This is a genomic window from Solimonas soli DSM 21787 (genome assembly GCF_000474945.1).
Classification (GTDB): domain Bacteria; phylum Pseudomonadota; class Gammaproteobacteria; order Nevskiales; family Nevskiaceae; genus Solimonas; species Solimonas soli.
In genome coordinates this window covers 1-55618 of sequence record NZ_AXDW01000019.1, presented here as the reverse complement: position 1 = coordinate 55618, position 55618 = coordinate 1, and the positions used below count along the sequence as shown (strand labels likewise).

The following is a 55618-nucleotide window of genomic DNA, read 5'->3' as shown; positions in this document are numbered from 1 at the left end:
ACGTAGCCGACCGCGCGCGCGGCCTCGCAGGCGGCGCGGCCCATCTCGGCGCGGCGCTCTGCCGTCATACCCGGCGCCGGCGCTTCCTCGACGACCTTCTGGTGGCGGCGCTGCGCCGAACAGTCGCGCTCGTACAGGCTGACGATGTTGCCGTGCGTGTCGCCGAATACCTGGATCTCGATGTGGCGCGGGCGCACGAGATACTTTTCGATCAGCACGCGCGCATCGCCGAACGAGGCGCTCGCCTCGCGCTGGCAGGAAGCCAGGCTGGCGGCGAAGTCCTCCGGCTTCTCGACGATGCGCATGCCCTTGCCGCCGCCGCCGGCGCTGGCCTTGATCAGCACCGGATAGCCGATCGCATCGGCCTGCTGCTGCAGGAAGGCCGCATCCTGGTTGTCGCCGTGATAGCCCGGCACCAGCGGCACCTTCGCCGTCTGCATCAGGGCCTTGGCGGCGGACTTGGAGCCCATCGCGCGGATCGCGCCGACCGGCGGCCCGATGAAGGCGATGCCGTTCTCGGCGCAGGCCTGCGCGAAGGCCTCGTTCTCGGACAGAAAGCCGTAGCCGGGATGCACGGCCTGCGCCCCCGACTGCTTGCAGGCTTCGATGATGCGATCGATGCGCAGATAGCTGTCGCGCGAGGCGGCCGGGCCGACGCAGTAGGCCGCGTCGGCGAGGCGCACGTGGCGCGCGTTCGCGTCGGCCTCCGAGTAGATCGCGACGGTGGCGATACCGAGCCGGCGGCAGGTACGCATGATGCGGCAGGCGATCTCGCCGCGGTTGGCAATCAGGATTTTGTTGAACATGGCCCGGGGTCCGTCGACGACTACATGCGAAACACGCCGAAGCGCGTCTGGGCGATCGGCGCGTTCAGCGCCGCGGAAATACCGAGGCCGAGCGTGCGGCGGGTCTGCGCCGGATCGACGATGCCGTCGTCCCACAGGCGCGCCGTCGCGTAGTACGGATGGCTCTGCAGCTCGAACTGCCGGCGCGTCGGCGCCTTGAACCTCTCCTCGTCCTCGGCGCTCCAGGTCTTGCCCTGCAGTTCCAGGCCGTCGCGGCGCACGGTGGCGAGCACGCTCGCCGCCTGCTCGCCGCCCATCACCGAGATGCGCGAGTTCGGCCAGCTCCACAGGAAGCGCGGCGAATAGGCGCGGCCGCACATGCCGTAGTTGCCGGCGCCGAACGAGCCGCCGATCAGCACCGTGAACTTCGGCACCTGCGCGGTGGCGACGGCGGTGACCATCTTGGCGCCGTCCTTGGCGATGCCGGCGTTCTCGTACTTGCGGCCGACCATGAAGCCCGAGATGTTCTGCAGGAACAGCAGCGGAATGCCGCGCTGCGCGCACAGCTCGATGAAGTGCGCGCCCTTCTGCGCCGACTCCGAGAACAGGATGCCGTTGTTGGCGACGATGCCGACCGGGTAGCCGTGGATGTGCGCGAAGCCGGTGACCAGGGTGGCGCCGTAGCGCGACTTGAACTCGTCGAGGCGCGAGCCGTCGACGATGCGCGCGATGATCTCGCGCACGTCGTAGGGCTTGCGCGTGTCGGCCGGCACCACGCCGTAGATCTCGCGCGGATCGTAGAGCGGCGCTTCCGGCGTCTGGACGTCGACGCTCGCCGGCTTGCGGATGTTCAGGTGCGAGACGATGTTGCGCACGGTGGCGAGCGCATGGTGATCGTTCTCGGCGAAATGGTCGGCGACGCCGGAGATGCGCGTATGCACGTCGGCGCCGCCGAGGTCCTCGGCGCTGACGACTTCGCCGGTCGCCGCCTTCACCAGCGGCGGGCCGCCGAGGAAGATCGTGCCCTGGTTCTTGACGATGACGGTCTCATCGCTCATCGCCGGCACGTAGGCGCCGCCGGCCGTGCACGAGCCCATCACGCAGGCGATCTGCGGAATGCCCAGCGCCGACAGATTGGCCTGGTTGTAGAAGATGCGGCCGAAGTGTTCCTTGTCCGGAAACACCTCGTCCTGCATCGGCAGGAAGGCGCCGCCGGAGTCGACCAGATAGACGCAGGGCAGGCGGTTTTCCCTGGCGATCTCCTGCGCGCGCAGATGCTTCTTGACCGTCATCGGGTAATAGGTGCCGCCCTTGACGGTGGCGTCGTTGGCGACGATCACGCATTCGCGGCCGCTGACGCGGCCGATGCCGGCGACCACGCCGGCGCTCGGCACCTCGTCGCCGTACATGCCGTGCGCGGCGAGCGGCGACAGTTCGAGAAAGGGCGTGCCCGGGTCGAGCAGGGTCTCGATGCGTTCACGCGGCAGCAGCTTGCCGCGCGCCGTGTGCCTGGCGCGCGCCGCCTCGCTGCCGCCGAGCGCGGCCCTGGCGGTGACGGCGCGCAGATCGTCGACCTGCTTCTGCAGCGCCGCGGCATTGGTCTTGAACTCGTCGGAGCCGGTGCGCAGTTTGGATTGAATGACGGGCATTCCGGTCGTCTCTCACTTCGTTTCGTTGAACAGCTCGCGGCCGATCAGCATGCGGCGGATTTCCGAGGTGCCCGCGCCGATCTCGTAGAGCTTGGCGTCGCGCCACAGGCGGCCGGTCGGGTACTCGTTGATGTAGCCGTTGCCGCCGAGCGTCTGGATCGCCTGGCCGGCCATCCACGTCGCCTTCTCGGCGGAGTAGAGGATCGCGCCGGCGGCGTCCTTGCGCGTGGTCTCGCCGCGGTCGCAGGCCTTGGCGACGGCGTAGACGTAGGCGCGGCAGGCGTTGAAGCCGACGTACATGTCGGCGAGCTTGCCCTGCATCAGCTGGAACTCGCCGATGCTCTGGCCGAACTGCTTGCGCTCGTGGATGTACGGCACGACCACGTCGAGGCAGGCGGCCATGATGCCGAGCGGGCCGCCGGACAGCACCACGCGCTCGAAGTCGAGACCCGACATCAGCACCTGCACGCCGCGGCCGAGCGCGCCGAGCACGTTCTCTTCCGGCACTTCGCAGTCCTGGAACACCAGCTCGCAGGTGTTGCTGCCACGCATGCCGAGCTTGTCGAGCTTCTGCGCCGTCGAGAAGCCCTTGAAGCCCTTCTCGATGATGAAGGCGGTGATGCCGCGCGGGCCGGCGCCGACGTCGGTCTTGGCGTAGACGATCAGCGTGTCGGCGTCGGGGCCGTTGGTGATCCACATCTTGTTGCCGTTGAGCACATAGCGATCGCCTTTCTTGTCGGCGCGCAGCTTCATGCCGACGACGTCGGAGCCGGCGCCGGGCTCGCTCATCGCCAGCGCGCCGATGTGCTCGCCGCTGACCAGCTTCGGCAGGTATTTCTGCTTCTGCGCGGCGTTGCCGTTCTTGCGCAGCTGGTTGACACAGAGATTCGAGTGCGCGCCGTAGGACAGGCCGATCGCCGCGCAGGCGCGCGAGATTTCTTCCATCGCCACCACGTGCGCGAGATAGCCGAGATCGGTGCCGCCGTATTCTTCCTCGACGGTCAGGCCGAGCAGGCCCAGTTCGCCGAACTTCCGCCAGAGCCGGTTGGGGAAGGCGTTGTCGATATCGGCCTGCGCCGCCAGCGGTGCAATTTCCCTGGCGGCGAACTGCCAGCTCAGCTCGCGCAGCTGGTCGACCTCCGCGCCGAGATCGAAATTGAGGGATGTCATGCTCATCGACAGGCTCCTCCGCCTTGGGGTATGGAGCGCTGCACGGCCTGCGGCCCGCGCGCAAAGTGCGGCGACTATACGGCGCTTCCTTGAAGAAGTGAAGTATGATTCACAAATATACGGGAGATTCATTTTTTTATGGCGTACCGACGTTCCCCGCTGATGCAGGAGCGGCTGGCCGACAACCGCGAGCGCATCGTGTTGGCGACCCGCAAGCTGATCGCGCGCGGCGGCTTCCGCGAGGCATCGATCGCCGCGGTGGCGCAGCTGGTCGGTCTGTCGACCGGCGCGATCTATCGGTACTTTCCGTCCAAGGCGGAACTGTTCGTCGAGGTGCTGACCAATGCCGTGTCGCACGAATGCGGCATCCTCAACGACATCATCGCCGGCGATGCGACGGCCACCGAGCGGCTGCGCGCCGCGGTCGAATCGTTCGCGTCGCGCGCGCTCGAAGGGCCGCACCTGGCCTACGCCTTCATCGCCGAGCCGATCGATCCCGAGGTCGACGCCGCGCGCATCGTCTGCCGCCGCCAGTTCGGCGCCGTGTTCGAGAAGGTGCTGCGTGCCGGCATCAAGTCGGGCGAGTTCGCGCCGCAGGCGGCGGACGTCACCGCGGCCTGCATCGTCGGCGCATTCACCGAGGCGCTGATCCGGCCCGTGACTTCGACGTCGACGCCGGCCGAGGCGCGCAAACTGGTTCGCGCGATCGCCGAGTTCTGCGTGCGCGCCGCGGTCGGTGGCGGCGCCCCGGCAGCGACGGGCGCTGCGCGATCGCCGCGCAAGAAGGCCTGAGCGAGCGGTGCGGCTGTGGCCGCGCCATGCAAACCAGTTACCATCGGTGCGCTATCGACACCGAATGCGCCGCGCTCGCGTGGCGCTGGACGAGGGAACGCAGATGAGGCGGATATTGGTGGGGACGCTCGCGGGCGTCGCGGCACTCGCGCTGGGCGGCTGCAGCGCGCTCGGCACGTTGTTCGGACCCGACGCGGTCGTCAAGGTCGCCGAAGTGGCCAATACCGGTCAGTGCGGCGCCGCCAGCGGCGACACGACCGTGCAGATGTTCGCGAACGCCGACGCGGTGCTGGCCTGGCAGGCGACGAGCGGTGTCACGCTGCTCGGCGAGCAGTCGATGCTGCCCGGCGGCTATGCGCTGGTGCAGATGGGCCAGCGCGGCACCGGCGGCTACGGTGTCGTCGTTGCGCCGGAAGCCGAAGTCGACGACGGCGTGCTGCGCCTGCACGCGACCTTCCTGGATCCGCCGCGGGACGCCGTGCTGTCGCAGGCGCTCAGCTCGCCGTGCGCGCTCGTGCGCCTGCCGGTCGGCGACTGGCGCGGCGTCGAGGTGTACGGCCAGAACGGCAGACGGCTCGCCCGCGCCACGCCGCGCTGAGCGCGTCGATACGCGCGAGCCTGGTGCTGTTCGCGGCGCTGCTCGGCCTCGGCAGCGCCGCGCTGCATGCGCCGGGGAGCGGCGCCGAACCCTCTCCGGACGCCATCCCGGGCGACGCGCTTGCGCCGGCGATGGCAGCGGCTAAGCTGTGCGGACAACGACGAAAACATTGAACCGCCATGTTCCAATGGTTGCCGGGGCCGCTGCTGGGCGTGCTCGCATCGCTGCTGCTGGTGCTGAATACCGCGCTGTGGATCGGGCCGGTGTACGCGCTGATCCTCATCAAGCTGCTGACGCCGAAGGGCAGCCGCGCCCGCGACTTCGTCTCGCGCGGCATCGCCTGGTCGGCGCAGCACTGGGCGCTGTTCAACGTCTGGATGACCGACGCGATCATGCGCATCCGCTGGGATATCCGCATGCACACCGTGATCGATCCGCGCGGCCAGTACCTGGTCTGCGCCAATCACCAGACCTGGAACGACATCCTCGTGCTGATCAAGGCCTTCGGCCGGCGCGCGCCATTCTTCAAGTTCTTCCTCAAGCATGAGCTGATCTGGGTGCCGGTGCTCGGGCTCGCGTGGTGGGGGCTCGACTATCCGTTCATGAAACGGCACACCAAGGAACAGATCGCCCGCAATCCGGCGCTGAAGGGGCAGGACATCGAGACCACGCGCCGCGCCTGCGAGGCCTTCCGCCATCAGCCGGCGCTGATCCTCAACTTCCTCGAAGGCACGCGATTCACGCCGGCCAAGCACCAGCGCCAGCAGTCGCCCTACCGGCACTTGCTCAAGCCGAAATCCGGCGGCTTCGCGTTCACGCTTTCGGCGCTCGGCGAGCAGCTGCACTCGCTGCTCGACGTCACCATCGTCTATCCCGACGGCGCCCGCGGCTTCTGGGATTTTCTCTGCGGGCGCACCGGCCGCGTCATCGTCGACGTGCGCCAGCTCGAGGTTCCGCACGAGTTGTTCGAAGGCAGCTACGAGAGCGACGCGGAATTCCGCGCGCGCTTCCACACCTGGATCGCGTCGCTGTGGAGCGCCAAGGATGCGCGCATCGCAGAACTGCTCGCGGAGACGCGCGCCGCGACCTGAATCGCCTCAGGTCGCGAAGCCTTTGATCCTCGGCGCTTCGAGCAGGTACATCGCGACCTCGGTGAAGAGGTTCGGCGCCAGGCGGTGCCCGAGCCCTTCACGGTGCGACTGGTCGAGCAGGCGGCGGTCGATGATCTTCCAGCCGCGCAAGGCGCATAGCGCCTCGAAGTCGTCGACCGTGCACAAGTGGATGTTCGGCGTGTCGTACCAGCGCGCCGGCAGCGCCGGCGTCATCGGCATGCGGCCGCGCGCCAGCGCCAGGCGCACGCGCCAGTGGCCGAAGTTCGGAAAGGTGACGATGCCGTAGCGGCCGACACGCAGGATCTCGGACAGCGCCTCGTCGGGCCGCTGCAGCGCCTGCAGCGCCTGCGTCATCACCACGTAGTCGAAGGAGGCGCTGCCGAAGTCGCGCAGGCCTTCGTCGAGGTCGGCCTGGATGACATTGACGCCGGCTTCGATGCAGCGCGTGACGTTCAGCGGATCGATTTCCAGGCCGTAGCCGCGCACGCCGCGCGTGCCGGCCAGATGCTTGAGCAGCTGGCCATCGCCGCAGCCGAGATCGAGGATGCGCGCGCCGGGCCGGATCCACTCGACGATCGGTTCGAGATCGCGGCGCAGGCTCACGGCCTTGCCTCCAGCTCGTCGGCGGCACGCGACAGATAGCCGCGCAGCACGTCGTGATACTGCGGGATCGGCATCAGGAAGTCGTCGTGGCCGAGCTGCGAGTCGATCAGCGCATATGACACGTCGCGCCCGGCATCGACCAGCGCCTTGACGATCTCGCGCGAGCGCGCCGGCGAGAAGCGCCAGTCGCTCGAGAAGGCGATGACCAGGAAGCGCGCCTGCGCGCGACGGAAGGCCGCGTCGAGGCGGTCGCCGTAGTCGCGGGCCGGGTCGAAGTAGTCCAGCGCCTTAGTCATCAACAGATAGGTGTTGGCGTCGAAGCGATCGACGAAGGCCTGGCCCTGGTGGCGCAGGTAGCTCTCGACCTCGAACTCGACGTCGAAGTTGAAGCTGGGCGTCGGCGCGCGCAGGTCGTTGCCGAACTTGGCGCGCATCGCCGCGTCGGACAGATAGGTGATGTGGCCGATCATGCGCGCCAGCATCAGGCCGCGCGAGGGCAGCACGCCGCGATCGTAGAAGCGGCCGCCGTGGAAATCCGGATCGGAGAGAATTGCCTGGCGGGCGATCTCGTTGAAGGCGATGTTCTGCGCCGACAGCTGCGGCGCCGAGGCGATGACGATGGCGTTGGCGACGCGCTCGGGCAGGTCGATCGCCCATTGCATGACCTGCATGCCGCCGAGCGAGCCGCCGACGATCGCCGCCCAGCGCGCGATGCCGAGGTGGTCGGCGAGCAGGGCCTGCGAACGTACCCAGTCGCGCACGGTGAGCAGCGGGAAGTCCGGGCCGTAGGGCGAGCCGGTTTCCGGATCGACGGTGTTCGGGCCGGTCGAGCCCTTGCAGCCGCCGAGGTTGTTGAGGGCGACGACGTAGAAGCGCTCGGTGTCGATCGGCTTGCCGGGGCCGATGCAGTTGTCCCACCAGCCCGGCTTGCGGTCGTCCGCGGCGTGCAGGCCGGCGGCGTGGTGATCGCCGGACAGCGCGTGGCAGATCAGCACGGCGTTGCTGCGCGCGGTGTTGAGCGTGCCGTAGGTTTCGACCATCAGCTCGTGACGCGGCAGGGTGCGGCCGCAATCGAGCGCCAGCGGCGCATCGATGGCGATGCGCCGGGGCGTGACGATGCCGACCGAACCGGGCGTCAGGCGGGCCGCCGAGGCTGCATTCATCGCGCGCGCGGTTTCAGCGGAAGGCGCCGGGCAGCGGCAGCAGGCGGTTGAGCACCTGCAGGATGAGGATGACGACCAGCGGCGACAGGTCGAGATTCGATACCGGCGGGATGATGCGGCGCATCGGCCGCAGCAGCGGCTCGTTGAGGCTCCACAGGATGTTGCTCGCCGGATTGTTCACGCCGGGTCCGAGCCAGGACATGATGGCGTGGATGAAGATCGTGAAGGTGTAGAGATTCACCGTCACCGCGACCAGCTTGAGCGCCGCGTACCACGTCACCGACAGCGGGTTCAGCGAGAAGCCGAGGATGCCGATGACGACATAGATGTAGAGCACCGCGATCACGCCCAGCATCAGCACGGCCGCGATGTTGATGTTGCGCACGTTCGGCAGATACGGGCGCAGCCAGTCGCTGGGGAAGCGCGTGGCCTTCCAGATCGCCTGCGAGATCGGGTTGTAGAAATCGGCGCGCGACCACTGCAGCAGCACGCGCAGCAGGTAGACCCACATCGCGATGTCGAACAGCGTCGTGACGAGGAACAGCAAGGCGTTGGCGGCATTGGCGCCCATCAGGAAGCATCCTTGGCAAGCAGTTCACCGAGTTCGCGGCCGCGCTCGGCAGCGGCCTGCAGCGCTTCGGCAAGAATGGCACGCAGGCCGGCGTTTTCAAGATGGCGGACGGCCGCCTCGGTGGTGCCGCCCTTCGAGGTGACGTTGGCGCGCAGCTGCACGACGTCGGTGCCGTGCGCGGCGCCGTCCTCGGCCATCTTCGCCGCACCGACGAAGGTCTGCAGCGCCAGCCGTGCGGCGATCTCCGGGGCGAGGCCGAGCTTGACGCCGGCCTCGCGCATCGCCTCGGTGAGCAGGAAGAAATACGCGGGGCCGGAGCCGGACACGGCGGTGACCGCGTCGATCTGAGCCTCGCTGTCGATCCACACGCAGCTGCCGGCGGCACCGAGCACGTATTCGGCGAGGCGGCGCGCGGCCTCGGGCACGGACGGCGCAGCGTAGAGGCCCGAAATGCCGGCGCCGAGCAGGGCCGGGGTGTTCGGCATGGTGCGCACCAGGTGCACGCCGTCGCCGAGCCAGCGCGCGAGCGAGGCGAGCCGGATGCCGGCGGCGATCGACACCACCGTGCAGCCGCGGCGCAAGCCGAGACCCGCGAGGGCCTCGCGCATCTGCTGCGGCTTGACGGCGAGCAGCAGCACGTCGGCGTCGCTGGCCAGGGTCGCCGCCGCGGCGGCGGTGCGCACGCCGAAGGTCCGGTGCAGCCAGTCGGCGCGCTCCGCCAGTGGCTCGGCGACGGCGAGGCGCGCGGCCGGATGGCCGGCCTTGAGCAGGCCGCCGATGAGACTGGCGGCCATGTTGCCGCCGCCGATGAAGACGATGTGCGCTGACATTGGATGCGGGATGGATCGGTGCGGATGCGGGCCGCTGCGCGGCTCGAGGCGAAGTGCGCGGTATCATAGGCGATACCCCGCATCGACACGAAGCCGACGTGAGCACCCGAACCCAAGCCTCCGGCAGCGCGGAAACCCGCAGGCTGCTGGAGCACTATCGCGCCCGCATCGAGAACGCGCGCGTCTACGACGTCGCCGCGGTATCGGCGCTCGAGGACGCGCCCAAGCTCTCGCAGCGCACCGGCAACCGCGTGCTGCTCAAGCGCGAGGACCAGCAGTCGGTCTACTCGTTCAAGCTGCGCGGGGCCTACAACAAGATCGTCAAGCTGTCGGCGGACCAGCGCGCGCGTGGCGTGGTCACCGCCTCGGCCGGCAATCATGCGCAGGGAGTGGCGCTGGCCGCGCGCCAGCTGGGCATCGCCGCGCACATCGTCATGCCACGCACGACGCCGGCGCTGAAAGTCGAGACGGTGCGTGCGCTGGGCGGCAAGGCCATCCTGCATGGCGATGCCTACGACGACGCGCGCGAGCACGCGGAACAGCTGGTGCGTGAGAAGGGCTGGACCATGGTCCATCCCTACGACGATCCCGAGGTGATCGCCGGCCAGGGGACGATCGGCCGCGAGCTCCTGCAGCAGTGCGGCAGCCTCGATGCGACCCTCCATGCCGTGTTCGTGCCGGTCGGTGGTGGCGGCCTGCTGGCCGGCGTCGCGGCGGCGATCAAGGCGGTGAATCCGAAGATCAAGGTCATCGCCGTCGAACCCGACGACTCGAACTGCTTCGCCGCCGCGCTCGCCGCCGGGCGCCGCGTCGTGCTGCCGCAGGTCGGCCTGTTCGCCGATGGCGTCGCCGTGCGCCAGATCGGCGAGGAAACCTTTCGCGTCGCCCGGCATCTGGTCGACGGCACCGTGCTGGTCAGCGTCGACGAGATCTGCGCGGCGACGCGCGACGTTTTCTACGACCGGCGCGCGCTGCCGGAGCCGGCCGGCGCGCTGGCCGTCGCCGGCCTGAAGCGCTGGGTGCACGAACATGGCGTGGCCGGCAAGACGCTGGCCGCGATCATTTCCGGGGCCAACGTCAATTTCGATCGCCTGCGCCACATCGCCGAACGCGCCGAGCTGGGCGACGACGCCGAGGCGCTGCTGGCGGTGACGCTGCCGGAGAAGCCGGGCGCCTATCGCGCCTTCGTGCGCCATCTCGGCCGCCGCCCCGTCACCGAGTTCAACTACCGCTATGCCGCGGGCGGCAAGGCGCACGTCTTCGTCGGCCTCAGGCTCGCCGGCGGTCATGAGGAATCCGGAGCGCTGATCGCCAATCTGCGCGAGCATGGCTACGCGGTGCTCGACATGCGCGGCGACGAGATGGCCAAGGACCACGTGCGCTTCATGGTCGGCGGACGCGCGCCGGGGCTGGCCAACGAGCGCCTGTTCCGCTTCGAATTCCCCGAGCGGCCGGGCGCGCTCGCCGATTTCCTGCAGGCGATCGGCGGACGCTGGAACATCTCGCTGTTCCACTACCGCAATCACGGCGCCGCCAACGGCCGCGTCCTGTGCGGCCTGCAGATTCCGAAGCGGGAATGGGTCGAGGCGCGACGCGCCTTCGATGAACTCGGCTACGAATACGCGGAAGAGACCGACAACCCGGCCTACCAGCTGTTCCTCGGCACCGCCGACGCCTGAAGCGCGCGCTTAGGTTGCTTCGAGCTTGAGGATGGCGTTCCAGTGCGCCGGCTTGACCGGCGTCACCGACAGTCGCGTGCCGCGCTGCAGGATGATCAGGCCATCGAGCTGCTTCTCGTGCTCGCGCAGCATCGTCAGGGTGATCGGTTTCTTGAGCTTGCGCTCGAACTTCACGTCGACCAGCAGCCAGCGCGGGTCCTCGCGCGTCGACTTGGGATCGTAGTAGTCCGATTTCGGATCGAACTGGGTCGGATCGGGATACGCCGCGCTGACGACCTTCATCAGGCCGTAGATGCCGGGCAGCTCGCAGCTCGAGTGATAGAAGAAGGCCTCGTCGCCGGGTTTGAACTGGTCGCGGAACATGTTGCGCACCTGGTAGTTGCGCACGCCGTTCCAGGGTTCGGTCTGCTTCGGACGCGCCGCGAGATCGTCGATCGAGAAGGCATCGGGCTCGGACTTCATCAACCAGTAGGCCATAGGGTCCCTTTTTCGGTGATGACCGCATCGAGCTTCACGTCCCAGGGCTCGCGCGGAATCTGTTCGACTTGCTGGATCGCGTAAGCGTAGCCGAGATAACGCGGACGCGGCGTGCTGCGCGGCCGCGCCAGCCAGCGATCGTAGTAGCCGCCGCCGGTGCCGAGCCGGTTGCCATGCATGTCGAAGCCGAGCAGGGGCAGCACGATGGCATCGAACTCCCGGCGCCAGGCCCGCGCGCCGCGCCGCGCCGGTTCGGCGATGCCGTAGCGGTTGCGGCGCAGCGGCGTGCCGGCGCGCAGCCATTCGAAGTGCATGGCGCCGGGGCCGGTGATGCGCGGCACCGCGACACGCAGCGCATGCGCCTGCAGGAGAGCGAGCAGCGCTCGCGTCGGCAGTTCGCTGCCGTACTCGAGATAGACGGCGACGCGGCGCGCGCGCAGCGCGAGCAGCAGGCGCAGGGCCTGCTGTGCCGCCTGTGCCGATGCGCGCGCCTTGCGGGCACCGGAAACGCACAGGCGCCGCGCGCGAAGTTCGCGGCGCAGCGCCTGCTTGAGGAAATAGGTGTCTCCCGCCTGTGCCGTCATCGGTCATCGACCTTGAGACGTAGTCTCAAGTGGGCACCTCGCCATGCCTTCGGGCTTCCCACTGCGTGGTGGGCCTGCACGCCCGGCGTGGTTACGGCTCCCGGGGTTTTGCAAATAGGCTCAAGGGTACCAAACCGATTCGCGAACACTGCAGGAGACACGGCCACAGAATATCACGCGAAGCGCATGCGCTCGTACCGCTCGTCACTCCAGAGACATCGTCGAGTCGATGTCGAGCGCGAGCTGACGCAGGCGCTGCACCGTCGCCGGGTCCGGCTGCGCGACGCCTTCGACGCCCTTGAGTTCGAGCAACTCGCGCGCGATGTTGAGCGCCGCCATCACGGCGATGCGCTCGGCGCCGAGCGCCTTGCCGCGCTTGCGGATGCTGGTCATGCGCTCGTTGAGATAATCGGCCGACTTGATCAGCGCCTCGTGCTCGTCGGGCGGGCAGGCGACCGCATACTCCTTGCCCATGATGCGCACGGTGATGCTGAGCGGTTCGCTCGCGTCCTTGTTGGCGGTCATGATTCCTGCTCCGATTCGAGCGAGCGCACACGCTCGACGATGCCTTCGATGCGCCGGCGCAGCTCGGCGTTCAGCGCCAGGGCGCGATCGCGTTCCTGGATGGCTCGCTTCTGTTCGAGGCGCGCCTGCCGATAGGCCGCCATGAGGCGTTGCACGCGGTCCTCGAGCTGTTGCAGTTCGGCTTCGATCATTGCTTCGGAAAAACAAAGGGCGGCAGCCTCAGTATAAGGCCGCCGCCCGTCCGGCGTGGCGCTGCCGGCGTCTGTCGCGCTATGCGCCGCTTACTGCAGGAGCAGGAACAAGGCGCCCGGTCCGCGACGCAGCTGCAGCAGCAGCTGGCCCTTGCCGGAAATCAGCTTGTTGAAGTCCTCCATGGTCGTCACCGGCTGGCGGTTGACGGCAATGATGACGTCGTTCGGACGCAGGCCCGCCTTGGCGGCCGCCGAGTTCGGCTGCACGGACTTCACGACGATGCCGCTGTCGATGTCGTCGTCGCGCATGCTGTCGTCGACCGGGGCGAAGGTGGCGCCGGCGAGGCGCGGCGAGACGTCCTTGGTGACCGTCATCGCCTGCTGCGTATCCTTGCCGACCGTCACCGTGACGTTCTTCAGCTTGCCGTCGCGATAGAGCTTGAAATCGACCTTCTCGCCGACGCGCATCAGGCCGACGATGCTGCGCAGCTGCGCGAAGTCGGTGATGTCCTTGCCGTTGGCGGCGACCACGAGGTCGCCGGCCTTGAGGCCCGCCTTTTCGGCCGGCGAGCCCGGCACCACGCGACCGATCAGCGCGCCGCGGCTGCTCGGCAGATTGAGCGCCTTGGCGAGCTCCGGCGTCACTTCCTGGCCGCCGACGACGCCGATGCGGCCGCGCTCGACCGAGCCATGGTCGATCAGCTGCGCCATGATCGTCTTGACCAGGTTGACGGGAATGGCGAAGCCGATGCCGACGTTGCCGCCGGACTGCGAGAAGATCATCGACGGCACGCCGACCAGTTCACCCTTGAGGTTGACGAGCGCGCCGCCAGAGTTGCCGGGGTTGATCGAGGCGTCGGTCTGGATGAAATCGCCGTAGCCGTCGCTGATGCCGGTGCGGCCGAGCGCCGAAACGATGCCGCTGGTGACGGTCTGCCGCAGGTTGTAAGGCGAGCCGACGGCGACCACGAAATCGCCGACCTGCAGCGCATCGGAATTGCCGAGCGGCAGGGCGGTCAGCTTGTCGGCCTTGATCTGCAGCACGGCGATGTCGGTGCCGTCGTCGCGGCCGATCAGCTTGGCCTCGAACTCGCGATCGTCATTGAGGCGGACCTTGATCTCCTTGGCGTCCTTGACGACGTGATTGTTGGTGATCACGTAGCCCTTGCCGGCGTCGATGATCACGCCCGAGCCGACCGACTGGAACTCGCGCTCCTGCGGCTGGTCGGGCACGTCGAAGAAACGGCGGAAGAACGGGTCTTCCATCAGCGGATTGCGGACTTCGACCTCGCCGGTCACCGAGATATTGACCACGGCCGGCAGCACTGGCTTGATCATCGGCGCCAGCGACGGCACGCCGCCGACGACGGGCAGCTGCTGCTGCTGCGGCGTGACCGGGATGTCGGCGTGCGCGCTCGGCGGCGCCGAGGAAATCATGAAAGCGGCGCCGAGGATGGACGCCGAAACCGCGAGCGGAGCAATGAGCTTGACGGCGAATTCTTTGGACATCGGGAATCAATCTCGGGGTCAGGCTGCGGATGGGCAGCGGCGTGTAGACCGCCGCCGGTGGCAATAGTTTCCGATTATGGTCGCGCTTCAGCGCAGGCCAATGGCCGGGTTGAGGCTGTAACGGCCGACCAGGGCGGCGCGCGCCAGCACGTGACCGTCGATGGCCTGACGCAGCTCGGCCAGGGTGAAGCCGGGTTGCAGGGCCAGCGTCGCGACGTCCAGCGCCAGCACCTCGAAAGTGTAGCGATGCACGATGGCGTCGTTCCACGGCGGACATGGCCCGTCGTAGCCCAGGTAGCGGCCTTCCATCGCGGCGTCGCCCTTGAACCAGCCGGTGTAGTCGTTGAGGCCCTGGACGGCGCCCTGCGGGCCGGCCGGCGCGGTCTTTCCGTGCGCGACGATGCCCTGGCTGCAAGCACCTTCGGCGATTTCGTTGACGCCGGGCGCAATGTTCGCCATCAGCCAGTGCACGAATTCGGCGCGCGGCAGGCTGGCCGGCACGACGCGGCCCTGCCGATTGACGTTGTCCGGCCGGGTCGGCGCGTCGGCGTCGATGCAGGTCAGTACATAGCTCTGCGTCGCCGCCGGCGCACCGCTCCAGCGCAAATGCGGATTGCGGTTCTCCGACATGCGGACATGCCCGAACGGCGCCTGCACGGCGAAGGCGCAGCGCCCGGGGATGCGTCCGCTGCGCGACAGGCTGCGGCTCGTCAGTTTCATGGAGTGCCTCCGGTACGATTGGGGGAAGGATCAATGCCAGCGCGGCAACGTCGTTTCCTCGACGCTGCGGCGCAGACCGATGCCGAGACGCACCAGGCCTTCCGAAAGGCGCTGCGCCAGCGGCTGGCGGCGGCGGAACTGCAGGCTGTACAAGTCGGCGTCCTTGACGCGCGACAGCAGGTAATCGTCGCTGGTCTGCAGCGCGTCGACCAGCCGCAGGTCGAGGGCCTGCGTGCCGAACCAGTGCTCGCCGGTGGCGACGCGGTCGATGTCGAGCTGCGGGCGGAATTCGACGATGAAGCGCTTGAACAGGCGGTGCGTCTCTTCGATTTCGGCGCGGAACTTCTCGCGACCCGCTTCGCTGTTCTCGCCGAACAGGGTCAGGGTGCGCTTGTGATCGCCCGCCGTATGCAGCTCGTAATCGACGTCGAAACGCTTGAGCAGGCGGTTGAAATTGGGCAGCTGGCCGACCACGCCGATCGAGCCGACGATCGCGAACGGCGCGGCGAGGATGCGATCGGCGACGCAGGCCATCATATAGCCGCCGCTGGCCGCGACCTTGTCGACGGCGACCGTGAGGCGCACGCCGGCGTGCCGCAATCGGGCAAGCTGAGAGGCGGCGAGGCCGTAGCCGTGCACCATGCCGCCCTCGCTGTCGAGGCGCAGCACCACTTCGTCGCGTCCGGCTTCGGCCACCTGCAGCACGGCACTGACTTCCTCGCGCAGGGACTCGACCGCCGAGGCCTGCAGATCGCCGCGAAATTGCAGTGTATAGACCCGCGGCCGCGCTTCGCGCTGGCCGTCCTTGTCGCGTTTCGCCCGCAGCTTGGCATCGGTTTTGCGCTGCTTATGCAGATGCTTGAGCGCGGTTCCGTCGAGGATTTCCTCACGAATGGCGTCGGCGAGGCCCTCGTAGCGACGATTCAGGCTGCGGATGTCGAGCCGCTCCGGTCCGGCCTCGCTGCGTGCGCTGCGCAGCAGGGTGATCAGGAAAACGCTGACCAGGACGATCGCTGTGATCCAGGTCACGGCCTTGGCGAGGAACAGGCCGTAGGCGGTAAGGAATTCGCTCATTTCTGTTTTTGTTCGCGCAACTCGCTGGAAAAGTTCCAGTTTGCGCGGCAGAATGGACGTTCGAGGTGTTGCTGGCAAGTCGGGGTTGGACAGGGCTGTCCCCGGCATTTCGCTGCAGTGCAAAAACTGCTGCGTATAATGACTGCCGCAGCACACGCTTTCTGTCTGTCTGGACAACAAGAGGTTGGGAGATTCGGCGATGAAAAAAATGCACCGTGCCGGACTTGCGTTCCTGCTTGCCGCTTGCGCCATGCCGGTTCTGGCGCAGGAAGCCGAGCAGGAAATGCGGCCGTACATTGATGGCGGTTACACGTACACTTTCGAGGACAGCGACCGCAACTCCTCGAACGGCAATGGTTCGTTCCTCGGCTTCGGCGCCGCGATCAACCAGTACTGGGGCTGGGAAGTCCAGGGCTCCTGGGACAAGTTCAAGAGCGACGGTGCCAGCGATCCGAACAGCTGGCGCCAGTACGGCCTGAAGCTGGACGGCCTGTTCTTCTACTCGCGCAATCCGAAATTCTCGCCCTACGCCAGCATCGGCGTCGGCGGCATGTACAACAAGCTGAAGAATCCCCCGGTCGGGTTCGGCGACGATACGTCGACCGATCCGTTCGTCGATGCCGGCTTCGGCTTCTTCAAGTACTTCAAGTCCTCGTTCTTCGACGACAGCCTCGGCATGCGCCTCGATGCGCGCTACCGCTGGATCGACACCGATTTCAAGGGCTACGGCAGCTTCGGCGAGCCGGTCATCAAGCTGAGCCTCGTTTCGGCGATCGGCAGCAAGCCGGTCAAGCCGGTGGCCGAAATCAAGGATTCGGATGGCGACGGCGTGCCGGATGATGCCGATCTCTGCCCGGGTACGCCGAAGGGCGTGAAGGTCGATGCCAAGGGCTGCCCGGTCGATTCCGACGGCGACGGCGTGCCGGACGGCCTCGACCAGTGCCCGGGTACGCCGCCTGGCGTCGCGGTCGACGACAAGGGCTGCCCGACGACGCTCGGTTCCGGCCGCTTCAAGATCACCGGTTCGGGCGCGGATCTGCGCTTCGAGGACGTGCACTTCGAGTTCGACAAGTCCGATCTCTCGGATTATGCGAAGGAAATGCTCGATGACGCGGCCAATGTCATCAATCAGGTCGCGCAGAAGTATCCGGCGCTGAAGGTCGACGTGTCGGGCCACACCGACTCGACGGGCACCGACGGCTACAACCAGGGCCTGTCGGAGCGCCGCGCCAACGCCGTCAAGCAGTATCTGCTGGGCAAGGGCGTCGAGCCGGGCCGTCTCAACACCTACGCCTACGGCGAGTCGAAGCCGGTCGCGACCAACGACACCGAAGAAGGTCGTGCGCAGAACCGCCGTGCCGAGACGCGCACCCGCGGCGAATAAGCGACACGCTGTCTGATGGTGAAACCCTCCGCTGCGCGAGCAGCGGAGGGTTTTCTTTTTCATCGACGAGGCCGTTGCTCGGCTGGCGACTTTTTCCGACACACGACATTGACGTCGGCTGCCCTATAGTCGCGCCACGCCGCGGCCGGCAGATGCCGGCATGGCGTTTCGATCATTCAAGGAGATTTCCATGAAAACCCGTTATTCCGCGATTGCGGTGTTCGTCATCGGTGCCGGGCTGAGCGCGCCGGTCCTCGCTGCCGGCGTCGAAGCCGGCGTCAAGGTCGACGCGTCGGTGCCGCCGGCCGCCGCGCAGGCCGATGCCGACGCGAACGCCAATTCCGCCATGCAGGGCATGCACGACATGCACGACATGGGACAGCACGCGGCGCACGACGCCGCGGCGAAGGTCGAGGCGGGCGTCGGCACGGCGAAGGACGCCGCGGTCGGTGCGGGACAGAAGGCGGGTGAAGCCGCCAAGGCCGGCGCGCAGAAAGTCGGTGCCGGCGCCAAGAAGGCCGGTCACAAGGCCAAGGAAGCGGGCAAGTCGGCGGTGAATGCCGCCGGATCGACGCTCGGCGCGGTGGGCGGCGCCGTCGGCGGTGCGGTTCAGGGCACGGCCGATGCGGCGAACGGTGGCCTCAGCGTCGAGGCCGGCGCGAAGGTCGGCAAGCAGTAAGGCGCCGGTTCGCCGTCGAGCAGAAGGCCCTCCGCGCGGAGGGCCTTCTTGTTTGCGGCGCGGCCGAGGCTGGCTTCAGAAGCCGCGCCGCAGCAGCGCGACGCGCGCGTCGGACGCTGCGTGCGCGTCAGGCGCCGCCGCCGGCGCCCAGCCGGCGAGGTGATCGCGTGCCAGCGCCGCGAGCAGATCGAGGTGGCGCTCGCCGGCGTTGAGCGCGGCGACGTAGCGCAGCTCGCCGCCGCCGGCGGCGCGGAAGGCCTCGCCGTAGCGCAAGGCCACTTCCTCCAGCGTCTCCAGGCAGTCCGCCGAGAAGCCGGGGCAGATCGTGTCCAGCGTGCGCACGCCGCTGCGTCCGAGACGCTCGACGGTGACGTCCGTGTACGGCGACAACCACTTCGCCTTGCCGAGCCGCGACTGGAAGCTGAGGCTCCACACATCCGGCGCGAGGTCCAGCGCCTCGGCCAGCAGGCGGGCGGTCTTCTGGCAGAAGCAGTAGTACGGATCGCCGGCTTCGAGGTAATTCAGCGGAATCGAGTGGAACGAGATCAGCAGGTGCTCGCCGCGGCCGTGGCGCTGCCAGTGCGCACGGACCGAGTCGGCGAGCGCGGCGATGTAGTCGGCGCGGTCGTGGTAGCCGTTGACGAAGCGCAGCTCGGGCCACCAGCGCATGGGCTGGACGCGCGCGAGTACGGCATCGAATACCGACGCCGTGGTCGTCGCCGAATATTGCGGATACAGCGGCAACACGACGATGCGCCGCGCACCGCGCCGGACGAGATCGTCGATCGCGCTGGCGATGGAGGGATTGCCGTAGCGCATGCCGAGCGCGACGGGCACCTCATCATGACCGCCGCCGCCGAGCCGCGCCTGCAGGCCGGCCTGCTGGGCACGGCTGATGGCGAGCAGCGGCGAGCCCTCGGCCGTCCACACGCTCTGGTAGGCGTGCGCGAGGCGCCGCGGGCGGAACGGCAGGATGAAGCCGTAGAGGATGAGCCACCACAGCGCGCGCGGAATCTCGACGACGCGACGATCGCTGAGGAACTCGCGCAGGTAGCGACGGATCGCCGGCGCGGTCGGCTCGTCCGGCGTGCCGAGATTGGCGAGCAGCACGCCGCTGCGCTGCACGCGCGCATGTTCGGCAACGGCGCCGGGCGAGGACGATGAGGCGGATGGAACGGTCATCGCCGGATCATACGCGTGCGGCCGCTCCGCCTTGAAGGGCTGCGCGTCAGGGGGCGTTGATCGCGAGCGCGCTGTGCGTGCGCGAATAGCCGAAATAGACGACGAGGCCGAGCAGCATCCACACGCCGAACGCCGCCCAGGTGAACGTCACCAGGTTCAGCATCAGGTAGCCGCAGGACAGTACGCCCAGCGCCGGAATCAGCGGCGAGGCGGGTGTCCGGAACGGGCGCGGCATGTCCGGATGCGTGCGGCGCATGACGATGACGCCGGCGCAGACCACGACGAACGCGCCCAGCGTGCCGATGTTGGCGATCTCGGCGAGCTTGCCGAGCGGCACGAAGCCCGAGAACGCCAGCATGATGAGGCCGGCGGTGGCGATAGAACCGACCGGCGTGCCGGTCTTCGGATGCACGTAGGCGAAGAACTTCGGCAGCAGGCCGTCGTGCGCGATCGCGAACAGCACGCGCGTCAGGCCGAAGTACATGACGAGAATGACGGTCGTGAGCCCGGCGATGGCGCCGATCGAGATGATGCCGGCGACCCAGGACTGGCCGATCTGCAGCAAGGCGTGCGCGACCGGCGAAGGCACGTTGAGTTCGCGGTAGTTGACGATGCCGGTCAGCAGGATCGAGACGATGATGTACAGCGCCGTGCACAGCAGCAGCGAGCCGATGATGCCGATCGGCAGATCGCGCTGCGGATTGCGCGTCTCCTCGGCGGCGGTCGACACCGCGTCGAAGCCGAGATAGGCGAAGAAAATGGTCGCGGCGCCGGTCATGATGCCGACCACGCCGAAGTGTGTTTCGCCGCCGGCGCCCAAGCCGAGCCCGTACTTGATCGCGTCGATCAAGCGCATTTCCCAGCTGAAGCCGGAACTCGCGTCGGTGGTCGAGACCTCCAGCGGCGGAATGAACGGCGACCAGTTCGCCGGGTTGATGTGGAATACGGCGACGCCGATGAACAAGAGGATCGCCGCGACTTTCACCGCCACCATGATGGCGTTGAACATGGCGCTGGCCTTGGCGCCCGAGGCGAGCAGCAGGCCGATGACGAGGACGATGAGAAAGGCCGGCAGGTTGATCAGCCCGGCGCCCGCCGCGCTGCTGCCGAACCAGTCGGGGCCGTGGGTCAGCAAGGGCGACAGGCCGACGCCGATCGATTGCAGCGCGTTGACGACATAGCCGGACCAGCCGGTCGCCACCGCCGGGATCGCCACCATGTATTCGCAGAGCAGCATCCAGCCGATGATCCAGGCCGGCAGCTCGCCGAGGCTCGCGTAGCCGTAACCGTAGGCCGAACCGGCGCCGCCGACCGCGCTCGCCAGTTCGGCGTAGGCGAGCGCCGCGCAGGCACAGGCGAAACCGGCGACCAGGAATGACAGGATGACCGCCGGGCCGGCCTGCGTCGCCGCCGTGATGCCGGTCAGCACGAAGATGCCGGCGCCGATCACGGCGCCGACGCCGAGCAGCACGAGATCCCACGCCGTCAGCACGCGCTTGAGGCCGCGTTCGTTACCGTGGTCGGGCTTGAACGGCTTGGTGCGCAGCAGGCTCATCGGTTCGGCTCCCCCGGGGTCTCCGCGGATTATGCACAAAGCCAGCCAGGCGCCCGAGCGGAAAGACCACCAGACGCCGGCGCAGCAGCAGCAACAAAAAGCCCGGCCGGAGCCGGGCCTTTCACGCGCGCGTGTCGAGGATCAGGCGCGTTCGACGATCGCCGTCACGCCGAGGCCGCCGGCGGCGCAGATCGAGATCAGGCCGCGGCCGCCGTTGTTCTCGTCGATGATCTTGCCGAGCGTGGCCAGGATGCGGCCGCCGGTCGCGGCGAACGGATGGCCGGCGGCGAGGCTGCCGCCCTTGATGTTCATCTTGGCGCGATCGATCGAACCGAGCGGCGCGTCGAGACCGAGCTTTTCCTTGCAGAACTTCGGGTCTTCCCAGGCCTTCAGCGTGCACAGCACCTGGCCGGCGAACGCTTCGTGGATTTCGTAGAAGTCGAAGTCCTGCAGCTTGAGGCCGGCGCGGTTCAGCATGCGCGCGACCGCGTAGGCGGGCGCCATCAAGAGGCCCTCGTGCTTGCGGCCGGCGAAGTCGACGGCCGCGGTTTCGGCGTGCGTGATGTAGGCCAGCGGCTTGAAGCCGTGCGCCTTCGCCCAGTCTTCAGACGCGAGCAGCACGGCCGAGGCGCCGTCGGTGAGCGGCGTCGAGTTGCCGGCGGTCAGCGTGCCCTGGCCCGACTTGCGATCGAAGGCCGGCGACAGCGACGCCAGCTTCTCGAGCGTGATGTCGGCACGCAGGTTGTTGTCGCGCGACAGGCCCGAGAACGGCACGACGAGATCGTCGTAGAAGCCCGCCTCCCAGGCCGCCGCCGCCTTCTTGTGCGACTCGTAGGCGAGCTGGTCCTGCGCTTCGCGCGGAATCTTCCATTCCTTGACCATCACCTCGGTGTGCTGGCCCATGCTCATCTTGGTGCGCGGCTCGCCATTGGTCGGAATCTGCGGCGCCAGCATCGCCGGACGGAACTTGGCGAGCGCGGCGAGACGCTGGCCGGCGGTCTTCGCGCGGTTGATCTCGAGCAGGATCTTGCGCAGCTTTTCGCCGACCGCGATCGGCGCGTCGGACGTCGTGTCGGTGCCGCCGGCGATGCCGGATTCGATCTGGCCGAGCGCGATCTTGTTGGCGATGTTGATCGCCGCCTGCAGGCCGGTGCCGCAGGCCATCTGCAGGTCATAGGCTGGCGTTTCCGGAGCCAGGCCCGAGGACAGCAACGATTCGCGGCACAGATTGAAGTCGCGCGAGTGCTTCAGCACCGCGCCGGCGGCGACTTCGCCGATCGCCTCGCCGTGCAATTGGAACTTGTCGACCACGCCCTTGAACGCGGCGGTCAGCATGTCCTGGTTCGATTTCGTCGCGTAGGCGGTGTTGGACCGGGCGAACGGAATGCGCGACCCGCCGAGAATCGCCACCTTGCGGCCGTAGGGTTTCATCGAGACATCTCCTGCTGAATGAGCATCCGGGAATGGCGGCGAGCTTAGTGAGCGCCCCTGCGGCTGCCTATTGCTGCGCCGCCACTCGGCACCGGCATTTGACCATGCGCTGCAGAAGCGAAAAAGCCCCGGCGGGCCGGGGCTTTTTCCTGTTTCGTCGCGGCCGTCCCGACTGTGGGCACATGCGGATCGACCGCCGGCCGGGCGTTCGCGGCGCAGGCCTGCCGTTCAAGGCGTGCCGGCGTCACTCACTCCTCGTTCACCCACTGCTCGAGCATGTGCTCGAGATAGTGGATCTGGTGCTTGCCTTCCTTGAACACGGCGTCCGACATGATGCGCCGCTGCAGCGGGATGTTGGTCTGGATGCCTTCGATGATCATCTCGGCCAGGGCCTGGCGCATGCGCGCGATCGCGCTCTTGCGGTCGGAGCCGTAGGCGATCAGCTTGCCGATCATCGAATCGTAATGCGGCGGCACCTTGTAGCCCGCGTAGCAATGCGAATCGAGACGGATGCCCGGGCCGCCCGGCGCGTGGTACTTCTTGATCTCGCCCGGCGAGGGCACGAAGGTGCGCGCGTTCTCGGCGTTGATGCGGCATTCAATGGCGTGACCGCGCAGCTTGATGTTGGCCTGCTTCTTCTTCAGCGGCTTGCCGTCGGCGATGCGGATCATTTCCTTGATCAGGTCGACGCCGGTGACCATCTCGGTGACCGGATGCTCGACCTGGATGCGCGTGTTCATCTCGATGAAGTAGAAACGACCGTCTTCATAGAGGAACTCGAAGGTGCCGGCGCCACGATAGCCCATGCGCACGCACGCGGCGACGCATAGTGCGCCGATCTCCGCGCGCTGCTCGTCGGTGATGCCCGGCGCCGGCGATTCCTCGACGACCTTCTGATTGCGGCGCTGCATCGAGCAGTCCCGCTCGCCGAGATGGATGGCGTTGCCCTGGCCGTCGGACAGCACCTGGAACTCGATGTGGCGCGGCACTTCGAGGTACTTCTCCATGAACACGGAGGCGTCCTTGAAGGCGTTGAGCGCTTCGGTGCGGGCGATGCGGATCTTGCCGAGCAGCTCGCTCTCGTTGCGCACGACCTGCATGCCACGGCCGCCGCCACCGGACACCGCCTTGATCAGCACCGGATAGCCAACGTTCGCGGCGATGCGCAGGCATTCGTCGTCGTCCTCCGGCAGGATGCCGTCGGAACCCGGCACGCAAGGCACGCCGGCGGCGATCATTTCCGCCTTGGCGTTGGTCTTGCTGCCCATCAGGCGGATGGTCTCCGGCTTCGGGCCGATGAAGATGAAGCCCGACTTCTCGACCGACTCGGCGAAGTCGGCGTTCTCGGAGAGAAAGCCGTAGCCCGGATGGATGGCGTCGGCCTGCGTCACCTCGGCGGCGGAGATGATCGCCGCCATGTTGAGATAGCTGCGGCCGGCCTGCGGCGGGCCGATGCACACCGCTTCGTCGGCGAGCGCCACGTGTTTCTGCTCGCGATCGGCGGTCGAGTACACGGCGACCGTCTTGATGCCGAGTTCGCGGCAGCAGCGCAGGATGCGCAGGGCGATCTCGCCGCGGTTGGCGATGAGGATTTTCTTGATCTCTTTCATGGCCGGAAGTCTCCGGCGATGACGTGATCGCAAGACAGGAAGAGGTTTGCCATTGCGCTTTACTCGATGGCAAACAGCGGCTGATCGAACTCGACCGGCTTTTCGTTCTCCGCGAGGATCTCGACGATGACGCCGGCCTTGTCGGCCTCGATCTGGTTGAGCATTTTCATCGCCTCGATGATGCACAGCACCTGACCGGCCTTGACCGTCTGGCCGACTTCGACGAACGACTTGGCGCCCGGCGACGGCGCGCGATAGAAGGTGCCGACCATCGGCGCCTTGATGATGTGGCGGTTGTCGACCTTGGCGACCGGCGCAGCGGCGGCCGGCGCCGGCGCGGCGGGCAGCGCAGCCGGCGGCGCGGGGGTGAACTGCTGGACCGGCACCGCCATCGTCTGACGGCTGATGCGCACTGACTCTTCACCTTCGCGAACTTCCAGCTCGGAAATGCCGGATTGCTCGACGAGGTCGATCAGCGTCTTGATCTTGCGTAAATCCATGTTGCCCCTCCTCAGGGACGTCGTCAGGTCTGCGAAAGGCGCTCATGCGCGGCCGTGAGCGCCAGGCGATAGCCCAGTGCTCCGCAGCCGGCGATGACGCCCAAGGCGATGTCGGAAAGATACGAATGCTTGCGGAACGGCTCGCGGGCGTGGACGTTCGAGAGATGCACCTCGATGAACGGAATCGCCACGCCGAGCAGGGCATCGCGCAGCGCCACGCTGGTGTGCGTGTAGGCGCCCGGATTGATCAGGATGAAGCGCACGCCGTCCTGACGCGCCTGCTGGATGCGGTCGACGAGCGCCCCTTCGTGGTTGCTCTGGAAGACCGCCAGCTGATGGCCGAGCCGGGCGGCTTCGGCGGCCAGGTCGCGCTCGATGTCCGCCAGCGTCTGCCGGCCATAGACCTCCGGCTCGCGGGTTCCCAGGAGGTTCAGATTGGGACCGTTGATCAGCAGCAGATGGCTCAAGCAGGGCGTCTCGTTTTCAGAATGGATCGATTCTGCCCACGCCCCTGCGCAAAAACAAGCGGGAGGACGTTTTGCCAGCAGTTACCTACAAGATCGAGGCTTTTCGCCGTTAGTTGTCAAACGAATGTTCAGGAGCGGCCGAGGTGGCGCTTGAGCAGGCCTTCGAGCTGTGCGGCGCTCATGCCGCCCAGCACGCGTTCGGCGATGAAGCCGTCCGGATCGATGAGCACGGAGAAGGGCAGTGCGCCCCTGTCGTTGCCGAAAGCGCGCATCGCCGCTTCCGCGGTCGCGAAATCGGCGGTGACCGGATAGTTGATGCCGAAGCGCCGCACCAGCGGTTCGATCGCCTTCGCTTCGTCGAGCGCCGCACCGACGATCTGCAGCCCGAGCCCGGCGTAATTGGATTGTGCGGCGACCAGATGCGGCACTTCGTCCATGCACGGCGCGCACCACGACGCCCAGAAGTTCAGCAGCACCCAGTGGCCGTGCAGCGATTGCAGGGAAACCGTCTTGCCGTCGAGCGTCGTCAGGCTGAAGGCCGGCGCGACATCGCTCGCGCCTTCCATCTGCGGTGCCGAGAAATACCAGTACGAGAACGCGCCGCCGACGCCGGCGACGATGGCGAAGACCGCGATGACGATGAACTTGCGCATGGTTACGGACGCGTGGTGGGGAGCGGAGCGGCGACGGTCTGCACGACCGTCCGTGGCGGATAGCAGACGCCGGCGTCGGCGCAGCCCTGGAAGCTGACGCGCACGCGCAGCGCCGCGCGCGGCGTGCCCTGCGTCGGCACGCTGGCCTCGAGCAGGCCGCGGTAGATCTGCACCGCGCCGAAATGTTCGTCGACGTGATCGATGCCGGCCGGCAGGCGGATCGCCAGCAGGCCGGTGGCGTCCGGCGCCAGCGCCTCGACGCGGATGCGCTGGCGATACAGGTAGTAACCGGGCGCGATGTTCCAGCTCAGCCGCAAGGCGCCGTCGCGCCATTCGATCGGCAGCAGATCGAAGGCCTGCTCGGCCGGCAACAGCGCATCGAGCGCCGGCCGGCGCTCGAGCAGCGGCGACGAGGCTTGGGCCGCCGCGGCCGCGACGAGCAGTGCGCACGCCAGCGCGTGGTGCCGCGCGGGGAGATTCAGGAACACGAAGCGATGACCCAGTCGAGATACGGTCGATGGACCGCGTCGCCACCGACCATGACGATTTCCGGAAGTTCGTATGGATGCACGGCCAGCACCGCCGCGCGCAGCGCGTCGAAGCGCTCGGCCGGATGCTTGATCAGCAGCAGCGCCTCGTCGGCGCTTTCGATCGCGCCCTGCCAGCGATAGACCGAGCGCAGCTGCGGCAGCACGCTGACGCAGGCGGCGAGGCGCTGTTCGACGAGCGTGCGCGCCACGGCATCGGCGTGTTCCGCCGGGCAGCTGACGAAGGTCAGCGCCAGCACGGCGGCAGAGGATTGCGAGGGCATCGGCGAAGCTTAGCGTCGCGGCGCGGACGATGCGAACGCCGGCTCAGAACAGGAACTGCGCGAGCAGCCACAGATTCGCCGCGCTGATCGCACCGAACAGGCCCCAGCCGAGCAGCTTCGTGAGCGGGCCATTGACGAACGCGCCCATGATGTCGCGACGGCCGGTGAACTGCACGAGCGGGAACAGGGCGAACGGCAGCTGCAGGCTCAGCACGACCTGGCTGAATACCAGCAGCGTGCCGACCGAGCGCTCGCCGAGAAGCATCACGCCGACGAAGGCCGGCAGCAGCGCCAGTGCGCGCGTGATCAGATGTCGCCGCCAGCACGGCATCTTCAGATCGAGAAAGCCCTCCATGATGATCTGCCCGGCGATGGTGCCGGTGAACGTGGAGCTCTGGCCGGCGGCGAGCAGGGCGATACCGAACAGGATCGCCGCCGCCGCGGTACCGACCACCGGCGCCAGCAGTCGGTAGGCGTCCTCGATGCTGGCGACGGCGGCGTAGCCGGTGCCGTGGAAGGCGGTGGCGGCGACGATGAGGATCGCGCAGTTGACGAGCATCGCCAGCGACAGCGAGACGATGGTGTCGAGGCTGAGGAAGCGCAGCGCTTCGCGCCTGGCGCCATCGTCGGCGCCGACGCGACGCGTCTGCACGACAGAGGAATGCAGGTAGAGGTTATGCGGCATCACCGTGGCGCCGAGGATGCCGATCGCCAGATACATCGCCTCGCGGTCGGTCGCCAGACGCCAGGACGGCACCAGGCCGTCGCGTACCGCCGCCCAGTCCGGCCTGGTGAGCCAGAGCTCGATGAAGAAGCACAGCGCGATGGTCGCGATCAGCGCCAGCATGATCGCTTCCAGCTTGCGGAAGCCCTGGCCCTTGAGGCCGATGACGATCAAGGTGCTGGCGGCGGTGATGACGACGCCGCTCAGCACGCTGACGCCGAACAGCAGATGCAGGGCCAGCGCGCAGCCGAGCACCTCGGCGAGATCGCAGGCGACGATCGCCAGCTCGGCGAGCAGCCACAGCGCGAGCTTGGCGCGCCTGCCGTAGTGCGCGCGCGACAGGCGCGCGAGATCGCGGCCGCTGGCGATGCCGAGCTTCATGCTGAGCATCTGCAGCAGCATCGCCGCGAGGCTCGACATCAGCACCACGCAGAGCAGCGCATGGCCGTACCGGGCGCCGGCCTCGATGCCGGTCGCCCAGTTGCCGGGGTCCATGTAGCCGGCCGAGACCAGCAGCCCGGGCCCGGCGTACATCAGCAGCTTCTTCCAGGCCGGCAGTCCGCCGCGGACGATGACCGAACCGCGGACTTCGGAAGGACAGAAGGGCGCGGTGGCGGTCGTCGGCAGCTTGAACATGCAGGGCGCGCATTGCGGGATAGCGCCGCTACTCTGGCATTGCCGCGCGAAAATGCCCAGACTACGCGGCCCCCGCCGTCAGCGGCGGCCCTCGGCTATGCATCGTTCCTGCCCCGGCAGGAGATTACCTGCGGTCCGTTTCCATGCAGCACTTCGAATCTTCCGCCCTGCGCCGCGAGGCGCGCGAGTATTTCCGTCTCGCCTGGCCCATCGTCATCGCCCAGCTGTCGTTCGTCAGCATGGGCGCGGTCGACACGATCCTTGCCGGCCGTCTCGGCGCCGCGCAGCTCGCGGCGATCGCCGTCGGCGCCAACATCTTTTTCGTCGGCTTCGTGTTCTTCTCCGGCCTGTTCATGTCGGTGGCGCCGATCGTCGCGCAGCGGCTCGGCGCACGCCGCGACGCCGCCGAGATCGGCGAGTTCGTGCGGGGCGCGCTGCTGGTGGCGCTCATCGTCGGCCTGCTGTGGATGCTGCTGCTGCATGCGGTGCGCGAGCCGGTGCTCGACATTCTCGGCCTCGCCGACGACACGCGCGCCTACGCGAGCGGCTATCTGCGCGCGGTGGCCTTCGCGCCGATTCCCATCTGCGTCAACTTCGTCCAGCGCAATGCCGCCGACGCGCACGGCCTGACGCGCCTGTCGCTGGTTTCGGGCCTCTGCGGCTTCGTCGTCAACGGCGTGCTCGGTTACGCGCTGATGTATGGCCGCTTCGGGCTGCCGCAGATCGGCCCGGCCGGCGCCGGCTATGCGCTGGCGACCGCCGATTGCGTGATGGTCTTCATCTACGCCGCCCAGTATTTCCGCTCGCCGGCGCTGCGCGGTCTGCGCATCGTGCGTGAAGGCCCTCTGCCGTGGCGCGCGTCCGGCCGGCAGATTCTGCGCCTCGGCCTGCCGATCGCGGCGATCCTGTTCGCCGAGTCCAGCCTGTTCCAGCTCGGCGGCCTGATGGTCGCGCACTTCGGCTCGGAGACCATGGCGGCGCACCAGATCGCGCTGAACTGGGCCTCGCTGATGTTCATGATCCCGCTGTCGGTCGGCATGGCGGCAACGGTGCGCGTCGGTCACGCCGCCGGCGCCGGCGATGCGATGCAGGTGGCCTTGCGCGGCCGCGTCGGCATGGCGATCGGCATGGCCTTCGCGCTGGTCTCGGCGGGGCTGATGTTCGTCGCGCCGCGACTCATCGTCGGCCTGTACACGAACGTGGAGGCGGTCGCGGCGATCGCCGTCGGCTTCCTCGGCTACGCCGCGATCTTCCAGATCGTCGACTGCCTGCAGGCGACCGCCAACGGCGCACTGCGCGGCATCAAGGACACGCGCCTGCCGATGGCGATCACCGTGCTCGCCTACTGGGTGATCGGCATTCCGCTCGCGGCCTGGCTGACGCTGCGCACGAGCCTCGGTCCGGCCGGCGTGTGGATCGGCTTCATCGGCGGCCTGACGATCGCCGCGATCGGCCTCAGCGCGCGCTTCCTGCGCCAGACCACGCGCGCCGCGGCGGCGCAGCGCTAGCTAGACCAGCGCGCGCCGCGCGAACTGCGTGTAAACCCCGATTGTCGCCTGCGGCGAGATCCGCGTATTTTCCGACGCTGGTGCGCCGCGGCCCGATCGTGCGGCTTCCCCGATCTGCCATGGAGGCGTCGATGAAATGTGCCGCGCTGCTGTACGCCGCAAGTCTTTTCGTCCTGTCGCCGCTCGGCGGTGTCGCCGCCGAAGGCGCGGCGCGCGTCACGCCGATGACGCCGGACGTCGTCGAAAGCTATGACGCGGTGCGGCCGTCGGCCGACTTCATCAAGCGCGTCGAGATGGTGCCGATGCGCGACGGTGTGAAGCTGTACACCGTGATCTTCATGAAGAAGGGCGTGAAGAACGCGCCGATCCTGCTGTCGCGCACGCCATACGATGCCAAGGGCTCGACCGCACGCGCCGCCAGCCAGAAGCTGGTCAATGTACTGCCGGCGATGGACGCGCCATTCGTCGACGACGGCTACATCCGTGTCTACCAGGACATCCGCGGCCTGCGCCATTCCGAGGGCCAGTGGATCATGAACCGTCCGCTGGCCGGGCCGCTCAACGATACCGGCATTGACGAGTCGACCGACGCCTACGACACCATCGACTGGCTGGTGAAGAACGTACCGCAGGGCAACGGCAAGGTCGGCATCATCGGCTCGAGCTATCTCGGCTTCACCTCGCTGATGGCCGAGATCAATCCGCATCCGGCGCTGAAGGCGGCGGCGCCGCAGAGTCCGATGGTCGACGGCTGGCGCGGCGACGACTGGTTCCACAACGGCGCCTTCCGCCTTCCGAGCTTCGACTATGCGCTGGAGATGAGCGAGGACAAGGGCGACGGCAGCGGGATTCCGCACGGCGCCGGCGACGACTACACCCTGTATCTGAACGCCGGCTCGGCCGGCGATTTCGCGCGGGCCTGGGGCCTCGACGCGGTGCCGTTCGTGCAGAAGCTGATGCAGAACCCGGCGTACACGCCGTTCTGGTCGCTGCAGGCGGTCGACCAGCTGATGGCCAAGCGTCCGCTGACGGTGCCGACGATGCTGATCGTCGGCCAGTGGGACCAGGAAGATTCATACGGCGCGCCGGCGATGTACAAGGCGCTCGCCGACTCGAAGCGGCGCAAGGCGCCGCTGTCGCTGGTCATCGGCCCGTGGCGCCATTCCGGCGTCAATCACTACGGCTACGAGCTCGGCGCGCTGATCTTCACCGGCGACACCGCCGCCGAATTCCGCACGCGCTGGCTCAAGCCGTTCTTCGATCACTACCTCAAGGGCGCTGCCGATCCGCGCATCCCGGCGGCGATCAGCTACGCGACCGGCGCCAATCGCTGGGACGAATCGCCGCGCTGGCCGATGGGCACGCCGACGCCGCTGTATCTGACCGCCGATTTCGGCACCAGCTTCGACAAGCCGGCGCAGGCCGGCCACGACGACTACGTTTCCGATCCGGCCAAGCCGGTGCCGTTCATCCCGCGGCCGATCCACATGGGCGACCCCATGCAGTGGAAGCCGTGGCTGGTGCAGGACCAGCGCTTCGTGTCGAGCCGCCCGGACGTGCTGGCCTATGAAGGCGAGCCGCTGGGCAAGGCCGTGCACATCATGGGCGCGCCGGCCGTCGAGCTGTATGCGGCGACCAGCGGCAGCGACAGCGACTGGGTCGTCAAGCTGATCGACATCTATCCGGACGACATCCCGGAGCCGGTCAAGGAGGGTTCGAAGCCCGGCGTCGCCGGTTTCGAATTGCCGGTCGGCATCGAGATCTTCCGTGGCCGCTACGTGCACGGCTACGCGACGCCGCAGGCGCTGGCGCCGGGCAAGGTCGAACACTACCGTTTCGAGCTGCCGAACGTCGATCACGTATTCCTGCCCGGCCATCGCATCGGCGTGCAGATCCAGTCCAGCCTGTTCCCGCTCTACGACCGCAATCCGCAGACCTATGTGAGCAACATCTTCGACGCCGGGCGCGGCGACTATCGCGCCGCGACGCAGAGCGTCTATCGCGGCGGCGAGCAGGCCAGCCGGGTATGGCTGCCGGTCGTGCCTTGAGGCGAGCGCGGCAAGGATCGCTGCGTACCGGCCCCCGGGCGAAGCGGTCTTTTCTTATGCCTTGAACTCGTCGCGCGACGGGTCCTTAATAGCGGCCTCTTCATCCCGGACGGAGACAAGACATGACGCTCAGACTCGGCGATATCGCCCCCGACTTCGAAGCCGATACCACGGAAGGGCGCATCCGCTTCCACGACTGGCTCGGCAATTCCTGGGGCGTGCTGTTCTCGCACCCGAAGAACTACACGCCGGTCTGCACGACCGAGCTCGGCTACACCGCCAAGCTCAAGCCGGAATTCGACAAGCGCAAGGTCAAGGCCATCGGCCTGTCGGTCGACAAACTCGAGGATCATCACGGCTGGAGCAAGGACATCGAGGAAACGCAGGGCGCGGCGCTGAACTTCCCGCTGATCGCCGACCCGGACAAGAAGGTCGCCGACCTCTACGACATGATCCATCCCAACGCCAGCGACACCTTCACCGTGCGCAGCGTGTTCATCATCGACCCGAACAAGAAGATCCGCCTGCAGCTCACCTATCCGGCCTCGACCGGCCGCAACTTCGACGAGATCCTGCGCGTCATCGACTCGCTGCAGCTCACCGACCAGCACAAGGTCGCGACACCGGTGAACTGGAAGCAGGGCGAGGACGTGATCATCGTGCCGGCGGTCAAGGACGAGGACGCCAAGAAGCTGTTCCCCAACGGCTGGAAGGCCCTGAAGCCGTACCTGCGCATCGTGCCGCAGCCGAAGGGCTGAAGTCCCGTATCGGCGAGCACGCGCCACCGGCACGCGGGCACACCGGCGAAACGGCCTCTGCGCAGGCCGTTTTTGCTGGCGCCGCGGCTCAGTCCCTGGCACCCGTGCAGTCGCGGCGCTCGCGCAGGCGCGCGAGACGTTCGCGGTACACCTTGCGGTCGTCGAGCGCGACGGCTTCGCCTTCCGTGGCCACCGCGGCGGCGAAGTCGCCCTGCGCCGCCTGCGCGCAGGCCAGGGTGTCGAGATGCGTCGCGCTGCGCTGCAGGCCCGCGGCCCGCGTCGCCTCGGCGACCGCCGCGGCGAAATAGCGCTCGCGTCCGGCGAATGGCTGCGTCGCCACCAGCCAGGCGAAGTTGTTCGAGGCGCGCGGCGATTCCGGATACAGCGCGACGGCGCGCAGCAGGTCCTGCGCCGCGGCTGCGGTTTCGCCGCGCTGCCGGTACAGATGGGCGCGCAAGGCGTAGACCTCGCCGAGCACGTTGTCGCGCGTCATCGTGCGCCCCTCGAAGGGCGGCAGACCGGCCGGCGTGACGCAGGCGGCGCGGCCGTTGCTGTCCCACTCGAGGCGTCCGCCATCCGCCAGCGTCCAGCGCAGATAGTCGTGCTCGCCGTTGGCCGTCGTGATCTCGACGAGCGCGAGCGGCAATTGCAGGTTCTCGGCGATCGTCAGGTAGATGAAGCCCGAGGTGTCGCAGTCCATCCAGTGCCGCGCCGGCGTGCCGGGCGCGCTGCGCGCCGCCAGCGCGTCGCCGAGCGTGACGGTCGGCGTGTGCAGGCGAAAGCCCTTGGCGGCGAGCAGGTCGCCGATGGTGCGGCTGGCCTGCAGCGCGAACGCGCGCGTGATCTCGCCATCGCTGGCCGCGAGCAGCGGGCGCACCGCCGCCGCGGCTTCGTCGACGATCTCGTCGAGCAGGGCGTACGAGGCGTCCGGCACGAAGCAGGCCGCGGATTCGATGTCGAGCAGGGCATAGCCGAGCCCGCCGTGGCGCGGCGCGTAATGCCGTTCGCCGCCGGCGGCACAGCGTCTCGGCGCCTCGCGCCCGATGCCGAACAGGCGGATCGGATCGAGCGAGCCGCAGGCCGGCAGGGCGGGCGCCGTATCGGCGCGCGTGCCGCAGGGCAGCAGCAGCGCGAGGACCAGCAGGCGGACGAAGAGTTTGGGCATGTCGGCGTCGGCGGCGCGAAGAGGCGCGCATCGCATCATACGCAGCGGCCGATGTGCAGCGGCCGCCGCAGGGCGGTCCGCGCCCGGCGGTGACGTTCCGTTGACGGTGCGTTGACGGGCTGCCCGGATACTGCTGCGGCAAACCTCACCGAGATTGTCCATGGCTGTCATTCCGGGCCCCGTGGCCGGCCGCTTCGAGACCGAGTCCGAGACCCAGCGCGCCGAGAATTCGCTCGGCCGTTACCGCGTGCTGCTGACGCTGCTGATCGCATATCTCGCCGTCGGCGCGCTCACCCGCGTCGTCTTGTGGGCGGTGTTCAGCCACGGCGAGCACGTCGGCCTGCCGCGCCTGCTGGTCGCCGTGTTGCCGGTCGGCGCGCTCAACGACCTCGCCGAATCGATCTACCTGCTCGCGCCGGTCGGCTTCGTGCTGTGGCTGGCGCCGCGGCGCCTGTTCGCGGCGCCAGGCGGTCTGCGCCTGGTCGGCATCGTCAGCGGCCTCGTCGTCTACGGCATGCTGTACCTGGCGGCGATGGAGTATTTCTTCTTCGACGAGTTCAACGCGCGCTTCAATCTCGTTGCCGTCGACTATCTGATCTATCCGACCGAAGTCATCGGTAACATCCGCGACACTTACCCGGTCGGCACCATCAGCGCCGCGCTCGGCGTGCTGACGGCGCTGCTGTGCTGGGCCTTGTGGCGCTGGCTCAAGCCGGCGCCGGAGCAGAAGGCGCCCGGGTTCCTCGCGCGCAGCGGCTGGTTCGCGCTGCATCTCGTCGCCATCGCCGCGGTCGTCGGCATCGTGCGCGCCGATACGCTGAACGTGTTCGACAATCGCGTCGCCAACGAGCTGGCCGACAACGGCCCGGCCAACTTCTTCTCGGCCTTCCGCACCAACCAGCTCGAATACCCGCAGTTCTACCAGACCATCGACACGGCGCGCGCCAACGCATTGCTGCGTGCCGATCTGGCGCGCGGCGGCGTGCCGTTCAAGAGCGCCGATCCGTCGACGGTGACGCGTGCCTTTCCGGCGCGCGCCGATGGTCTCGGCAAGCTCAATGTCGTGGTCATCACCGAGGAATCGCTCGGTGCCGAGTTCGTCGGCGCCTACGGCGATCCCCGCGGTCTGACGCCGCGCTTCGACGGGCTGGCCAAACAGGGCCTGCTGTTCACGCACACCTACGCGACCGGCACGCGCACCGTGCGCGGCCTCGAGGCGATCAGCGCCTCGTTTCCGCCGATCCCCAGCGAGAGCATCGTCAAGCGGCCCGGCTACGAGAACGTCGTCACCTGGGGCGAGGTCCTGCAGCGGCACGGCTACCAGACCAGCTTCGTTTACGGCGGCTACGGCAGCTTCGACAACATGAACGCCTACTTCTCGGGCAACGGCTTTGCGATCAGCGACCGTGCCGAGATTCCGAATCCGAAGTTCGCCAATATCTGGGGCGTGTCCGACGAGGACCTGTTCCTGCACGCCGTCGACTACTACGACGCGCGCGCCCGTGAAGGCAAGCCGTTCTTCTCGATCATCATGTCGACGTCGAACCACAAGCCGTTCACCTTCCCCGACGGCGTGCCGGGCGTGAAGCCGCGCGGCGGCGGCCGCAGCGCCGGCGCGCGCTACGCCGACTACGCGATCGGCCGCTTCTTCGACGAGGCGTCCAGGCACGACTGGTACCGGAACACGGTGTTCGTGATCGTCGCCGACCACGACGCGCGCGTGTACGGCGCCGCCGACGTGCCGCTGCACAGCTACGAGATTCCGCTGCTGATCGTCGCGCCGGGCCATCTGCAGCCGCAGCGCATCGACACCCTGACCAGCCAGCTCGACATCGCGCCGACCGTGATGGGCCTGCTCGGCCTGCCTTACGAGGCGCCGTTCTTCGGCCAGGATGTGCTGCACTGGAACGGCGGTCCGCGCACGCTGCTGTTCAACCACAACCACGATGTCGCCGTGCTGCGCGAGGGCGAAATGGCGATCCTCGGCCTCAATCGCGAGGTCGACGTGCAGAGCTATCACCGCAAGGCCGGCCCGCCGTCGCGCGATGTCGATGATTTCCATCCGGCGCCGTTCGACCAGAACCTCGTCGATCTCGCCGTCGCGTACTACCAGACCGGCTATCGCCTGTTCACGCAGCCCGGCGGCGTGCGCTGATGCGTGCGGCCAGGGTGTCTACGGAAGGCCGAAGAAGCGGCGCGCGTTCGCCGCGGTGAGGCGCGCCAGCGCCTGTTCGTCGGCGCCGCGCGCCTGCGCGATCTTGCGCAGCACCCAGGGCAGCAGCGCCGGCTCGTTGCGCCGGTGCAGCGCGCGGGTCAGTTCCTTCGGCGCGTTGTGCGGCAGGAGATACGGCGCGTCGGTTTCGATCAGCAGGCGCTGATCCGGAATGTCGCGCACCGCTTCGAGCAGCTGCGTGCCGCGCCGCTCGTCGCAGATCCAGCCGGTGATGCCGATGTGGCAGTCGAGCGCGAGATACTCGTGCAGCGCCTCGCGCGTGTCGGTGAAGCAGTGCACGACCACGGCGCCGAGTTGCGCGCGGTGCTCCCTGAGCATCGCCAGGAAGTCGCCGTGCGCGTCGCGCTGATGCAGGAACAGCGGCTTGCCGGCCGCGACGGCCAGCGCCAGCTGCGCGGCGAAGGCGCGACGCTGTTCCTCGTGCGTCGCGAAATTGCGGAAGTAGTCGAGCCCGCATTCGCCGAGCGAGACGACTTCCGGCTGCCGCGCGAGCGCGCCGAACTGCGCGGCCAGTTCGTCGCTCCATTCCGCGGCGTGATGCGGATGCAGCCCCGCCGTCGCGTAGAGAAAGCCGCGATGGCGGCGCGCCAGCTCCACGGCCTGGCGGGCGCTGTCGAGCGAGCTGCCGGTGACGACGATCCGCGCGACGCCGGCCGCGCGCGCGCGCGCCAGCATGGCGTCGAAGTCGGCATGGAAGCTCTCGTGCGCGAGATTGGCACCGATGTCGATGAGCTCGAGACCGGCGGCGGGCGACGCGGCGCTCAAGGAATCTGTCCCTTCGTCTCTTCGGGATAGCATTCGTGGCGCCAGACCACCTGCTGCTCGACGGTCGGCGTCTGGCCCGGCGGCGGCGTGCGCTCCAGCATGTAGACCATCTTGAAGGTCATCAGCCGCTCGCCGCGGCCTTCGGGCGTCGCCATCTTGCCGGCGTTCCATTGCCGGCACAGGTACTGCCCGTACCAGCGGCGGTGCTCGGCATAGTTCTTCTGCCAGAGGCGGCCGCGGTAGGTCAGCCAGCGGATGTTTTCCTGGTCGAGCGCGTAGTTGTCCGGCTTGGCGTAGTCGGGCGCACCGCGCCGCGGATGCAGCAGATCGATTTCGCGGCCATCGGCGAGATGCGCCGGGAACACCCACCAGCCGTCGTCCTTGAGCGGGAAGGGCGCGAACATGTTCCACAGCTGGTCGATGCGCAGCACGCGGAAGGCCGGCGTCATCGCGCGATAGCTGGCGGCCGGCAGCAGGTTGATGGTGTGCAGGTTCCAGATCAGCACGAGCACCACGAACACGCCGGCGACGCGATCCCAGAACGTCGATACCGCGAACGCCGTCTCGCGCTGCGGCAGCAGGCGCGCGCTGACTTTGCCGAAGGCGCCGCGATGGCGGGCCACGAAGTGGTAGACGGCGTTGCCCGGCGCACGCAGCGCCGGCCAGCGCCACAGGAACCACAGCCAGCCGAACAGCGGCGAACGGCGCAGCAGGATGGTCAGCGCCGGCCACTTCAGGTACGCCTGTTCGTCATGATCGATGACGACCCAGGAGTTGTTGGCCTCCATCAGCGTGCGCGCGCGCGGCGTGTCCTGCGCCGGCGCGATGCGCGCCGCCGGCAGCACGAACAGCTGGCGCATGAGCAGAACCGACTTCAGGCAGAAGCCGCAGTCGCGGTCGTAGTAGATGCGCAGGCCGCCGTCCTGCCGCGCGGCGCGCCGCCGCGCCGCGGCATCCCACAGCCAGCCGCCGGCGAAGGCGGTCAGCGAAGCGATGCTGACGAAGGGGAAGTGACCGAGCTGCAGGCAGAGCAGGAAGCCGACGTGCATCAGCATGAAGGCGAGCATCAGCGCGAAGCGCACCGGGCGCAGCAGCCAGGGCGTGAAGATGAGGATGGGGCCGAGCAGTTCGAGGAAGTAGACGTAGATCGACAGCAGCTTCATCAGCGCCGGGAATTTCAGCAGCCAGTGCCCGAGCGGCAGGGCGTGGCGGTCGAGCATCAGCGCGTAGTAGACGGCGCTGAAGTCCGGCCACCATTCGCGGCCGGACTTGAGAATGGCGCTGAAGAAGTAGACCGACATCACCTGCAGCAGCAGGCCCAGCGTCGCCCACGACACGTGCAGATCGTTTTCCGGCGGCGGGTTGGTGGCGAGCGCGGCGTCGACCGAGTAGCGCGCCGCGAGCGGCAGGAACATCGACCAGAACAGCAGGCAGCAGAGCAGCAGATCGCCGCCGATCAGCACGACCGGATTGCGGTTGATGAACGAGGCCCACAGCACGAAGGACAGCACTGCCGCCCAGCGCATGCGCCAGCCGAGCGCGAACATCAGGGCGCAGGCCGATTGCACGAGCAGCAGCGCGCCGACGAACCAGCTCTGGCCATTGACCAGATACAGCGACAGCCGCCATTGGCTGTCCGACTCGATCATCGCCGTGCGCGGCAGCACGCCGGCGTCGGTCCAGAACGCGGCGAGATCGCGGAACGCGCTGAGCGAGCACCACAGCAGCACCAGGCCGAGCGCGACGCGGAACAGCGCCAGCGTCCGCAGATCGATGCCGATCATTTCGGCGAGGCGGGGATAGCGCGATGTCAGATCGGCGGCGGGAGCGTTCATGGGCGCCGATGCTGACCGGTCGGCCGGGGACATGGCAAGGGCAGCGATCGCCGGACGGCGCTGAGGCAGAATGACGGCCGCTTTGCATTTTCCAGAAAGGGGCAACGCAGCATGAGCGGCACCAACAGCAATGCCGGCGATCTCCTGCCGGCCGCCGGCCAGAGCAGGACGCTGCTGATCCAAGGCCCGGCCGGCCGCCTCGAGCTGCAGATCAACGCGCCGGCGGTGCCGCGCGCCGGCGGCGGCTGCGCGGTGGTCTGCCACCCGCACCCGCTGGCTGGCGGCATGCTGAGCAACAAGGTCACCTACACGCTCGCGAGCTGCGCGCAGAAGGCCGGACTCCACGCGCTGCGCTTCAACTTCCGCGGTGTCGGCAAGAGCGAGGGCACGCACGACGAGGGCCGCGGCGAGACCGATGACACCGTGTTCGTCGCCGAGTGGCTGCGTGCGCGGCTGCCGCCGGGGCCGCTGCTGCTGGCCGGTTTTTCGTTCGGCGCCTGGGTCAGCGTCGCCGCCGCCGCGCGCCTGTCGCCGGCGCTGCAGATCAGCGTCGCGCCGCCGTTCGCCAAGTATTTCGCCAATGCCGCGCCGCCGGCGCGGCCGCCGTGTCCCTGGCTGGTCGTGCATGGCCGCGACGACGACGTCGTCGGCTACGACGAGACGATGCGGGTGCTGCAGGGCTACGCGCCGCCGCCGCAGATCGTCAGCCTGGACGGCGTCGGGCATTTCTTCCACAACCGCCTCGCCGATCTGGCCGCCGCGGTGCAGCCCTTCATCGAGGCGCAGCTCGGCGCGATGCCCTGACCGCGCTGCTATCCTTGCGGCCACCGTCACGAACATGCACACGGGAGCCCCTCATGCGCCATCTCGCCGCCGCCGTCCTGCTGTCGCTCGCCACTTCGGTTGCCTGGGCCGATGACCTGAGCATCCAGTGCTCGGCGGTCGGCGCGGGCTGCCGTCAGGCCTTCCACGACGCCGCCAAGGACGTCAGCGCCGCAATCAACTACAAGATGCTCGGCCCGGCCGAGCCGACCGGCGTGCTCGGTGTCGGCATCGCCGCGATCGGCAGCTACGTGCCGGTCGAGCACAAGGACGCCTGGCGCACGCTGACCGGCGACGACGTCGACGAGATCGGCATGGTCGGCGGCGTCTTCGACAAGGGCCTGCCGCTGGGCTTCGACGTCGGCGTGTTCTACGCCAGCATCCCCAGCAGCGGCGGCGCGGCAGCGTACGGCGCGCAGCTGCGCTACGCGATTCTCGAAGGCGGCGTGGCGACTCCGGCGCTGGCGATCGAGGCCAACTACAGCAAGACCAGCGGCGTCGACGATTTCGACTACTCGGCCTGGGGTGCCGACCTCGTGCTGTCGAAGGGCTTCGCCTTCCTGACGCCATACGCCGGCGTCGGCTACGTGGCGTCCTCGGCCAAGCCGAACGGAAGCGTCAAGGCCCTGTACGGCATCGAGGACGAAGACGTCGACGCCGCCCGCTTCTTCGTCGGCGCGCGCATCGCCATGCTGTTCTTCAATCTGACGCCGGAATACGAACGTTCCGGCGACAACAATGTCTACAGCCTGCGCGCGGGATTCGCGTTCTGAAGGAAGCGGTCGCGAGACGATGAGCTTGTTGCGGAAACTGACGGCGGCCCTGGCGCCGCAGCCGAAGGCGGCGCTCGACCGCCACCTGGCGATGGCGGTGCTGCTGCTCGAAACGGCGCGCGCCGATTTCGAGCGCAGCCCGGCCGAGCTGCAGCTGATCCGCGAGCAGCTCGGCCGCGCATTCCAGCTCGATGCCGCACAGACCGAAGCGCTGCTGGCGCGCGCCAGCGAGAGCGCCGGCGCCGCGGTGTCTCTGCACGAGTTCGTCAGCGCCCTCAACGCGGAACTCGACGCCGACGGCAAGCGCGAGCTGCTCGGCTGGCTCTGGCAGGTCGCACTCGCCGACGGCCGCATCGAGCCGCGCGAGGAAGGCTTGATCCGCCAGCTCGCCGAGCTGCTGTTCGTGCCGCATGCCGATTTCGTGCGCACGCGCCTCGCCGCCGGCGGCTGAGGGCGCAGTATGGATTCGCATTACAGTTCAGTCCGGATTAAGAGCCTTTGTGGCCTAGTGCCGCCGCCTTCCAGCATCATGGAGTCACAACGATGAATACCCAGCGCAAGCACTGGCGTCGCAGCATCGGCTTCGGGCTGGCACTCGCGGCGGGCCTGCTCGCCGCGCAGGCGGCGACGGGGCAGAACGATCCGCCGCCGGCCAATGGCGACATCCAGGCGCCGCAGCCGGTCGAGGGCGCGCCGCCGCCGCAGACCGAGGAATCGGCGACCTACAGCGCCGACGAAGTCACGCAGGCCGCCTCCAAGTTCTTCGGCTCGTCCAGCGAAGGACTCGCCAAGGCGATCGAGCGCACCTTCTCCGACTATGGCCGGCCGAATGCCTACATCTACGGCAACGAGGGTGGCGGTGCCATCGTCGTCGGCCTGCGCTACGGCAAGGGCACGCTGCAGTTCAAGGGCGGCGACAGCCAGAAGGTGTACTGGCAGGGGCCGTCGGTGGGCTGGGATTTCGGCGGCAACGCCTCGAAGGTCTTCACCCTCGTCTACAACCTGCGCTCGTCGAGCCAGCTGTTCCAGCGCTTTCCCGCGGTCGACGGCAGCCTGTACGTGGTCGCCGGCGTCGGCGTGAACTATCAGAAGAGCGGCGACATCGTGCTCGCGCCGATCCGCACCGGCGTCGGCCTGCGCGCCGGCGCCAGCCTCGGCTACGTGCATTACACGCGCGAGGCCTCGGTCGTTCCGCTGTAAGCGCCGCAGGGGCCAGGAGGCCGGCCGCGCGCCGGCCTTTTTGTTGCGCGCCGTTCGCGGCGCGCGGCAGACTGCCTGCACATCCCGGATTCCCGCCATGCCGATCAATCTCACTGCCGCGGCGCAGGCCGCCGGCCTGCTCGTGCTGTCGAACATTTTCATGACCGTCGCCTGGTACGCGCATCTCAAGGATCTGCGCGACAAGGCCTGGTACGTCGCCGCGCTCATCTCCTGGGGCATCGCCCTGTTCGAATACCTGATCCAGGTGCCGGCGAACCGCATCGGCTACAGCACCCTGTCGCTGCCGCAGCTGAAGATCATGCAGGAGGTCATCACCCTCGGCGTGTTCGTGCCGTTCGCGGTGCTGTACATGAAGCAGCCGATCAAGCTGGACTACCTGTGGGCGGCGCTCTGCATGGCCGGCGCGGTCTACTTCATCTTCCGTTCCTGAAGACCCGAGCGCCTGCAGGTCGTCGGCGCCGACTCGCCTTGGCGAACCGCGGCTTGCGCCGCTGTCGCGGGGCTCGCGGCGCACCTGTGGGCGGCGCTCTGCATGGCCGGCGCGGGTCTATTTCATTTTCCGTTCCGTTCCTGAACGGCGCGGCGCGAGGCGCCGAGGCGCCGCGGGCGCGCGCATCGCTGCGCTATGCTCCGCCGCACCTCATTCGGGAGATGCAGATGCTGTCCATTGCCGACTACGCGCGCCACGACGGACTCGGCCTCGCCGAGCTCGTGCGGCGCCGCGAGGTGACGCCGCTGGAATTGCTGGAGACCGCGATCGCCGCGGCCGGCAAGGTCAATCCGCAGATCAACGCCATCGTCACGCCGATGCACGACATCGCCCGTGCGCGCGCCGCCGAACCGCTGGCCGGGCCGTTCGCCGGCGTGCCGTTCCTCGCCAAGGACATCTTCCAGGAATACGCCGGCGTGCCCGCCTCTTACGGCAATCGCGCGCTCAAGGACGCGCGCTTCGCGCCGCAGGAACACGCCGAGATGATCGTGCGCTGGCTGCGCGCCGGCGTGGTCGTGTTCGGCCGCACCAACGTGCCGGAGTTCGGCGCCAAGGCGATCACCGAAGCGCAAGCCTGGGGTGCCTGCCGCAACCCGTGGAACCTCGCGCACACACCGGGCGGTTCGAGCGGCGGCGCGGCGGCGGCGGTGGCGTCCGGCATCGTGCCGATCGCCGGCGCCAACGACGGCGGCGGTTCGATCCGCATCCCGGCCGCGCACTGTGGCCTGTTCGGTTTCAAGCCCGGCCGCGGCCGCACGCCGATGGGCCCGCGCTACGTCGAGCGCATGCATGGCGCGGTGATCGATCACGTGCTGACGCGCAGCGTGCGCGACAGCGCGGCGATGCTCGATGCCACGCACGGTCCGGAGCTTGGCGCGCTGTTCCACATCGCGCCGCCGGAGCGGCCGTACAGCGACGAACTGAGCCGTGATCCGGGCCGCCTGACCATCGCCTATTCGACGCGTTCGCCGATCGGCACGCCGGTCGACGCCGAGGCGATCCAGGCCGTGACGCAGGCGGCGCGCCTGCTCGAGACGCTCGGCCATCACGTCGAGGAGGCGAACCCCGACATCGACGGCATGCAGCTCGGCAAGGACTTCATCACCATGTGGTTCGCGACCTGCGCCGCGACCTTCGACGACATCAAGCGCCGCACCGGCTGCGGCAACGACGCTTTCGAGATCGACACGCGGGCGATGGCCGCCTTCGGCCGCGCCACGCGCGCCAATGCCTACGTCGAAGGCTATATGCGCTGGAACGATTACGCGCGCCGTCTCGGCGAGTTCCACCAGCGCTACGACCTCTATCTCACGCCGACGCTGGCGATGCCGCCGGCGCGCGTCGGCGAAATCCGCACGCCGGACTGGCAGCAGGCCGTGCTGCGCGTGCTGCTCGCGCTGCACCTCGAGGGCCTGGTGCTGAAGACCGACATCGTCGAGCAGATGGTCGAGGAGAATCTGAAGTGGGTGCCGTTCACCCAGCTCGCCAACCTGACCGGCACGCCGGCGATGTCGGTGCCCTTGCACTGGGCGCGCTGCCGCGCCGCGAACGCGAAGCGTCCGGCGGCCGCGCCGGACCGCGGCGCCATGGATGGCTCGGGCGAGGCGCGTGACGATGGCGGGTACCTATTGCCGCTCGGCGTGCAGCTGAGCGCGACGCCGGGCGGCGAAGGCCTGCTGTTCCGCGTCGCCGCGCAACTCGAACAGGCGCAGCCCTGGGCGCAGCGGCGTCCGCCGCTGCATGTGGCCAGCGTCTGAAAGAAAAAATCAGCTTGCGTGGGGAGAGGGAGAGGAGAGCTTTTGTCCATGCCAGATCTGCAGGCCGCGCTTGCCGCGCAAGCCCCTGAAATAGCCGCCGAGCTGCCGCGCGTGCTCGCCGCCAGCCGCTTCTTCAGCGAGACGGTGGCGCGCCTCGCCGATCCGCAAGCGTTCGCCGCCGCGCTGCTGGAGCGCCGCGCGGCCGGCGCCATCGCGAGCGCGGCCCTGCGCATCGCCGCGCTCGACGACGACGCGGCCTTGCTGCGCGAACTGCGCCTGCTGCGGCGGCACGAGATGGCGCGCGTCGCCTTCCGCGATCTCGCCGGTCTGGCCGGGCTCGACGAGACGCTCGGCGACCTCTCCGATCTCGCCGACGCCTGCATCGAGGCGGCGCTGCAGGCCGGCGAGCGGCGTCTGCAGGCGCGCCATGGCGTGCCGCGCGACGAGACCGGCGCGGCGATCCGTCCGGTGGTGCTCGGCATGGGCAAGCTCGGCGGCCGCGAGCTGAATTTCTCCTCGGACATCGACCTCATCTTCTGCCATCGCGCCGCGGGCGAGACCGACGGACCGCGCCCGCTGAGCACCGACGAATACTTCGCCAAGCTGGCGCAGGAGGTGCAGCGCGCGCTGTCGGCGGTGACGCCCGACGGCTTCGTGTTCCGCGTCGACCTGATGCTGCGCCCTTTCGGCTCGGCCGGCGCGCTGTCGGTGTCCTTCTCGGCGCTCGAGGAGTACTACCAGGTGCACGGCCGCGAATGGGAGCGCTACGCGCTGATCAAGGCGCGGCCAGTCGCGGGTGACCGCGACGCCGGCACGGAACTGCTGCGCAGCCTGCGGCCCTTCGTCTATCGCCGCTATCTCGACTACAACGCCATCGGCAGCCTGCGCGATCTCAAGCGCCTGATCGCCGACGACGTGGCGCGGCGCGGCCAGGAAGACAACATCAAGCTCGGCAGCGGCGGCATCCGCGAGCTGGAGTTCATCGTGCAGTCGTTCCAGCTGGTGCGCGGCGGCGCCGAAAGCGCGCTGCGCGATACGCGCCTGCGGCCGGTGCTGCGCTATCTCGGCGAAGCCGGCCATCTCGACGCCGCCATCGCCGCGCGGCTCGACGACGGCTACGTCTTCCTGCGCCGGCTCGAAAACGCCATCCAGATCTACGCCGACCAGCAGACGCACGTGCTGCCGACGCAGGACGAGGCACGTGCGGCGCTGTGCGCGGCGCTGCGCTTCGCGGACTGGGATGCGCTGCTGCAGGCGCTCGCCGGCGTGCGGCGTTTCGTGCAGGAGCAGTTCGACTCCATCTTCGCCGAGCGCGGCGATGCCGACGCCGACCACGCGAGCGCGCGCCTGGTGCGCGCGCTGTGGTCGCGCATGGTCGAGGGTGACGAGGCCTGCGAGGCGCTCGGCGAGGCCGGCTTCGGCCGCGATCCGCGCCAGGTGCTCGCCGCGCTCGACGAGCTGCGCAACGCGCGCCTGGTGCGGGCGATGCCGGAGAGCGCCGTGCAGAGACTGCTGGCGCTGCTCGGCCCGCTGTTCGACGCGGCGCGCGAGCAGGCCGCGCCGGAGCAGGCGCTGAGCCGCACGCTCAGCGTCGTGCAGGCGGTGGCCGGCCGCTCGACCTATCTGACCCTGCTGCGCGACAACGCCGTGGCGCGCACGCAGCTGGTGCGCCTGTGCGGAGCGAGTCCCTGGCTGACCGGCTTCATCGCGCAGTCGCCGGCCCTGCTCGATGCGCTGCTCGATCCGCGCACGCTGTACGCGCCGCCCGATCGCCAGGCCTTGCGGCAGGAACTGGCGCGCCGCACCGCCGGCCTGACGGCCGACGACACCGAATCCGGCATGGACCTGCTGCGCCGCTACCAGAAGGAAATGACGCTGCGCATCGCCGCCGCCGATCTCGCCGGCAGCCTGCCGCTGGTGCAGGTGAGCGATCGCCTGACCTGGCTCGCCGAGGCCCTGGTCGACGAGGCGCTGCAACGCGCCTGGATCGAGATGCGCGCGCAGTACGGCACGCCGCTGCGCGGCGACGGCGCGCCGGCCGGCTTCGCGGTGCTGGCCTACGGCAAGTTCGGCGGCATCGAGCTTGGCTACGGCTCCGATCTCGATCTGGTGTTCGTGCACGACTGCGACCAGCTCGACGGCGACACCGCGCAGGGCCCGCGTTCGATCAACAACGGCGTCTGGTATGCGCGCCTCGCGCAGCGCGTCATCAACTGGCTGGCGACGCAGACGCCGGCCGGCCGCGCCTACGAGATCGACATGGAGCTGCGCCCGAACGGCCGCTCCGGCCTGCTGGTGACCAGCTTCGCGAGCTTCGCCGCCTACCAGCGCGAGTCGGCGTGGACCTGGGAGCACCAGGCCCTGACGCGGGCCCGTTGCGTGGCCGGCACGCCGGCGATCGCCGAGGCTTTTGCCGCGCTGCGCCGCGAGGTGCTGATGCGGCCGCGCGACCCTGCAACGCTCGGTCACGACATTGTCGAGATGCGCGCCAAGATGCACGCCAAGCTCGACAAGTCGAACGCCGAGCGCTGGGACGTCAAGCAGGGCGACGGCGGCCTGATCGATATCGAGTTCATCACGCAGTTTCTCGTGCTGCGCGACGCCCATCGCGACGCGGCCATCGCTGAATGGAGCGACAACTGGCGCCAGCTCGAGGCGCTGGCCGCGGCCGGCGCGCTGTCGAAGGATGACAGCGCCGAGCTGATCCGCTGCTATCGCAGCTATCGCGCCTGGCTGCACGAGTGCTCGCTGCAGAACGCCGCGTCGTTCGCCGAGCCGACGCGCTTCACCGGCGAACGCGCGAGCGTGCGGGCCATCATGGCGCGGCACCTGGCATCGCCGCCGCCCTGAGCGTCGCGCCGGCCGCAGCATCCGCTTACAGGATCGAACAGACGCAGCGGCGATCACCGATCACGACGCGGCCCGGCGTGCCGCGCACGGATGCGCAAGTTCACGGTCGCGCGCAATCCCCGGGATCGCCCGGTCCCGGCCTGGCATTTCGTGCGCAGTGAGCGCTGCCCGTCGGACGACCGGCGCTGGGCCGCCCGCCACCTCGCGTGCCACGTCGATTTCGCCGACTTGGTGCGCCGAGGCCTGTCACGCCCGGAGACCCGCGCACGCCATCATTTCCGCACGCCGGTCTCCTGCCTGCGTCTGCCGGGACCGCGCGAGCTGCTGGTCGATCGTGTCTGCCGCGTCGAGAAACCTGCAGGGCGATCTCCAGGCGGTGCGCGACGCCATCGGCCTGCCGCAGCGCACGCCCGGGCGGCTCAATGCCTCGGTCCATGACGACTACCGCTTTGCCGCCCGCGCGCCGCGCGAGGCCGGCATCGAGGTGATCAACGCCTCGCCGGATGGCGCGCTGCCGACGACTGTCTTCCCGCGCCGGCGGGCGGATGACATGCTGGGCGGGGCCGCGCTGAGGCGGCGCGCTTATTGCTCGTGACCGCAGTGACGGCCCGCCGGCCGTCCCCGAGCGACCGGCTGACGGTGCTGTCATCCGCCGACCACGCGCTTGGGCGATGATGGGGCCTGAAGGCGCGGCCGGAGCCTCCGGAACCGATGAAGCCCAGCGCGATCTGGAACTTTGGAATGAGTGATCTGCAGCGGTTCGACGCGACGGCCGTCGCCCTGGCCAGGGGGCGCCGGCGCCTCGCGTCCGGCGAGGGCCAGCGGTGATGAAGCGACTGGCGATCCTAGTCTCGTATTCCGGCGAGGGGGGCGTCGAGCGCGTCGTCAATCTGCTTGCCGGCGAGTTCGCCAGCGAGGTCGCGGTCGACCTGCTGACCATCAAGTTCCGCGGCCCGCATGTGCGCCACGTGCCGGACCAGGTGCGCCTGATCCATCTGCGCAGCCAGCACGCGATGACCGCCGTGGCGGAGATCGCCGAGTACCTCGACGAGTACCGGCCCGATGCGCTGCTGGTCGCCAAGGACCGTGCCGGGCGTGCGGCGATCCGCGCCGCGCGCCACGCCAGCCATCGCGTGCCGGTCTGGCTGCAGCTGCATACCAATGTCTCGCAATCGCTCGAAGGGCGCGACGCGCTGACGCGCTGGCTGCGCCTGCGCGCGATGCGCCGCCTCTATCCGCTGGCGACCGGCATCGTCGCCGTCTCGCACGGCGTGCGCGACGATCTCGTCGCGCTGTGCCGCCTGCCGGCGGAGAAGGTGCACGTCATCCACAACCCGGTCATCCCGCGCGATCTCGATCAGCGCGCCGACGAACCGGCGCCGCATCCCTGGCTGGCCGACAAGACACTGCCGGTGGTCATGGGCATGGGCCGTCTCACACGACAGAAGGACTTCGCGACCCTGCTGCGCGCCTTCGCCAAGCTGCGGGAGCGCACGCCGGCGCGCCTGGTCGTGCTCGGCGAGGGCGCCGACCGCGCGGCGCTGCAGGCGCAGGCCGAGGCGCTCGGCATCGCCGATCGCCTGCTGATGCCCGGCTTCCAGTCGAACCCGTATGCCTGGCTGTCGCGCGCCGATCTGTTCGTGCTGTCCTCGGCCTGGGAAGGCTTCGGCTGCGCGCTGGCCGAAGCGCTGGCGCTCGGCATTCCCTGCGTGTCGACCGACTGCCCGAGTGGGCCGAGCGAGATTCTCGATCGCGGCCGCTACGGGCCGCTGGTCGCGGTCGGCGACTGTACGGCGCTGGCGCAGGCCATGCGCGAGACGCTGGCGCGCGCGCTGCCGGCCGACGTGCTGCGCGCCAGCGTCGCTGGCTTCCACTGTTCAATCGCGGCGCGGCAGTATCTGCGCCTGCTCGGCCTCGTCGACGCCCCGCCGGTCGTGCCGCAAGCGCACAGCGCCGCCGCGGCGTCGGCGATGCGCCCGCGCCTGGCCGGCTGGCCGGCCCCGATGCGCGCGTAGCGGCCTTGCGGATTCGCCGCGCGGGCGGTCGCGCATCGCGTTTCCGGCAGCCCCTGTTCGAAGGCCCGCGCGGATGCGGGCATAATCCGCCTTTGCTCGACATCTCTCATCCGCATGATCCTGTCGAACCGCTACAACTTCCTCTACGTCCACATCGCCAAGACAGGCGGCACCAGCGTGCGCGCGGCGCTCAAATCGCTGCAGTGGAAGGATCCCTACTACCTGGCGCAATTCATCTGCTCGCGGCTGTCGCACCTGACCGGCCACCGCATCGCCGCCAAGCTGCCGCGCCACGCCAAGATCATCGCCGCGCAGGAGATGCTGCCGCACGAATTCTTCGACGGGCTGTTCAAGTTCGCCTTCGTGCGCAATCCCTGGGATCTGCAGGTCAGCTCCTACCATCATCTCAAGCGCGAGCGGCCGCATCTGCTCGAAGGCCATGCGTCGTTCGAGGATTTCACGCGCTGGAAGCTCGATCCGCAGCGGCCGTACCAGTACCACCTCGACACGGCGATCACGATCCAGACCGATTATCTCGTCGATCTGCGCGGCAAGGTGCTGACCGATTTCCTCGGCCGCTACGAAAGCCTGCAGGACGACTTCGACAGCATCTGCAAGCGCATCGGCGTGCCGACCCCGCAGCTGCCGCACAAGCGCCAGGCCACCGATCGAGGCAAGGATTACCGCAGCTACTACAGCGACGATCTCGCCGAACTCGTCGGCCGCTATTTCAAGCGCGACGTCGACGTGCTCGGCTATCGCTTCGACCCGCAGTAAGCGGGCGCGTCGATGTGCGGAATCGCCGGCATGGTGCGACGCGAGGGCCCCGTCGCGGAGACGGAGCTGCAGCGCATGGCCGGCTGCCTGACGCATCGCGGTCCGGAGGACAGCGGCCGCTACGTCGCCGGCAGCTTCGGCATCGCCCACACGCGCCTGGCGATCATCGACATCGCCGGCGGCCACCAGCCGCTGTTCGATGACGCCCGCCGTTACGCGCTGGTCTGCAACGGCGAGATCTACAACTACATCGAGCTGCGTCGCGAGCTGCAATCGCGCGGTCACCGCTTCGCCACGGGCTCCGACAGCGAAGTCGCGCTGCACGGTTTCGCCGAGTGGGGCGCCGCCAGCTTCAAGCGCCTGCACGGCATGTATGCCTACGCCCTCTACGATCATGCGAAGCGTGAGCTGTGGCTGGTGCGCGACCGTCTCGGCATCAAGCCGCTGTACGTCGCCGCGCTGGGCGATCGCGTGCTGTACGCCAGCGAGCTGAAGGCACTGCTGCCGCTGCTGCCGCGGCGCGACATCGACGAATTCGCGCTCGCGCAGTTCTTCGAGAACCAGTTTTCCAGCGGCGGCGACACCGTGATCCGCGGCGTGCGCCGCGTGCTGCCGGGCACGGCGCTGAAGATCGGCGCCGACCTGAAGATCGAGACGCATCGCTACTGGTCGGCGCGCGACGTCGGCGCGCCGCGCGCGCGCAGCTTCGAGGACGCGGTCGCCGAGTGGGAGCCGCTGTTCGAGCAGGTGATGCGCGAGCACATGCGCGCCGACGTACCGTATGGCGTGTTCCTCTCGGGCGGCGTCGATTCGGCGGTGCTGCTCGCGCAGCTCAAGCGCCTGCACCGCCAGCCGATCAAGGCCTGGTCGGTCGGCTGGCGCGGCGTCGGCGAGGGCGACGAAGTGGACGCGGCGGCGCGCATCGCGCGCGAGCTCGGCGCCGAGCACCGCGTCATCCGCCTCGACAGCCGTGCCGTGTTTCACCGTCTGCCGCGCATGGCCTGGGCCGCGGACGATCTGATGCGCGACTACGCCTGCCTGCCGACGCTGGCGCTTGCCGAAGCGGCCGGTCGCGAGCTGAAAGTCGTGTTCAGCGGCGAGGGCGGCGACGAGGCGTTCGCCGGTTACGGACGCTATCGTCCGGATTTCTTCGAGCGCAATTTCAAAGCGCTGCGCTACCCGGGCAGCGGCGGTTTCCGCGCGCGCGGCGAACTCGATCCGCGCTGGCTGCGACGCCTGTTCAAGCCGGCCTTGCGGCGCGCACTCAAGCGTCATCGCGAGCCGTTCGTGGCGGCCTGGCAGGAGGCGCCGAAGGCCTGGAGCGATCTGCAGCGCCGCCAGTACGTCGATCTGCAGACCAATCTGCCGGACGACCTGCTGGTCAAGGCCGACCGCATGCTGATGGCCTACAGCGTCGAGGGGCGCGTGCCCTTCCTCGATCATCGCGTCGTCGAGTTCGGCCTCGGCCTGCCGGACGCGCTGAAGATTTCCTCGAAGGCCGGCAAGGTCTTCATCAAGCGCTGGGCCGAACGCTTCATCCCGCGCGACCATCTCTGGCAGCACAAGCGCGGCTTCCACGTGCCGGTCGGCGAGTGGCTGCGCGGGCCGACGCTGGAGGCGCTGGCGCGCCAGCTGCCGCGCAGCGATGCCATCGAAGCGTGGTGCGAGCCGGAGGCGGTGCGCGCGCTGCTGGCGCGCCAGCAGGCGCGCGGCGACGTCACGCGCGAGGTCTGGAGCCTGCTGCAGTTCGCGATCTGGCATCGCCTGTTCATCGCCGCGGAGACGCGGGTGCCGGGCGGCGACGAGGATCCGCTGGCATGGCTATGAACGCGCCGCGCGTCGCCTTCTTCCTCGCCACCTCCGGTCACAGCGGCGTCGACCGGCTGATGAAGAATCTGATGCCGGCCGTGGCGCGTCGCGGCTACGCCGTCGACCAGCTCAAGGTGCGCCGGCACGGGCCGGACATCGACGAGGCGCCGGGCGTGCGCGTCATCGACCTCGGTGTCGCGCACACCTTCTCCAGCCTGGTGCCGGTGCTGCGCTATCTGCATCGCGAACGGCCGTTCGTGATGCTGTCCGACAAGGACAAGGTCAACCGCACGGCGATCTTCGCGCGCGCGCTGGCCGGCGCCGACACGCGGCTGGTGCTGCGATCCGGGACGACGATCTCGGTCGACACCGCGCACCGCGCCGCCTTCGATCGCTGGCTGCAGCGCACATCGATGCGCCTGCTGTATCGCGGCGCCCATGCGGTGATCACGCCGAGCGAGGCGGCGAGCCGCGACATCGCCGCCTTCGCCGATCTGCCGATGACCATGGTGCGTACCGTGCCCAGCCCGATCGTGCCGGCACGCCTGTTCAGCGATGCCGTGCCGCGCCCCGATCACCCCTGGTTCGGCGCCGGCGCGCCGCCGGTCGTGCTGGGCGTCGGCGAGCTGTCGCTGCGCAAGGACTTCGCGACGCTGCTGCGCGCCTTCGCGCGCCTGCGTGCACAGCGCGAGTGCCGCCTGGTGATTCTCGGCCGCGGCGGCCAGCTCGAGGCGCTGCGTGCACTGGCGGCCGAGCTCGGCGTCGCCGGCGACGTCGACTTCCCCGGGTTCCGCGCCGATGTGTTCGCGTTCATGGCGCACGCTGCCGTGTTCGCGCTGACGTCGCGCTGGGAGGGTTTCGGCAACGTACTCGCCGAATCGCTGGCCTGCGGCACGCCGGTGGTGTCGACCGACTGTCCCGGCGGCATCCGCGACTTCCTGGAGGGCGGCGCGCTCGGCCGCCTGGTGCCGATCGGCGACGACACGATGCTCGCGGCGGCTCTGGCGCAGACGCTGGCCGAGCCGCGCGATGCGGAGCGTCTTCGCGCCGCGGCGCGACGCTACGAGATCGAGGCGGCGACCACCGAATACCTGGCGGCCATGGGCCTGCCGCCGCAAGCCGATGCCTGAATGAAACGACTGGGCGTGCTCATTTCCTTCTCCGGCGACGGCGGCGTCGAGCGCATGGTCGCCAATCTCTGCACGGAGTTCGTGCGCGACGTGCAGGTCGATCTGCTGGCGATCAAGTCGGCGGGCGGCCACGCCTCGCGCATTCCGGACAGCGTCAATCTCATCCAGCTCAAGGCCGGTCACACCTGGCGCTCGCCGCCGGAAATCGCCCGCTACCTGCGCCAGGCGAAGCCCGATGCGCTGCTGGTCGCCAAGGATCGCGCCGGCCGCGCCGCCGTGCGCGCCAAGCGTCGCGCCGGCGTCGATACGCCGGTCTGGGTGCGCCTCGGCACCAATCTCTCCGCGGCGCTCGAGCGCAAGGATGCGCTGAGCCGCTGGCTGCGCACCGCGCCCATGCGCCGCATCTACGCGCAGACCGCCGGCGTGGTCGCCGTCTCGCAGGGCGTCAAGGACGACACCCTGCGCGTCACCGGCCTGCCGGAATCGCGCGTGCACGTGATCCGCAATCCGGTGATCACCGCGCGCCTCGACGCGCAGGCCGCCGCGCCGCCGCCGCATCCCTGGCTCGCCGACGGCACGACGCCGCTGATCGCCGGCATGGGTCGCCTGACCCAGCAGAAGGACTTTCCGACCCTGCTGCGCGCCTTCGCGGCGCTGCAGGCGCACACGCCGAGCCGTCTCGTGCTGCTCGGCGACGGCAAGGACCGCGACGCCCTGCAGGCGCTCGCCGCGCAGCTCGGCATCGGTGCGCGCGTGCTGTTCGCCGGCTTCCAGACCAATCCCTACGCCTGGCTGGCGCGCGCCAGGCTGTTCGTGCTGTCCTCGGCCTGGGAAGGCTCGCCGAACGCGCTGACCGAGGCGCTCGCGCTCGGCGTGCCGAGCGTGTCCACCGATTGCCCGAGCGGGCCGAGCGAGATTCTCGATCACGGCCGCTACGGACCGCTGGTCGCGGTCGGCGATCACGCCGCGCTCGCGGCGGCGATGCGTGCGACGCTGGCCGATCCGCTGCCGGCGGCAACGCTGAAACAGGCGGTCGACGAATACCGCGCGACGACCAGCGCGCGTCGCTACCTGGAGCTGATGGGGCTGCGCGCGCCGGGCTGAGGCCGCGCGGCGGGTGACGGCCGCGGCATGCGCGGCGCTATCCGCGTCCGGGGCGACGCGGGTAGGCCAGCTCGCCGGCGAGCACCGGCAGCCGGCGCGGTGCGCGTGCGTCGATGGCCTCGCGGTACATCGTCTCCAGCGATTCCAGCATGCGCGCCGTGCCGAACAGGCGCAGATAGCGCTGGCGGCTTCGGCCGGCGCGCCGCAGCGCCTCGCTCATCGGCAGCACCGTGGCGCCGATCCACTTCCGGTAGCGCATCTGCGTGCGGAAGCGATCGACATCGCCGCAGTTGGCGCAATGGTCGCGCATCGGCGCGAAGCGGCCGACCTGGTGGTGCATGAAGATGCTGACGCCGCTCATGTGCGCGCGCCGAGCAACTCGCGATAGACGGCGAGATTGCCGTCGACCATCACGTCGACCGAGAAATCGCTGGCGATCAGGCGGCGGCCGGCGGCGCCGAGCGCATGACGGCGCGCATCGTCGAGGGCGAGGGCGACGATGGCGTCGCCGAGCGCCTGCACATCGTGCGGCGGCACCAGCACGCCGTTGACGCCGTCGCGCACCGCCTCGGGAATGCCGCCGGCGCGCGAGGCGACGATCGCCACACCGTTCGCCGAGGCCTGCAGCAGCGAGACGCCGAGCCCTTCGGCGAAGGCCGGATGCGCGAGCAGATCGAGGCCTTCGAGCAGCGTCGGCAGATCCTCGCGATAGCCGGCGAGCCTGACGCGATCCTGCAGGCCGGCGGCGACGATCTGCTGTTCCAGCTCGGCCTGCAGGCCGCCCTTGCCGAAGAACAGCAGGTGCGCGTTCGGCACCCGCTGCAGGATGCGCGGCATCGCCTCGAGCAGCACGGCGTGGCCCTTGCGGCGGATCAGCTGCGCGACGATGGCGATGACGAAGGCATCGCGCGGCAGGCCGAAGGCGTCGCGCAGCGCGTCGCGCGACAGCGGCGTGACCGGCTCGGCGTCGAAGGCGCTGCGCACGACGCGGATCTTCGCCGCCGGCACGCCGCTGTCGACCAGCACGTCGCCGATCGCCGCCGAGATTGCCACCACGCGATCGTAGAGGCGGTACTTGTAGCGCGTGACGAGCTTGGCCTCGTGGTGATCGTTGCGGCGCGAGTAGACGATCGGCAGGCCGTACAGGCGGCCCGCCAGGGCGCCGAGGATCTCCGGCCCGCGGCGGCTGTGCAGATGCAGCAGGTCCGGCTTCTCCTCGCGCAGCAGCTTGTGCAGGCGCGGCGTGAGCAGCAGATCGAGGTCGCCGTGCATCGGCAGCTCGCGCAGCGCGACCGGCAGCGCGGCGATGCGCCGCGCCGTCAGCGAACCGCGCGGGCAGACCACGACGTTAGCGATGCCGCGCTTGGCGAGCCCTTCGACGAGGAAAGCCACCTGGCGCGCGCCGCCGTAGAAATTCTCGCCGGCTTCGACGTGCATGATCTTGAGCATGGGGCGTGCGCGATCGGCGGGCAGGAGAGTGGCGGCCATTATACTTAGGGCCTGTTAACGCTATTGGCATCGCTGTGGCCGAGTCCCGTTTTGCCGCAGCGCAAGGGTCGAGGAGTGAGGTGTACTCGATGTACATGAGCGACGAGAGACGCTGCGCTGCGGCAAAACGGGCCGGTCCCTTCGGGATGCCGTCTGGCAAACCGCCATGCGGCGTTGCGAGCCGCTTCTTGGGGTCGGCCCAAGCGCGCGTCTCGCGCCTTGCGGCTTGCCAGACGGCACCACAGCGATGCCAATAGCGTTAACAGGCCCTAGCCTTCCGCCGTCACGGTGATGACGATGAACCCGATCGAAACGATAGCCGTCCACGACTGGCAGTCGCCGGTGGCGCGCGAACTCGCCGCGCATGCACTCGACGCGCTCGAGGCCGGCTGCGTGCTGCGCCTGCCGCTGCCCTTCGCGCTGAGCGCCGACGAACAGGTGCTGCTGTCGGACACGCTGCTCAGCGGCGCGCGCAAGAACATCAGCTACAACCCGGTCAACAACAGCGTCAAAGGCGCCGACGGCGACGCGCAGCTCGAAACGCTGCTGCGCGGCATGCTGGGCCGCTATCACGCCTCGACGCGCGCGCTGGCACTGAAGTTGTTCGCGCCGTACAGCGGCCACATGCTCGACGGCCGCACCAGCTACCGCCCGGCCGAGATCGCCGGCCGCGTGCCGAAGTCCTGGCGCCACGACGACACGCGCCTGCACGTCGACGCGTTCCCGGCGACGCCGGTGCACGGTCGCCGCCTGCTGCGCTTCTTTAACAACGTCAACCCGCACGGCGAGCCGCGCCGCTGGAACGTCGGCGAGCCGTTCGCCGATGTCGCCGCGCGCTTCTTTCCGCGCCTGCCGGACCACAGCCCGCTGAAGGCGCGCCTGATGGCGCTGACCCGGATCACCAAGTCGAAGCGCACGGCCTACGACCACTACATGCTGAACCTGCACGACGGCATGAAGGCCGATCTCGACTACCAGTCGCAGGTGGCGAAGACGCCGGCCGCGTTCGCACCCGGCGAAACCTGGATCGTCTATTCCGACCAGGTCTCGCACGCCGTGATGTCAGGCCGCTTCATGCTCGAGCAGACCTACTACGTGCCGGTCGCCGCATTGCAATACCCGGAACGCTCGCCGCTGCGCGTGCTGGAAAAGCTCGCCGGTCGCGCGCTGGTCTAGGGCGCGCCCGTCCCGCCGCGCCGCACTTTCATCACCGCTTCCCCTCCGCCCGCCTGCGGGGGGAGGGGCCAGGGGAGGTGGGTGCTGGATCGAGTGTCGCAGCGAGCGATGTGCCCTCCTCACCCGACCCTCTCCTCCCCGTGGGAGGAGAGGGCTCGAAGCCGTGCGCCGCACTGTCATCACCGCTTCCCCTCCGCCCGCCTGCGGGGGGAGGGGCCAGGGGAGGTGGG

53 protein-coding genes and 1 other RNA gene (1 of these 54 cut by a window edge) are annotated in these 55618 nt (G+C 68.8%); 24 read left to right on the top strand and 30 right to left on the bottom strand.

Annotation, left to right across the window (positions count from 1 at the left end):
• The 3 genes in view from K344_RS0110530 to K344_RS0110520 are tightly spaced (at most 20 nt apart) and all read right to left on the bottom strand, a layout consistent with a single transcriptional unit that may run on beyond the window.
• Positions 1-806: the beginning of an acetyl/propionyl/methylcrotonyl-CoA carboxylase subunit alpha gene (locus K344_RS0110530; RefSeq protein ID WP_028080643.1), read on the bottom strand. Its footprint begins 1177 nt before the window's first position; 806 of the gene's 1983 nt are visible here — the first part of the coding sequence; its start codon is at positions 804-806; its stop codon lies off the left edge, out of view.
• A 20-nt stretch (positions 807-826) separates the two neighbouring features.
• Positions 827-2434 (bottom strand): carboxyl transferase domain-containing protein, encoded by a 1608-nt coding sequence (locus K344_RS0110525; protein ID WP_028080642.1) that lies wholly within the window; start codon positions 2432-2434, stop codon positions 827-829.
• A gap of 12 nt (positions 2435-2446) precedes the next feature.
• A complete protein-coding gene (locus tag K344_RS0110520) occupies positions 2447-3610 on the bottom strand; it encodes an isovaleryl-CoA dehydrogenase (protein ID WP_028080641.1) in 1164 nt (387 codons plus the stop codon).
• A gap of 132 nt (positions 3611-3742) precedes the next feature.
• On the opposite strand from K344_RS0110520, the gene K344_RS0110515 reads away from it, so the two are divergent.
• The 3 genes from K344_RS0110515 (at position 3743) to yihG (ending at position 6085) form a co-directional block, all read left to right on the top strand.
• Positions 3743-4396 carry a TetR/AcrR family transcriptional regulator gene (locus K344_RS0110515; protein ID WP_028080640.1) on the top strand — a complete coding sequence of 218 codons (654 nt, stop codon included), beginning with the start codon at positions 3743-3745 and terminating at the stop codon, positions 4394-4396.
• 118 nt (positions 4397-4514) lie between these two features.
• Complete coding sequence (locus tag K344_RS21180) at positions 4515-4994, top strand: protease complex subunit PrcB family protein (protein ID WP_043114281.1); 480 nt, start codon at positions 4515-4517, stop codon at positions 4992-4994.
• Positions 4995-5173: 179 nt separating this feature from the next.
• Positions 5174-6085 carry a 1-acylglycerol-3-phosphate O-acyltransferase, YihG family gene (gene yihG, locus K344_RS0110505; protein WP_051362116.1) on the top strand — a complete coding sequence of 304 codons (912 nt, stop codon included), beginning with the start codon at positions 5174-5176 and terminating at the stop codon, positions 6083-6085.
• 6 nt (positions 6086-6091) lie between these two features.
• Here the strand turns inward: yihG and metW are convergent, their stop codons facing one another.
• Genes metW through proC form a run of 4 tightly spaced genes read right to left on the bottom strand, consistent with a single transcriptional unit; the run spans position 6092 to position 9273 of the window.
• Positions 6092-6703, bottom strand: coding sequence for a methionine biosynthesis protein MetW (gene metW, locus K344_RS0110500; protein ID WP_028080638.1), 612 nt, complete (start codon positions 6701-6703; stop codon positions 6092-6094).
• Between the two features lie 2 nt (positions 6704-6705).
• Positions 6706-7872 carry a homoserine O-succinyltransferase MetX gene (gene metX / locus K344_RS0110495; RefSeq protein ID WP_028080637.1) on the bottom strand — a complete coding sequence of 389 codons (1167 nt, stop codon included), beginning with the start codon at positions 7870-7872 and terminating at the stop codon, positions 6706-6708.
• Between the two features lie 13 nt (positions 7873-7885).
• Entirely contained in the window at positions 7886-8443 is a 558-nt protein-coding gene (locus K344_RS0110490; RefSeq protein ID WP_028080636.1) for a YggT family protein, read from the bottom strand.
• On the bottom strand, positions 8443-9273 hold the full coding sequence (gene proC, locus K344_RS0110485; protein ID WP_028080635.1) for a pyrroline-5-carboxylate reductase: 831 nt from the start codon (positions 9271-9273) through the stop codon (positions 8443-8445). Before proC ends, K344_RS0110490 begins: the two co-directional genes overlap by 1 nt.
• A gap of 143 nt (positions 9274-9416) precedes the next feature.
• Here proC and ilvA point away from each other — a divergent pair, with 143 nt between their 5' ends.
• A complete protein-coding gene (ilvA, locus tag K344_RS0110480) occupies positions 9417-10952 on the top strand; it encodes a threonine ammonia-lyase, biosynthetic (RefSeq protein ID WP_028080634.1) in 1536 nt (511 codons plus the stop codon).
• 9 nt (positions 10953-10961) lie between these two features.
• On the opposite strand, the gene K344_RS0110475 is transcribed toward ilvA, so the two are convergent.
• The 8 genes from K344_RS0110475 to sohB form a co-directional block, all read right to left on the bottom strand.
• Complete coding sequence (locus K344_RS0110475) at positions 10962-11429, bottom strand: EVE domain-containing protein (RefSeq protein WP_028080633.1); 468 nt, start codon at positions 11427-11429, stop codon at positions 10962-10964.
• Positions 11414-11944 carry a 5-formyltetrahydrofolate cyclo-ligase gene (locus K344_RS0110470; protein WP_245586189.1) on the bottom strand — a complete coding sequence of 177 codons (531 nt, stop codon included), beginning with the start codon at positions 11942-11944 and terminating at the stop codon, positions 11414-11416. The genes K344_RS0110475 and K344_RS0110470 overlap by 16 nt, the downstream gene beginning before the upstream one ends.
• Positions 11945-11990: 46 nt before the next feature.
• Positions 11991-12173, bottom strand: a non-coding RNA gene (ssrS, locus tag K344_RS23505) — 6S RNA.
• Positions 12174-12217: 44 nt separating this feature from the next.
• Positions 12218-12538: a cell division protein ZapA gene (locus K344_RS0110465; protein WP_028080631.1), complete on the bottom strand. Its 321-nt coding sequence runs from the start codon at positions 12536-12538 to the stop codon at positions 12218-12220.
• Positions 12535-12729 carry a hypothetical protein gene (locus tag K344_RS0110460; protein ID WP_028080630.1) on the bottom strand — a complete coding sequence of 65 codons (195 nt, stop codon included), beginning with the start codon at positions 12727-12729 and terminating at the stop codon, positions 12535-12537. Before K344_RS0110460 ends, K344_RS0110465 begins: the two co-directional genes overlap by 4 nt.
• Before the next feature lie 90 nt (positions 12730-12819).
• Complete coding sequence (locus tag K344_RS0110455) at positions 12820-14238, bottom strand: DegQ family serine endoprotease (protein ID WP_028080629.1); 1419 nt, start codon at positions 14236-14238, stop codon at positions 12820-12822.
• Positions 14239-14325: 87 nt separating this feature from the next.
• Positions 14326-14958, bottom strand: coding sequence for a YbhB/YbcL family Raf kinase inhibitor-like protein (locus K344_RS0110450; RefSeq protein ID WP_028080628.1), 633 nt, complete (start codon positions 14956-14958; stop codon positions 14326-14328).
• Positions 14959-14988: 30 nt separating this feature from the next.
• Positions 14989-16032, bottom strand: coding sequence for a protease SohB (gene sohB / locus K344_RS0110445; RefSeq protein ID WP_028080627.1), 1044 nt, complete (start codon positions 16030-16032; stop codon positions 14989-14991).
• A gap of 199 nt (positions 16033-16231) precedes the next feature.
• On the opposite strand from sohB, the gene K344_RS23040 reads away from it, so the two are divergent.
• Positions 16232-17416: an OmpA family protein gene (locus K344_RS23040; RefSeq protein ID WP_084197258.1), complete on the top strand. Its 1185-nt coding sequence runs from the start codon at positions 16232-16234 to the stop codon at positions 17414-17416.
• Positions 17417-17606: 190 nt separating this feature from the next.
• Positions 17607-18095: a hypothetical protein gene (locus K344_RS0110435; protein ID WP_028080626.1), complete on the top strand. Its 489-nt coding sequence runs from the start codon at positions 17607-17609 to the stop codon at positions 18093-18095.
• Positions 18096-18170: 75 nt separating this feature from the next.
• On the opposite strand, the gene hemH is transcribed toward K344_RS0110435, so the two are convergent.
• The 10 genes from hemH to K344_RS0110385 form a co-directional block, all read right to left on the bottom strand.
• Positions 18171-19277, bottom strand: a complete 1107-nt coding sequence (gene hemH / locus K344_RS21170) for a ferrochelatase (protein WP_051362113.1) — start codon at positions 19275-19277, stop codon at positions 18171-18173.
• A 46-nt stretch (positions 19278-19323) separates the two neighbouring features.
• The gene (locus K344_RS0110425) at positions 19324-20832 is read right to left on the bottom strand and encodes an APC family permease (RefSeq protein WP_028080625.1); all 1509 of its coding nucleotides are present in this window, start codon (positions 20830-20832) and stop codon (positions 19324-19326) included.
• Between the two features lie 141 nt (positions 20833-20973).
• Positions 20974-22263, bottom strand: coding sequence for an acetyl-CoA C-acetyltransferase (locus K344_RS0110420; protein WP_028080624.1), 1290 nt, complete (start codon positions 22261-22263; stop codon positions 20974-20976).
• 248 nt (positions 22264-22511) lie between these two features.
• Positions 22512-23873, bottom strand: coding sequence for an acetyl-CoA carboxylase biotin carboxylase subunit (accC, locus tag K344_RS0110415; RefSeq protein ID WP_028080623.1), 1362 nt, complete (start codon positions 23871-23873; stop codon positions 22512-22514).
• Positions 23874-23932: 59 nt separating this feature from the next.
• Positions 23933-24373: an acetyl-CoA carboxylase biotin carboxyl carrier protein gene (gene accB / locus K344_RS0110410; protein WP_028080622.1), complete on the bottom strand. Its 441-nt coding sequence runs from the start codon at positions 24371-24373 to the stop codon at positions 23933-23935.
• A gap of 23 nt (positions 24374-24396) precedes the next feature.
• Positions 24397-24840 carry a type II 3-dehydroquinate dehydratase gene (gene aroQ, locus K344_RS0110405; RefSeq protein ID WP_028080621.1) on the bottom strand — a complete coding sequence of 148 codons (444 nt, stop codon included), beginning with the start codon at positions 24838-24840 and terminating at the stop codon, positions 24397-24399.
• Positions 24841-24968: 128 nt separating this feature from the next.
• Positions 24969-25493, bottom strand: coding sequence for a redoxin domain-containing protein (locus K344_RS21165; protein ID WP_051362112.1), 525 nt, complete (start codon positions 25491-25493; stop codon positions 24969-24971).
• A 2-nt stretch (positions 25494-25495) separates the two neighbouring features.
• Positions 25496-25981: a protein-disulfide reductase DsbD N-terminal domain-containing protein gene (locus K344_RS0110395; RefSeq protein ID WP_028080620.1), complete on the bottom strand. Its 486-nt coding sequence runs from the start codon at positions 25979-25981 to the stop codon at positions 25496-25498.
• The gene (cutA, locus tag K344_RS0110390; protein ID WP_028080619.1) at positions 25972-26304 is read right to left on the bottom strand and encodes a divalent-cation tolerance protein CutA; all 333 of its coding nucleotides are present in this window, start codon (positions 26302-26304) and stop codon (positions 25972-25974) included. Before cutA ends, K344_RS0110395 begins: the two co-directional genes overlap by 10 nt.
• 43 nt (positions 26305-26347) lie before the next feature.
• The gene (locus K344_RS0110385) at positions 26348-27664 is read right to left on the bottom strand and encodes an Nramp family divalent metal transporter (RefSeq protein ID WP_028080618.1); all 1317 of its coding nucleotides are present in this window, start codon (positions 27662-27664) and stop codon (positions 26348-26350) included.
• A 143-nt stretch (positions 27665-27807) separates the two neighbouring features.
• Between K344_RS0110385 and K344_RS0110380 the strand changes: the two genes are divergently transcribed.
• From K344_RS0110380 to K344_RS0110370, 3 genes are all read left to right on the top strand, one after another.
• Entirely contained in the window at positions 27808-29172 is a 1365-nt protein-coding gene (locus K344_RS0110380) for an MATE family efflux transporter (RefSeq protein WP_028080617.1), read from the top strand.
• 131 nt (positions 29173-29303) lie between these two features.
• On the top strand, positions 29304-31220 hold the full coding sequence (locus K344_RS0110375; protein ID WP_028080616.1) for a CocE/NonD family hydrolase: 1917 nt from the start codon (positions 29304-29306) through the stop codon (positions 31218-31220).
• A gap of 122 nt (positions 31221-31342) precedes the next feature.
• Positions 31343-31978: a peroxiredoxin gene (locus K344_RS0110370; RefSeq protein WP_028080615.1), complete on the top strand. Its 636-nt coding sequence runs from the start codon at positions 31343-31345 to the stop codon at positions 31976-31978.
• Positions 31979-32066: 88 nt separating this feature from the next.
• Here the strand turns inward: K344_RS0110370 and K344_RS0110365 are convergent, their stop codons facing one another.
• Positions 32067-33143, bottom strand: a complete 1077-nt coding sequence (locus K344_RS0110365) for a tetratricopeptide repeat protein (RefSeq protein WP_028080614.1) — start codon at positions 33141-33143, stop codon at positions 32067-32069.
• Positions 33144-33303: 160 nt separating this feature from the next.
• Between K344_RS0110365 and K344_RS21160 the strand changes: the two genes are divergently transcribed.
• Positions 33304-35298 (top strand): LTA synthase family protein, encoded by a 1995-nt coding sequence (locus K344_RS21160; RefSeq protein WP_084197254.1) that lies wholly within the window; start codon positions 33304-33306, stop codon positions 35296-35298.
• Positions 35299-35316: 18 nt separating this feature from the next.
• Here K344_RS21160 and K344_RS0110355 read toward each other — a convergent pair whose 3' ends face one another.
• Together K344_RS0110355 and K344_RS0110350 are read right to left on the bottom strand one after the other, a co-directional pair.
• Positions 35317-36174 (bottom strand): TatD family hydrolase, encoded by an 858-nt coding sequence (locus tag K344_RS0110355; protein ID WP_051362110.1) that lies wholly within the window; start codon positions 36172-36174, stop codon positions 35317-35319.
• Entirely contained in the window at positions 36138-37976 is a 1839-nt protein-coding gene (locus tag K344_RS0110350) for a DCC1-like thiol-disulfide oxidoreductase family protein (protein WP_028080612.1), read from the bottom strand. The genes K344_RS0110355 and K344_RS0110350 overlap by 37 nt, the downstream gene beginning before the upstream one ends.
• Positions 37977-38087: 111 nt before the next feature.
• Here K344_RS0110350 and K344_RS0110345 point away from each other — a divergent pair, with 111 nt between their 5' ends.
• The 13 genes from K344_RS0110345 to K344_RS0110275 all read left to right on the top strand — a co-directional run bounded on the left by K344_RS0110345 (position 38088) and on the right by K344_RS0110275 (position 52724).
• Entirely contained in the window at positions 38088-38780 is a 693-nt protein-coding gene (locus K344_RS0110345) for an alpha/beta hydrolase (RefSeq protein ID WP_028080611.1), read from the top strand.
• A gap of 53 nt (positions 38781-38833) precedes the next feature.
• Positions 38834-39571: a DUF6588 family protein gene (locus K344_RS23035; RefSeq protein WP_051362109.1), complete on the top strand. Its 738-nt coding sequence runs from the start codon at positions 38834-38836 to the stop codon at positions 39569-39571.
• Between the two features lie 19 nt (positions 39572-39590).
• Positions 39591-40022: a tellurite resistance TerB family protein gene (locus K344_RS0110335; protein WP_028080610.1), complete on the top strand. Its 432-nt coding sequence runs from the start codon at positions 39591-39593 to the stop codon at positions 40020-40022.
• Between the two features lie 92 nt (positions 40023-40114).
• Positions 40115-40771, top strand: coding sequence for a DUF1134 domain-containing protein (locus K344_RS0110330; protein ID WP_028080609.1), 657 nt, complete (start codon positions 40115-40117; stop codon positions 40769-40771).
• 97 nt (positions 40772-40868) lie between these two features.
• Entirely contained in the window at positions 40869-41222 is a 354-nt protein-coding gene (locus K344_RS0110325) for a DMT family protein (protein WP_028080608.1), read from the top strand.
• A 227-nt stretch (positions 41223-41449) separates the two neighbouring features.
• Entirely contained in the window at positions 41450-43039 is a 1590-nt protein-coding gene (locus K344_RS0110320; protein WP_043114285.1) for an amidase, read from the top strand.
• Between the two features lie 48 nt (positions 43040-43087).
• Complete coding sequence (gene glnE / locus K344_RS0110315; RefSeq protein WP_043114278.1) at positions 43088-45889, top strand: bifunctional [glutamate--ammonia ligase]-adenylyl-L-tyrosine phosphorylase/[glutamate--ammonia-ligase] adenylyltransferase; 2802 nt, start codon at positions 43088-43090, stop codon at positions 45887-45889.
• Positions 45890-46223: 334 nt separating this feature from the next.
• Positions 46224-46484 (top strand): hypothetical protein, encoded by a 261-nt coding sequence (locus tag K344_RS0110305; RefSeq protein ID WP_157622866.1) that lies wholly within the window; start codon positions 46224-46226, stop codon positions 46482-46484.
• Positions 46485-46716: 232 nt separating this feature from the next.
• Positions 46717-47904: a glycosyltransferase gene (locus K344_RS21150; protein WP_084197248.1), complete on the top strand. Its 1188-nt coding sequence runs from the start codon at positions 46717-46719 to the stop codon at positions 47902-47904.
• A 114-nt stretch (positions 47905-48018) separates the two neighbouring features.
• On the top strand, positions 48019-48681 hold the full coding sequence (locus K344_RS0110290) for a sulfotransferase family 2 domain-containing protein (RefSeq protein WP_028080604.1): 663 nt from the start codon (positions 48019-48021) through the stop codon (positions 48679-48681).
• Positions 48682-48693: 12 nt separating this feature from the next.
• On the top strand, positions 48694-50508 hold the full coding sequence (asnB, locus tag K344_RS0110285; protein ID WP_028080603.1) for an asparagine synthase (glutamine-hydrolyzing): 1815 nt from the start codon (positions 48694-48696) through the stop codon (positions 50506-50508).
• A complete protein-coding gene (locus K344_RS0110280) occupies positions 50499-51620 on the top strand; it encodes a glycosyltransferase (RefSeq protein ID WP_043114277.1) in 1122 nt (373 codons plus the stop codon). Before asnB ends, K344_RS0110280 begins: the two co-directional genes overlap by 10 nt.
• Positions 51621-52724 carry a glycosyltransferase gene (locus K344_RS0110275; protein ID WP_043114275.1) on the top strand — a complete coding sequence of 368 codons (1104 nt, stop codon included), beginning with the start codon at positions 51621-51623 and terminating at the stop codon, positions 52722-52724. It abuts the gene before it with no gap.
• A 37-nt stretch (positions 52725-52761) separates the two neighbouring features.
• On the opposite strand, the gene K344_RS24430 is transcribed toward K344_RS0110275, so the two are convergent.
• Positions 52762-53085 (bottom strand): hypothetical protein, encoded by a 324-nt coding sequence (locus K344_RS24430; protein ID WP_028080600.1) that lies wholly within the window; start codon positions 53083-53085, stop codon positions 52762-52764.
• Complete coding sequence (locus tag K344_RS0110265) at positions 53082-54173, bottom strand: glycosyltransferase (RefSeq protein WP_043114274.1); 1092 nt, start codon at positions 54171-54173, stop codon at positions 53082-53084. Before K344_RS0110265 ends, K344_RS24430 begins: the two co-directional genes overlap by 4 nt.
• 336 nt (positions 54174-54509) lie before the next feature.
• Here K344_RS0110265 and kdoO point away from each other — a divergent pair, with 336 nt between their 5' ends.
• A complete protein-coding gene (gene kdoO, locus K344_RS0110260; protein WP_169729282.1) occupies positions 54510-55388 on the top strand; it encodes a Kdo hydroxylase KdoO in 879 nt (292 codons plus the stop codon).
• Positions 55389-55618: the final 230 nt, after the last annotated feature.

What these genes read in the sequence shown, in the direction of transcription:
- K344_RS0110375 (WP_028080616.1), top strand. Translation starts at nt 29,304, where the DNA reads ATGAAATGTGCCGCGCTGCTGTACGCCGCAAGTCTTTTCGTCCTGTCG.
- K344_RS0110385 (WP_028080618.1), bottom strand. Translation starts at nt 27,664, where the DNA reads ATGTTCAAGCTGCCGACGACCGCCACCGCGCCCTTCTGTCCTTCCGAA.
- K344_RS0110515 (WP_028080640.1), top strand. Translation starts at nt 3,743, where the DNA reads ATGGCGTACCGACGTTCCCCGCTGATGCAGGAGCGGCTGGCCGACAAC.
- K344_RS0110475 (WP_028080633.1), bottom strand. Translation starts at nt 11,429, where the DNA reads ATGGCCTACTGGTTGATGAAGTCCGAGCCCGATGCCTTCTCGATCGAC.
- K344_RS0110320 (WP_043114285.1), top strand. Translation starts at nt 41,450, where the DNA reads ATGCTGTCCATTGCCGACTACGCGCGCCACGACGGACTCGGCCTCGCC.
- hemH (WP_051362113.1), bottom strand. Translation starts at nt 19,277, where the DNA reads ATGACCGTTCCATCCGCCTCATCGTCCTCGCCCGGCGCCGTTGCCGAA.
- K344_RS0110355 (WP_051362110.1), bottom strand. Translation starts at nt 36,174, where the DNA reads ATGCTATCCCGAAGAGACGAAGGGACAGATTCCTTGAGCGCCGCGTCG.
- K344_RS21160 (WP_084197254.1), top strand. Translation starts at nt 33,304, where the DNA reads ATGGCTGTCATTCCGGGCCCCGTGGCCGGCCGCTTCGAGACCGAGTCC.
- K344_RS21150 (WP_084197248.1), top strand. Translation starts at nt 46,717, where the DNA reads ATGAAGCGACTGGCGATCCTAGTCTCGTATTCCGGCGAGGGGGGCGTC.
- K344_RS0110345 (WP_028080611.1), top strand. Translation starts at nt 38,088, where the DNA reads ATGAGCGGCACCAACAGCAATGCCGGCGATCTCCTGCCGGCCGCCGGC.
- K344_RS0110520 (WP_028080641.1), bottom strand. Translation starts at nt 3,610, where the DNA reads ATGAGCATGACATCCCTCAATTTCGATCTCGGCGCGGAGGTCGACCAG.
- metX (WP_028080637.1), bottom strand. Translation starts at nt 7,872, where the DNA reads ATGAATGCAGCCTCGGCGGCCCGCCTGACGCCCGGTTCGGTCGGCATC.
- K344_RS0110490 (WP_028080636.1), bottom strand. Translation starts at nt 8,443, where the DNA reads ATGGGCGCCAATGCCGCCAACGCCTTGCTGTTCCTCGTCACGACGCTG.
- K344_RS0110465 (WP_028080631.1), bottom strand. Translation starts at nt 12,538, where the DNA reads ATGACCGCCAACAAGGACGCGAGCGAACCGCTCAGCATCACCGTGCGC.
- K344_RS0110275 (WP_043114275.1), top strand. Translation starts at nt 51,621, where the DNA reads ATGAAACGACTGGGCGTGCTCATTTCCTTCTCCGGCGACGGCGGCGTC.
- K344_RS0110365 (WP_028080614.1), bottom strand. Translation starts at nt 33,143, where the DNA reads ATGCCCAAACTCTTCGTCCGCCTGCTGGTCCTCGCGCTGCTGCTGCCC.
- K344_RS0110370 (WP_028080615.1), top strand. Translation starts at nt 31,343, where the DNA reads ATGACGCTCAGACTCGGCGATATCGCCCCCGACTTCGAAGCCGATACC.
- K344_RS0110330 (WP_028080609.1), top strand. Translation starts at nt 40,115, where the DNA reads ATGAATACCCAGCGCAAGCACTGGCGTCGCAGCATCGGCTTCGGGCTG.
- accC (WP_028080623.1), bottom strand. Translation starts at nt 23,873, where the DNA reads ATGAAAGAGATCAAGAAAATCCTCATCGCCAACCGCGGCGAGATCGCC.
- K344_RS0110350 (WP_028080612.1), bottom strand. Translation starts at nt 37,976, where the DNA reads ATGAACGCTCCCGCCGCCGATCTGACATCGCGCTATCCCCGCCTCGCC.
- sohB (WP_028080627.1), bottom strand. Translation starts at nt 16,032, where the DNA reads ATGAGCGAATTCCTTACCGCCTACGGCCTGTTCCTCGCCAAGGCCGTG.
- K344_RS0110280 (WP_043114277.1), top strand. Translation starts at nt 50,499, where the DNA reads ATGGCTATGAACGCGCCGCGCGTCGCCTTCTTCCTCGCCACCTCCGGT.
- proC (WP_028080635.1), bottom strand. Translation starts at nt 9,273, where the DNA reads ATGTCAGCGCACATCGTCTTCATCGGCGGCGGCAACATGGCCGCCAGT.
- K344_RS0110450 (WP_028080628.1), bottom strand. Translation starts at nt 14,958, where the DNA reads ATGAAACTGACGAGCCGCAGCCTGTCGCGCAGCGGACGCATCCCCGGG.
- K344_RS0110460 (WP_028080630.1), bottom strand. Translation starts at nt 12,729, where the DNA reads ATGATCGAAGCCGAACTGCAACAGCTCGAGGACCGCGTGCAACGCCTC.
- cutA (WP_028080619.1), bottom strand. Translation starts at nt 26,304, where the DNA reads ATGCCCTCGCAATCCTCTGCCGCCGTGCTGGCGCTGACCTTCGTCAGC.
- K344_RS0110425 (WP_028080625.1), bottom strand. Translation starts at nt 20,832, where the DNA reads ATGAGCCTGCTGCGCACCAAGCCGTTCAAGCCCGACCACGGTAACGAA.
- K344_RS0110435 (WP_028080626.1), top strand. Translation starts at nt 17,607, where the DNA reads ATGAAAACCCGTTATTCCGCGATTGCGGTGTTCGTCATCGGTGCCGGG.
- kdoO (WP_169729282.1), top strand. Translation starts at nt 54,510, where the DNA reads ATGAACCCGATCGAAACGATAGCCGTCCACGACTGGCAGTCGCCGGTG.
- K344_RS0110455 (WP_028080629.1), bottom strand. Translation starts at nt 14,238, where the DNA reads ATGTCCAAAGAATTCGCCGTCAAGCTCATTGCTCCGCTCGCGGTTTCG.
- K344_RS23040 (WP_084197258.1), top strand. Translation starts at nt 16,232, where the DNA reads ATGAAAAAAATGCACCGTGCCGGACTTGCGTTCCTGCTTGCCGCTTGC.
- K344_RS23035 (WP_051362109.1), top strand. Translation starts at nt 38,834, where the DNA reads ATGCGCCATCTCGCCGCCGCCGTCCTGCTGTCGCTCGCCACTTCGGTT.
- yihG (WP_051362116.1), top strand. Translation starts at nt 5,174, where the DNA reads ATGTTCCAATGGTTGCCGGGGCCGCTGCTGGGCGTGCTCGCATCGCTG.
- K344_RS21165 (WP_051362112.1), bottom strand. Translation starts at nt 25,493, where the DNA reads ATGCGCAAGTTCATCGTCATCGCGGTCTTCGCCATCGTCGCCGGCGTC.
- K344_RS0110290 (WP_028080604.1), top strand. Translation starts at nt 48,019, where the DNA reads ATGATCCTGTCGAACCGCTACAACTTCCTCTACGTCCACATCGCCAAG.
- accB (WP_028080622.1), bottom strand. Translation starts at nt 24,373, where the DNA reads ATGGATTTACGCAAGATCAAGACGCTGATCGACCTCGTCGAGCAATCC.
- K344_RS0110325 (WP_028080608.1), top strand. Translation starts at nt 40,869, where the DNA reads ATGCCGATCAATCTCACTGCCGCGGCGCAGGCCGCCGGCCTGCTCGTG.
- K344_RS0110420 (WP_028080624.1), bottom strand. Translation starts at nt 22,263, where the DNA reads ATGAAACCCTACGGCCGCAAGGTGGCGATTCTCGGCGGGTCGCGCATT.
- K344_RS0110265 (WP_043114274.1), bottom strand. Translation starts at nt 54,173, where the DNA reads ATGCTCAAGATCATGCACGTCGAAGCCGGCGAGAATTTCTACGGCGGC.
- K344_RS0110525 (WP_028080642.1), bottom strand. Translation starts at nt 2,434, where the DNA reads ATGCCCGTCATTCAATCCAAACTGCGCACCGGCTCCGACGAGTTCAAG.
- K344_RS0110380 (WP_028080617.1), top strand. Translation starts at nt 27,808, where the DNA reads ATGCAGCACTTCGAATCTTCCGCCCTGCGCCGCGAGGCGCGCGAGTAT.
- asnB (WP_028080603.1), top strand. Translation starts at nt 48,694, where the DNA reads ATGTGCGGAATCGCCGGCATGGTGCGACGCGAGGGCCCCGTCGCGGAG.
- K344_RS24430 (WP_028080600.1), bottom strand. Translation starts at nt 53,085, where the DNA reads ATGAGCGGCGTCAGCATCTTCATGCACCACCAGGTCGGCCGCTTCGCG.
- K344_RS0110335 (WP_028080610.1), top strand. Translation starts at nt 39,591, where the DNA reads ATGAGCTTGTTGCGGAAACTGACGGCGGCCCTGGCGCCGCAGCCGAAG.
- glnE (WP_043114278.1), top strand. Translation starts at nt 43,088, where the DNA reads ATGCCAGATCTGCAGGCCGCGCTTGCCGCGCAAGCCCCTGAAATAGCC.